This is a genomic window from Acidimicrobiales bacterium (genome assembly GCA_036491125.1).
Classification (GTDB): domain Bacteria; phylum Actinomycetota; class Acidimicrobiia; order Acidimicrobiales; family AC-9; genus AC-9.
Genome location: DASXCO010000206.1, coordinates 1 through 56675 on the forward strand (window position 1 = coordinate 1; position 56675 = coordinate 56675).

53 protein-coding genes, 1 tRNA gene and 1 riboswitch (1 of these 55 running past the window's edge) are annotated in these 56675 nt (G+C 69.5%); of the genes, 20 read left to right on the forward strand and 34 right to left on the reverse strand.

Annotated elements, in window-relative coordinates:
- The 4 genes from VGF64_16295 to VGF64_16310 all read left to right on the forward strand — a co-directional run.
- Positions 1-1396: S8 family serine peptidase (locus VGF64_16295; GenBank protein HEY1636320.1), on the forward strand; the 1396-nt coding region annotated here is incomplete at its 5' end.
- Positions 1397-1506: 110 nt separating this feature from the next.
- Positions 1507-2274, forward strand: coding sequence for a cytochrome c oxidase subunit II (gene coxB / locus VGF64_16300; GenBank protein HEY1636321.1), 768 nt, complete (start codon positions 1507-1509; stop codon positions 2272-2274).
- The gene (gene ctaD / locus VGF64_16305) at positions 2271-3950 is read left to right on the forward strand and encodes a cytochrome c oxidase subunit I (protein HEY1636322.1); all 1680 of its coding nucleotides are present in this window, start codon (positions 2271-2273) and stop codon (positions 3948-3950) included. Before coxB ends, ctaD begins: the two co-directional genes overlap by 4 nt.
- Positions 3950-4408 carry a cytochrome c oxidase subunit 4 gene (locus tag VGF64_16310; GenBank protein HEY1636323.1) on the forward strand — a complete coding sequence of 153 codons (459 nt, stop codon included), beginning with the start codon at positions 3950-3952 and terminating at the stop codon, positions 4406-4408. The genes ctaD and VGF64_16310 overlap by 1 nt, the downstream gene beginning before the upstream one ends.
- Before the next feature lie 572 nt (positions 4409-4980).
- Here the strand turns inward: VGF64_16310 and VGF64_16315 are convergent.
- From VGF64_16315 to VGF64_16335, 5 genes are read right to left on the reverse strand one after another with little or no spacing between them, the layout of a single operon-like run.
- A complete protein-coding gene (locus VGF64_16315) occupies positions 4981-6609 on the reverse strand; it encodes a ubiquinol-cytochrome c reductase cytochrome b subunit (protein ID HEY1636324.1) in 1629 nt (542 codons plus the stop codon).
- 14 nt (positions 6610-6623) lie between these two features.
- The gene (locus VGF64_16320; protein ID HEY1636325.1) at positions 6624-7670 is read right to left on the reverse strand and encodes a Rieske 2Fe-2S domain-containing protein; all 1047 of its coding nucleotides are present in this window, start codon (positions 7668-7670) and stop codon (positions 6624-6626) included.
- Positions 7654-8607, reverse strand: coding sequence for a c-type cytochrome (locus VGF64_16325; protein HEY1636326.1), 954 nt, complete (start codon positions 8605-8607; stop codon positions 7654-7656). Before VGF64_16325 ends, VGF64_16320 begins: the two co-directional genes overlap by 17 nt.
- Positions 8608-8613: 6 nt before the next feature.
- Positions 8614-9213, reverse strand: coding sequence for a cytochrome c oxidase subunit 3 (locus tag VGF64_16330; protein ID HEY1636327.1), 600 nt, complete (start codon positions 9211-9213; stop codon positions 8614-8616).
- 11 nt (positions 9214-9224) lie between these two features.
- The gene (locus VGF64_16335; protein HEY1636328.1) at positions 9225-11474 is read right to left on the reverse strand and encodes an ATP-binding domain-containing protein; all 2250 of its coding nucleotides are present in this window, start codon (positions 11472-11474) and stop codon (positions 9225-9227) included.
- 115 nt (positions 11475-11589) lie between these two features.
- Between VGF64_16335 and hemE the strand changes: the two genes are divergently transcribed.
- From hemE to lnt, 4 genes are all read left to right on the forward strand, one after another.
- Entirely contained in the window at positions 11590-12624 is a 1035-nt protein-coding gene (hemE, locus tag VGF64_16340; protein HEY1636329.1) for a uroporphyrinogen decarboxylase, read from the forward strand.
- On the forward strand, positions 12621-14030 hold the full coding sequence (hemG, locus tag VGF64_16345; protein HEY1636330.1) for a protoporphyrinogen oxidase: 1410 nt from the start codon (positions 12621-12623) through the stop codon (positions 14028-14030). The genes hemE and hemG overlap by 4 nt, the downstream gene beginning before the upstream one ends.
- A gap of 87 nt (positions 14031-14117) precedes the next feature.
- Complete coding sequence (locus tag VGF64_16350; protein HEY1636331.1) at positions 14118-14945, forward strand: Ku protein; 828 nt, start codon at positions 14118-14120, stop codon at positions 14943-14945.
- Positions 14946-14971: 26 nt separating this feature from the next.
- Positions 14972-16474, forward strand: a complete 1503-nt coding sequence (gene lnt, locus VGF64_16355; protein HEY1636332.1) for an apolipoprotein N-acyltransferase — start codon at positions 14972-14974, stop codon at positions 16472-16474.
- A gap of 10 nt (positions 16475-16484) precedes the next feature.
- Here lnt and cobT read toward each other — a convergent pair whose 3' ends face one another.
- The 3 genes from cobT to VGF64_16370 form a co-directional block, all read right to left on the reverse strand.
- Positions 16485-17549, reverse strand: coding sequence for a nicotinate-nucleotide--dimethylbenzimidazole phosphoribosyltransferase (cobT, locus tag VGF64_16360; protein HEY1636333.1), 1065 nt, complete (start codon positions 17547-17549; stop codon positions 16485-16487).
- Positions 17550-17561: 12 nt separating this feature from the next.
- Complete coding sequence (locus tag VGF64_16365; GenBank protein HEY1636334.1) at positions 17562-18080, reverse strand: GtrA family protein; 519 nt, start codon at positions 18078-18080, stop codon at positions 17562-17564.
- A 72-nt stretch (positions 18081-18152) separates the two neighbouring features.
- A complete protein-coding gene (locus tag VGF64_16370; protein ID HEY1636335.1) occupies positions 18153-19331 on the reverse strand; it encodes a glycoside hydrolase family 1 protein in 1179 nt (392 codons plus the stop codon).
- A gap of 73 nt (positions 19332-19404) precedes the next feature.
- On the opposite strand from VGF64_16370, the gene tesB reads away from it, so the two are divergent.
- Positions 19405-20250, forward strand: a complete 846-nt coding sequence (gene tesB / locus VGF64_16375) for an acyl-CoA thioesterase II (GenBank protein HEY1636336.1) — start codon at positions 19405-19407, stop codon at positions 20248-20250.
- 5 nt (positions 20251-20255) lie between these two features.
- Here the strand turns inward: tesB and VGF64_16380 are convergent, their stop codons facing one another.
- The 3 genes from VGF64_16380 to VGF64_16390 all read right to left on the reverse strand — a co-directional run bounded on the left by VGF64_16380 (position 20256) and on the right by VGF64_16390 (position 23574).
- A complete protein-coding gene (locus VGF64_16380; GenBank protein ID HEY1636337.1) occupies positions 20256-21524 on the reverse strand; it encodes a citrate synthase in 1269 nt (422 codons plus the stop codon).
- A gap of 64 nt (positions 21525-21588) precedes the next feature.
- Positions 21589-22023 (reverse strand): GNAT family N-acetyltransferase, encoded by a 435-nt coding sequence (locus tag VGF64_16385; GenBank protein ID HEY1636338.1) that lies wholly within the window; start codon positions 22021-22023, stop codon positions 21589-21591.
- Entirely contained in the window at positions 22024-23574 is a 1551-nt protein-coding gene (locus VGF64_16390) for a citrate synthase (GenBank protein HEY1636339.1), read from the reverse strand.
- A gap of 83 nt (positions 23575-23657) precedes the next feature.
- Here VGF64_16390 and VGF64_16395 point away from each other — a divergent pair, with 83 nt between their 5' ends.
- The gene (locus VGF64_16395) at positions 23658-24503 is read left to right on the forward strand and encodes a PAC2 family protein (GenBank protein ID HEY1636340.1); all 846 of its coding nucleotides are present in this window, start codon (positions 23658-23660) and stop codon (positions 24501-24503) included.
- Between the two features lie 25 nt (positions 24504-24528).
- Here the strand turns inward: VGF64_16395 and VGF64_16400 are convergent, their stop codons facing one another.
- A complete protein-coding gene (locus tag VGF64_16400; protein ID HEY1636341.1) occupies positions 24529-25938 on the reverse strand; it encodes an amidase family protein in 1410 nt (469 codons plus the stop codon).
- A 142-nt stretch (positions 25939-26080) separates the two neighbouring features.
- Between VGF64_16400 and VGF64_16405 the strand changes: the two genes are divergently transcribed.
- Positions 26081-26554, forward strand: a complete 474-nt coding sequence (locus tag VGF64_16405) for a hypothetical protein (protein ID HEY1636342.1) — start codon at positions 26081-26083, stop codon at positions 26552-26554.
- A 6-nt stretch (positions 26555-26560) separates the two neighbouring features.
- Here the strand turns inward: VGF64_16405 and VGF64_16410 are convergent, their stop codons facing one another.
- On the reverse strand, positions 26561-27244 hold the full coding sequence (locus VGF64_16410; protein ID HEY1636343.1) for an NUDIX hydrolase N-terminal domain-containing protein: 684 nt from the start codon (positions 27242-27244) through the stop codon (positions 26561-26563).
- Positions 27245-27269: 25 nt separating this feature from the next.
- Positions 27270-27731 (reverse strand): hypothetical protein, encoded by a 462-nt coding sequence (locus VGF64_16415; GenBank protein ID HEY1636344.1) that lies wholly within the window; start codon positions 27729-27731, stop codon positions 27270-27272.
- Positions 27732-27811: 80 nt separating this feature from the next.
- Here VGF64_16415 and VGF64_16420 point away from each other — a divergent pair, with 80 nt between their 5' ends.
- Positions 27812-28093, forward strand: coding sequence for a hypothetical protein (locus VGF64_16420; GenBank protein HEY1636345.1), 282 nt, complete (start codon positions 27812-27814; stop codon positions 28091-28093).
- Between the two features lie 46 nt (positions 28094-28139).
- Here the strand turns inward: VGF64_16420 and larE are convergent, their stop codons facing one another.
- The 5 genes from larE to VGF64_16445 all read right to left on the reverse strand — a co-directional run bounded on the left by larE (position 28140) and on the right by VGF64_16445 (position 33094).
- Entirely contained in the window at positions 28140-28976 is an 837-nt protein-coding gene (gene larE, locus VGF64_16425) for an ATP-dependent sacrificial sulfur transferase LarE (GenBank protein ID HEY1636346.1), read from the reverse strand.
- On the reverse strand, positions 28976-29659 hold the full coding sequence (locus VGF64_16430; protein ID HEY1636347.1) for a chlorite dismutase family protein: 684 nt from the start codon (positions 29657-29659) through the stop codon (positions 28976-28978). The genes larE and VGF64_16430 overlap by 1 nt, the downstream gene beginning before the upstream one ends.
- A gap of 88 nt (positions 29660-29747) precedes the next feature.
- Entirely contained in the window at positions 29748-31370 is a 1623-nt protein-coding gene (groL, locus tag VGF64_16435) for a chaperonin GroEL (protein HEY1636348.1), read from the reverse strand.
- Positions 31371-31571: 201 nt separating this feature from the next.
- Positions 31572-31847 carry a ubiquitin-like small modifier protein 1 gene (locus tag VGF64_16440; GenBank protein ID HEY1636349.1) on the reverse strand — a complete coding sequence of 92 codons (276 nt, stop codon included), beginning with the start codon at positions 31845-31847 and terminating at the stop codon, positions 31572-31574.
- Positions 31844-33094: a threonine synthase gene (locus tag VGF64_16445; protein ID HEY1636350.1), complete on the reverse strand. Its 1251-nt coding sequence runs from the start codon at positions 33092-33094 to the stop codon at positions 31844-31846. Before VGF64_16445 ends, VGF64_16440 begins: the two co-directional genes overlap by 4 nt.
- A gap of 6 nt (positions 33095-33100) precedes the next feature.
- A riboswitch (SAM riboswitch) is annotated at positions 33101-33207 on the reverse strand.
- Positions 33208-33300: 93 nt separating this feature from the next.
- Here VGF64_16445 and VGF64_16450 point away from each other — a divergent pair.
- The gene (locus VGF64_16450; protein HEY1636351.1) at positions 33301-34206 is read left to right on the forward strand and encodes a glucosyl-3-phosphoglycerate synthase; all 906 of its coding nucleotides are present in this window, start codon (positions 33301-33303) and stop codon (positions 34204-34206) included.
- Here the strand turns inward: VGF64_16450 and VGF64_16455 are convergent.
- Positions 34185-35267 carry a glycerate kinase gene (locus tag VGF64_16455; protein HEY1636352.1) on the reverse strand — a complete coding sequence of 361 codons (1083 nt, stop codon included), beginning with the start codon at positions 35265-35267 and terminating at the stop codon, positions 34185-34187. The genes VGF64_16450 and VGF64_16455 overlap by 22 nt on opposite strands.
- A 103-nt stretch (positions 35268-35370) precedes the next feature.
- Here VGF64_16455 and VGF64_16460 point away from each other — a divergent pair, with 103 nt between their 5' ends.
- Positions 35371-36747, forward strand: coding sequence for a trehalose-6-phosphate synthase (locus tag VGF64_16460; GenBank protein ID HEY1636353.1), 1377 nt, complete (start codon positions 35371-35373; stop codon positions 36745-36747).
- Positions 36748-36766: 19 nt separating this feature from the next.
- On the opposite strand, the gene otsB is transcribed toward VGF64_16460, so the two are convergent.
- The 3 genes from otsB to VGF64_16475 are packed head-to-tail and all read right to left on the reverse strand — an operon-like array spanning position 36767 to position 38469.
- Entirely contained in the window at positions 36767-37570 is an 804-nt protein-coding gene (gene otsB / locus VGF64_16465; GenBank protein ID HEY1636354.1) for a trehalose-phosphatase, read from the reverse strand.
- Positions 37571-37600: 30 nt separating this feature from the next.
- Entirely contained in the window at positions 37601-38212 is a 612-nt protein-coding gene (locus VGF64_16470) for a LytR C-terminal domain-containing protein (GenBank protein HEY1636355.1), read from the reverse strand.
- Positions 38209-38469 carry a DUF3263 domain-containing protein gene (locus VGF64_16475; GenBank protein ID HEY1636356.1) on the reverse strand — a complete coding sequence of 87 codons (261 nt, stop codon included), beginning with the start codon at positions 38467-38469 and terminating at the stop codon, positions 38209-38211. The genes VGF64_16470 and VGF64_16475 overlap by 4 nt, the downstream gene beginning before the upstream one ends.
- An 89-nt stretch (positions 38470-38558) precedes the next feature.
- Here VGF64_16475 and VGF64_16480 point away from each other — a divergent pair.
- From VGF64_16480 to VGF64_16495, 4 genes are all read left to right on the forward strand, one after another.
- A tRNA-Thr gene (locus tag VGF64_16480) sits at positions 38559-38631 on the forward strand.
- Between the two features lie 45 nt (positions 38632-38676).
- Entirely contained in the window at positions 38677-39726 is a 1050-nt protein-coding gene (locus VGF64_16485) for an NAD-dependent epimerase/dehydratase family protein (protein ID HEY1636357.1), read from the forward strand.
- Between the two features lie 32 nt (positions 39727-39758).
- Positions 39759-40454 carry a glycosyltransferase family 2 protein gene (locus VGF64_16490; GenBank protein ID HEY1636358.1) on the forward strand — a complete coding sequence of 232 codons (696 nt, stop codon included), beginning with the start codon at positions 39759-39761 and terminating at the stop codon, positions 40452-40454.
- Positions 40455-40588: 134 nt separating this feature from the next.
- Entirely contained in the window at positions 40589-42616 is a 2028-nt protein-coding gene (locus VGF64_16495; GenBank protein HEY1636359.1) for a hypothetical protein, read from the forward strand.
- 126 nt (positions 42617-42742) lie between these two features.
- On the opposite strand, the gene thpD is transcribed toward VGF64_16495, so the two are convergent.
- The 9 genes from thpD to VGF64_16540 form a co-directional block, all read right to left on the reverse strand.
- Positions 42743-43627: an ectoine hydroxylase gene (gene thpD / locus VGF64_16500; GenBank protein HEY1636360.1), complete on the reverse strand. Its 885-nt coding sequence runs from the start codon at positions 43625-43627 to the stop codon at positions 42743-42745.
- A 5-nt stretch (positions 43628-43632) separates the two neighbouring features.
- Positions 43633-44031, reverse strand: a complete 399-nt coding sequence (locus VGF64_16505; GenBank protein HEY1636361.1) for an ectoine synthase — start codon at positions 44029-44031, stop codon at positions 43633-43635.
- Between the two features lie 2 nt (positions 44032-44033).
- Positions 44034-45476, reverse strand: a complete 1443-nt coding sequence (gene ectB, locus VGF64_16510) for a diaminobutyrate--2-oxoglutarate transaminase (GenBank protein HEY1636362.1) — start codon at positions 45474-45476, stop codon at positions 44034-44036.
- A gap of 60 nt (positions 45477-45536) precedes the next feature.
- Positions 45537-46079 carry a diaminobutyrate acetyltransferase gene (gene ectA, locus VGF64_16515; GenBank protein HEY1636363.1) on the reverse strand — a complete coding sequence of 181 codons (543 nt, stop codon included), beginning with the start codon at positions 46077-46079 and terminating at the stop codon, positions 45537-45539.
- A 307-nt stretch (positions 46080-46386) separates the two neighbouring features.
- Positions 46387-46794: a hypothetical protein gene (locus tag VGF64_16520; protein ID HEY1636364.1), complete on the reverse strand. Its 408-nt coding sequence runs from the start codon at positions 46792-46794 to the stop codon at positions 46387-46389.
- Positions 46795-46829: 35 nt separating this feature from the next.
- Positions 46830-47828 carry a hypothetical protein gene (locus VGF64_16525; GenBank protein ID HEY1636365.1) on the reverse strand — a complete coding sequence of 333 codons (999 nt, stop codon included), beginning with the start codon at positions 47826-47828 and terminating at the stop codon, positions 46830-46832.
- Between the two features lie 149 nt (positions 47829-47977).
- Positions 47978-50320, reverse strand: coding sequence for a xanthine dehydrogenase family protein molybdopterin-binding subunit (locus VGF64_16530; protein HEY1636366.1), 2343 nt, complete (start codon positions 50318-50320; stop codon positions 47978-47980).
- Entirely contained in the window at positions 50317-50796 is a 480-nt protein-coding gene (locus tag VGF64_16535) for a (2Fe-2S)-binding protein (protein HEY1636367.1), read from the reverse strand. The genes VGF64_16530 and VGF64_16535 overlap by 4 nt, the downstream gene beginning before the upstream one ends.
- On the reverse strand, positions 50789-51664 hold the full coding sequence (locus VGF64_16540; GenBank protein HEY1636368.1) for an FAD binding domain-containing protein: 876 nt from the start codon (positions 51662-51664) through the stop codon (positions 50789-50791). Before VGF64_16540 ends, VGF64_16535 begins: the two co-directional genes overlap by 8 nt.
- A gap of 65 nt (positions 51665-51729) precedes the next feature.
- On the opposite strand from VGF64_16540, the gene VGF64_16545 reads away from it, so the two are divergent.
- Entirely contained in the window at positions 51730-52473 is a 744-nt protein-coding gene (locus VGF64_16545) for an SDR family oxidoreductase (protein ID HEY1636369.1), read from the forward strand.
- A gap of 43 nt (positions 52474-52516) precedes the next feature.
- On the opposite strand, the gene VGF64_16550 is transcribed toward VGF64_16545, so the two are convergent.
- Positions 52517-53155, reverse strand: a complete 639-nt coding sequence (locus VGF64_16550; protein ID HEY1636370.1) for a helix-turn-helix domain-containing protein — start codon at positions 53153-53155, stop codon at positions 52517-52519.
- A gap of 121 nt (positions 53156-53276) precedes the next feature.
- On the opposite strand from VGF64_16550, the gene VGF64_16555 reads away from it, so the two are divergent.
- Positions 53277-54779 (forward strand): MFS transporter, encoded by a 1503-nt coding sequence (locus VGF64_16555; GenBank protein HEY1636371.1) that lies wholly within the window; start codon positions 53277-53279, stop codon positions 54777-54779.
- A gap of 5 nt (positions 54780-54784) precedes the next feature.
- On the opposite strand, the gene typA is transcribed toward VGF64_16555, so the two are convergent.
- Positions 54785-56675, reverse strand: partial view of a translational GTPase TypA gene (gene typA / locus VGF64_16560; GenBank protein ID HEY1636372.1) — the 3' portion only. Its footprint extends 32 nt past the window's final position; 1891 of the gene's 1923 nt are visible here — the last part of the coding sequence; its start codon lies beyond the right edge, outside the window; the stop codon is at positions 54785-54787.

Here is a 56675-nt window from a genome sequence, read left to right on the forward strand (position 1 = left end):
GGGCGAAAGGGGCGAATATACACACGTAATGTCTGGTGGCTCGCTCGCCCGTCGCGCCGGCGTGCTTGTAACCGTCTTCGCCCTGCTCCCGGCGCTGGCCTGGTCCTGCTCCGCCTCGGGCACTCCGTCGGCGCCCAACGATCCGTTCTGGCCCCAGCAGTGGAACATGACCCAGATCGGTGTGCCGGCGGCGTGGGGCGCCAGCACCGGCCGAGGCGTGAAGATCGGGATCGTCGACACGGGAGTCGACCTCGGCCACCAGGATCTGACTGGCAAGGTCGTCGCCGGCACCAACTGCATCAACTCCGGGGGCGACTCCACCAAGTGCAACGGGAGCGCCCAGGACGACAACGGGCACGGCACGCACGTTGCGGGCATCGCCGCCGCGTCGACCAACAACGGGCTGGGCGTAGCGGGCACGGCACCGGACGCCCAGCTGGTGGTGGCCAAGGCCCTGGACTCCCGGGGCTCCGGCAACTTCTCGGACGTCAACGCCGGCATCATGTGGGTCGTCGACCACGGCGCCCGGGTGGTCAACCTGAGCCTCGGTGACTCCACGCCGATCATCCCCGGCCTGCTGGGGCAGAACTCCCTGGAGACCGGCATCGAGTACGCCTGGAGCCACGGCGCGGTGCCCGTGCTGGCCTCGGGGAACACCAACTACTTCGGCCTCGGCAGCCAGAACTACGGCAACACCGACGCCATCATCGTCGGGGCGACCGGCACCAACGGCCAGATGACGAGCTACTCGAGCCCCCCGGGCAACGCCAAGTGGTCGATCGTGGCGCCGGGAGGCGACGGGTACGACGGCACCGGCCAGCCCAGCTGTGACGGCGCTGCCCGGGCGAACTGCGTCATCTCGACGTACTGGTCGGCGGGACAGGCCAACTCCTACGGCTACGACGAGGGGACATCGATGGCGACCCCGCAGGTGACGGGGACCGTGGGCCTGCTCCTGGCGATGGGACGCACCCCGCAGCAGGCGGTGTCCGAGACCCTTTCCTCGGCCAACAAGGCGACCGCCTGCGGGTCCGGCTGCGCCGGCCGCCTCGACGCCTCCAGCGCCGTCGGCGCCGGTCCGGCCCCCGCCGCCCCGTCGAGTCCCGCCGGCGGCTCGTCCGGTCACGCGACCAGCGGGGCGGCCTCCGCCAAGCCGTCGGGCTCGGCAACCACAGGGACCCAGGCCCAGCAGCCGAGGACGTCCTCCTCGGTGTCCTCCGTAGCCAGTCCGTCGCCCAACTCGCGGGAGACCGCGGCCGGGAACCTGGGCATCCCGAGCTCCGGCCAGGGTCGCGACGGCCGACTATCGGACGTCGCCGGCGTCTTCGCCGTGCTCGCCTTCCTCGCCGCTGGGTTCACCGCAGCCTTCCGAGTGCGCCGGCACTTGCGGAGCTGAGTCTTCCGACGCCTCCCGGAGCGGCCCGAAGACGTGGGCTGTGACCAGCGAAAAAGAGCGGGCCCCTCCGGCTTTCGATTTCGCCGGCACGTCCCGCTAGATTGCCCCGCGTGAACCGCGAGCTCCGCCGGGGTGGCCACGGCTCCCACTCGCGACGAGGTCTCTGGGTCGCCATCGGCCTGGCCTTGGTCGCCGTCTCCGGCTCCGCATGCACCATCCCCGCGTTCGGCGGGTTCAAGGGCGCCACCGACCAGGGTCACGCCGCGTTCCACATGTGGGAGTGGTCCCTCCTGGTGGCCATGGCCGTCGGGGTCATCGTGTGGATACTCATCTTCTGGTCGGTCATCCGCTACCGGAAGAAGAGCGACGAGCTCCCCAAGCAGATCCGCTACAGCACCCCCGTGGAGATCTTGTACACCGTGGTGCCGATCCTCATCGTGATCGGGCTCTTCTACTTCACGGTCATCGTCGAGGACCGGATCGACGCGGTGAGCCCGACCCCAGCGGTGACGGTGAGGGTCACCGGCTACCAGTGGGCCTGGCGCTTCGACTACCAGGGATCGGGCGTCTCCGTCGTCGCCGAACCCAACCACCTCCCTCAGCTGGTCCTGCCCGTGGGCGTGACCACCCGCATCAACCTCGTCTCCAACGACGTGGTCCACGGCTTCTACATTCCCGCGTTCAACTTCAGCCGCTACGCTCAGCCGGGGGTGACCAACACCTTCGACTTCAACCCGACCGAGAGCGGGACCTTCGTCGGTCGGTGCGCGCAGTATTGCGGCCTTTACCATTCCCAAATGCTGTTCAGCGTCAAGACCGTGAGCCGGGGGGAGTTCAGGACCTGGCTGGCGGGCCAGAGCTCGGGAGCGACGGCATGACCATCATCGGCGAACGCCCGGCGACCATCGTTCACGAGCCCGAGCACGGGGCCGAGCCCTCGGGGATCTACAAGTGGCTCACGAGCACCGACCACAAGGTCATCGGCAAGAGCTACCTGATCACCTCGTTCCTCTTCTTCCTACTTGCCGGCCTCCTGGCCATGGTCATGCGCACCCAGCTGACCGAGCCCAACAGCACGATCGTGAGCCAGCACGCCTACAACGAGCTGTTCACGATGCACGGCAGCCTGATGATGTACCTGTTCGCGGGGCCGTTCGCCTTCGGCGGCTTCGCCAATGTCATCGTGCCGCTCCAAGTCGGTGCCCCCGACATGGCGTTCCCCCGACTCAACGCCCTGTCGTACTGGCTGTACCTCAGCGGCGGGCTCATGATGGTCTCGGGGTTCTTCACCGCGAGCGGCGCCGCTGACTTCGGCTGGGTGGCCTACGCGCCGCTCTCCAACGTCACCAGCACGCCAGGGGCGGGCCCGGACCTGTGGATCATGGCCCTGATCCTGACCGGGTTCTCGGCCATCTTCACCGGCGTCAACATCATCACCACCACGTTCTACCTGCGGGCGCCGGGCATGACGATGTTCCGCGTCCCGATCTTCACGTGGAACATGGTCGTCACCGGGATCCTGATCCTGATCGCGTTCCCCGTCCTCACCAGCGCCCTCGTACTCCTCATGGCCGACCGTCACCTGGGCACCCACGTCTTCACGGTCCAAGGCGGTGGTGTGCCCGTGCTCTGGCAGCACCTCTTCTGGTACTTCGGGCATCCGGAGGTGTACATCCTCGCCTTGCCCTACTTCGGCATCGTGACGGAGATATTGCCGGTCTTCTCCCGAAAACCAGTTTTCAGCTACAAGGGTTTCGTCTTCGCCACCATGGCCATCGCGGGCCTCTCCACCGGCGTGTGGGCCCACCACATGTTCACCACGGGCGTCGTCCTCCTCCCATTCTTCAGCGGGTTGTCGTACCTGATCGCAGTGCCTACCGGGATCAAGTTCTTCGGGTGGATCGGGACGATGTGGCGCGGCCAGCTCACCTTCGAGACGCCGATGCTGTTCTCCATCGGGTTCCTGGTGACGTTCCTGCTCGGCGGCCTGTCGGGCGTGCTCCTCGCCTCGCCGCCGGTCGACTTCTTCGTCCACGACACGTACTTCGTCGTGGCCCACTTCCACAACGTGCTGTTCGGGACGGCCGTGTTCGCAGGCTTCGCCGGCATCTACTACTGGTATCCGAAGATCACCGGGCGCAAGCTCCACGAGCGCTGGGGCAAGTGGCACTTCTGGCTGACGCTGGTCGGGTTCAGCGTCACCTTCATGCCCCAGTACCTGCTCGGGCTCAAGGGGATGCCCCGCCGCATCGCCGTGTACTCGCCCGCCGACGGGTTCACCACGCTCAGCCGCATCTCGACTGCTGGCGCCTACATCCTCTTCCTGTCCGTGGTGTGCCTCCTCATCAACTTCTACATATCCTGGCGACGACCTATACGGGCCGGTCCCAACCCATGGGACGGACACACGCTGGAGTGGGCAGCCGACTCGCCGCCCGCCCACCACAATTTCGAGCGACTCCCGCTCATCCGCTCCGAGCGTCCCGTGTGGGACATGAACCACGGAGAGCCTGACGCACCGGGCATCGAGGGGCCCACCGGGGTCACCGTTTGATGAGCAGCGTCCCCCCCGAGGGCACCATCCCCGAGGACAAGGCGTTCACCAAGCACCGGCGCGCGTGGATCGTCGAGGCCCGCTTCCTCGTCGGCGTGGCCATCTTCTTCGCCGCCGTGTGCGCCATGTACTGGTTCGGGTCCTACGAGCGGGCCGGGAGCGTCCTGCTCATCTTCACCGCCTTCCTGGGACTGTTGCCGGGGGGCTACCTGCTGTGGTGGTCCCGACGCATGCGGCCCCGGGCGGAGGACCGCGACGACGCCGTTCTCGGCGAGGGCGCCGGCAACGTGGGTGCCTTTCCTGACGCCAGCATCTGGCCCTTCGTCTTCGGCATCGGCGCCGGCGTCTCGGCATCGGCGTTCGTGTTCGGCGCCTGGCTCGGGGTCCTCGGCGGCAGCATGATCATCTCGGCCATCGTCGGCGTCGTGGTCGAGAGCCGCCGCGGCGGCACCGTCTGAGCGCTCCCGGCTCGGCCGGGCCCGAGGCTCCGAGACAGCTGAGCCGGCCGTTCCGCGACGGCGACGGCGTCGTGCGGGGGCAGTTGTCTGCTCTTCCAAGGGCGGGCTCCGAGATCCACCAGCCTTGGGAGGAGTCCCGCCATGACATCTCTCGTGGACACCCTGCGGCGGCCTGTGGACGACGCCTGGCGCACCATCGTCCCCTTCCGGGATGATCGCCAGTCCGCTCCCCCCGCTCCTCCTCGGCTTGAACATCGTGACCGGGCTCGTCGATGCCTTCAGCTACCTGGTGCTCGGACACGTCTTCGTCGCCAACATGACCGGCAACGTGGTCTTTCTCGCCTTCGCGCTCACCGGGGCGAGCGGCTTCTCCCCTGCTGTCGGTCCTTGCAATGTTCCTGGGAGCGCTCGCTGGAAGCCTTCTGATGCTCGAGGTCAGCGACGCCTTGAGCATCGGCGTGGCCCTGGTCATCCTCTGTCTGATCGGGATCGGCGCTGGAGCTCTCTCGCGCCTCAACCGGCAGTGGGTGCACGCCTCATAGTGCGACAGCACCCCCCGGTGCGCTCAGCGGCTAGCTGTTCCCGGCGGGGCGGTGCCAGGGGCGGAAGAAACCTCCGAAGCGGCGGGGCGGCGTGACGGCGGTGGCCTCCGTGCGGTCCACTCCGACGCCGACCTCCTCGCCGCCCTCGTCCGGCCGACGGCGGCGGTCGCCCATGGCGCCGCGGGGCACGGCCTCCTCGGGCAGCGACTCGGGCGGCGGCTCCCCTTCGAAGTCGCCCGGGCGGATGTTGGCCGGGACCGTGGTGTAGCCGCCTTCGGCAGACCGCACGACCACGTTCGAGCGCTTGCGCAGTCCCGCCCCGGGAGCACGCGAGAGCTCCTTGCAGATCTGGTACGTGGCCAGGCCCACCACGATCGGAATCGTCGGGGTCCCGATTCGGAACGTCCACAGCACCCCGTTGAGCGACACCCTGAGCGTGTTGGCCAGGACGTCGGTCGAGCTGGCCAGGAACAGCATCACGTAGAACGACAGCACGCCGACCCCGAGCCCGGTACGGACGGGTCGATCGCGGGGCCGGTCGAGCAGGTGGTGCTCCATCCGGTTCTCCTTGGTGAACCGGGCCTCGATGAACGGCCACATGTACAGAGCCGTGAAGGTCAGCCCGGGCAGGACGACCGCCGGGTAGAAGGGAGCCGAGATCAGGTACCGACCGGCGAACTGGGTCTCCCAGGCGGGCATGATCCGTAAGGCGCCGTCGAGCCAGCCCATGTACCAGTCGGGCTGCACGGCGTAGCTGACCTTGAAGGGCTCGTAGGACCCGTACAGCCAGATGGGGTTGATCTGGAACAGGCCCCCGAGGAGAGCCAGGCCGGCGAAGATGATGAAGAAGTACCCGGTCGTCTTGGCGACGTAGGTGGGCCAGAAGGACGACCCCACAACGGTTCGGTTCGTTTTCTCCTTGCCCGGGAAGTCGGTGTGTTTCTGGTGCCACATGATCCCCAGGTGGGCGACGAGAAGGCCGGCGATGACGGCGGGGATGATGAGGATGTGCAGCGAGTAGAAGCGGGGGATGATGTCGCCGTTGCCCGGGAAGTTGCCGCCCCACAGCAGGAACGCCCCCCACGTCCCGATGATCGGGAGGGACAGGAAGATCGAGAAGGCGATGCGCAGGCCGGCGCCCGAGATCTGGTCGTCCGGCAGCGAGTACCCGATGAACCCGTTGACGATGACCAGGATCAGCATCGTGAGCCCGATCATGTAGTTGAGCTCCCGGGGCCGGCGGAAGGCCCCGGTGAAGAAGATCCGGCACAGGTGCACGACGACCGCGGCAGCGAAGATGTCGGCCGCCCAGTGGTGCATCTGGCGCATCACCAGTCCGGCCCGCACGTTGAGGCTGATGTCCACCGTCGACTGGTAGGCCTCCGAGACCCGCTGCCCCCGCAACGGGAGGTAGCTGCCGTGGTAGATGACCTCATGGGTCGAGGGCACGAAGAACAGCGTGAGGAAGATCCCCGTGATGATGAGGATCACGAAGGTGTACATGGCGATCTCGCCGAGCAGGAAGGACCAGTGATCCGGGAAGATCTTGTTCAGCGCTGTCTTCCCGATCTTGGCCACCCCGAAGCGGTCGTCGGTCCAACGCGCCAGCTCGACCGTGCGGTCCTCGAGCGAGGGGCGCGGCGCGTCGCGTGACTTCATCGTCGGGCGCTTGATCACTGTCCCGCCGCCGTCTTCGGAGGATTCAACGTCGTCGACGTGTTGCGCTCCCAGAAGCCAGGCCCCACCGGCTCCTGGAAGTCCGACTGGGCTCTCAGGAAGCCGTCCCCGTTGTCCATGATAGGGAGCTGAGGTAAGAGGCGCGGTGCTGGTCCGAAGATGGGTCGGGCGCCGTTGAGGAGCGTGAACACCGACTGATGGCAGGGGCAGAGCAGCTGCTGGACCTGCTGCTGGTACAGGCTGACGGGGCATCCGGCGTGGGTGCACAGCTTGGAGTAGGCCAGGTAGCCGTGTGGTGACCACGTCTCCCGCCCCGGCAGGGTTGTGATGGGCACGGACGACGCCCTGATGAGCAGGGTCTGGGAAACCGCGTCCCCCGCGTGACCCTCGGGGAACACGGTCAGCACCCCGCCCACGTCGACGTCGTCGGCCATGACGGGACGGCCGTCGATGCGCACCAGTCTCGAGCCGCGACGAAAGAAGGTGAAGTCCAGCGCGTTCCCGGGCCGGGGGTTGTACAGGGAGCGGAGGAACGGGAAGATCCCGACGATCGAGAAGACGCCGATCGCCGCGCCCAGGAGCTTGCCGAGAAAGCCTCGTCGCTCGACGGCCACCGAGCCCCTCGAGAAGGCTGCGCCGAAGGCCCGCCGGTCCGACTCGGGCTTGGGCAGCTCGTGACGATCCTCGACGAAGGGGCCCTGGGGCATGAGGTACTTACCCCAGGCGGCGACGCCGACCCCCATCCCTCCCAGACCGAGCCCCAGGAGCGCGCCTTCGGCCTGGACCTGGCCGCCGAGCGAGTAGGTGATGGCCAGGCCGATGGTGGCCAGCACGCTGACGACGAAGCACAGGGCGACGAAGTTCTCGGCCCGGCGCGGGCGCTGGACCGGGATCTCGAGGCGGATGTCCTCCACTGCGGTGGCCGTCGCCGCGCCCGAGCCGGTGCTGGTCGAGCCAGCGCCGCCAGGATTGTCCCCGCCGGGGTTCTCGCCGCCCGTGCTCATGTGGTCGCTCCCGATCTCATCCTCACCGCCTGGGCTCACCAGCGCCCTCCAGGCGATCCCCCTCGTCGCCGGCCGGGTCTATGTGGTCGTCATCCAACGTGTGGCCGTCATCCGAGCCGGGCGGCGTGGTCGCTCCTGCCCTGATCCCGATCCAGTAGGCCGCGAGTATCAGCACACCGAGGCCCACCACGATGGCGATGAAGCCCTCCGTCACCGGCCCCACGTGACCCAGCCCCGCGCCTCCGGGGTTGGCGGGGTGCTGCAGGTAGGTCACGTAGCGGACGACGTCGTTCACCTCCTGGTCGCTCAGGGTGCCGGGCCCGAAGCGGGGCATGTTCCCCGGCCCCGTCCGGATGGCCTCGGCGATCTGGGTGGGCGACGCCTGGTAGAGGGAAGGGGCGAAGGCACTGTTGGCCAGGGCGTCGCCCACTCCGGTGATGACGTGGCACCCGGCGCAGTTCAGCCCGAACACGTCGTTGCCGTTGGCCTGGTCAGCCGCCTGTTGGTTGAGGGCGGGGATGCCGACTCCCCCGGCGCCGAGCGACGTGACGTAGGACACGATGCCGAGCTGCTGGGTCCGGCTGAACAACACCGGCTTGCGCACGGCCTGAGCGCCCGGGTACGCCAGCGGCATCCGTCCCGTCGACACCCAGAAGTCGACGGTGGCGGCGCCCACCCCGACCAGGTTGGGGCCCCGGTCGGTCCCCTCGGCGTTGAGCCCGTGACAGCTGGAGCAGTTGTCCACGAACAGCGGCTGTCCCACGGTCGACAGGGCGGACGGAACAGGAACCGTCGGCGACGTGGTCGATGGGGCGGCCGCCGGGGTGGTCGACGCCGTCGAGGCCCCGCTCCCAGGCGTGGTGGGAGCGGTGGACGGCTGGGCGCGCGCCGGCGTCGGCCTGCCGCCGAACGACAGCAGGCCCAGGGCGACCACGAAGGCCACCAGTGCAGCGGGGAGAAGGAGCCGGTTGCGCATCACGATCTAGTGGAGGAGGAACAGTGAGGCGTAAAGACCTACCCAGACGATGTCGACGAAATGCCAGTAGTAGGCGACGGCCTGGAACGCGGGTATCTCGCCCGGGTCGCCGCGGGGGCCGATCATCCGACCCAGCAGGGCCACCATGGCCAGCAGGCCGAGGGTGACGTGCAGCGCGTGAAGGCCGGTCATCATGAAGAACATCGACCCGTAGGCGTTGGTCTTCGGGGTGAAGTCGACCGTCAGCCACTCGTACAGCTGGTTGGCGACGAACGCCGCACCCAGCAGGAAGCTCATGATCGTCCAGAACCGGGCCGAGCTCCGGAGGACCTTCTCCTCCTGCCACACCGCGTGCTGCATGGTCACGCTGGACATGACCAGGATGAACGTGAAGATGCCCGCCCGGATGGGATCGACGTGGGTCGACGTAGGCGGCCAGGGGTTGCCGTCGTGGGCGCGGATGGTGAAGTAGGACGCGAACAGGCCACTGAAGAACATGAGCTCGGAGGCCAGCCAGATGATGGTCCCGACGCCCACCATGGACGGGCGCTTGGCGTGCGCGGGTCCGTAGCCCGGAGTCCCCTCGACCGGGATGGCCTGAGTCACGGGTCCAGTTCTTAGTCGAAGGGGCCGCTACCAATCACATCGGCGCCGACCGGCTCCGTTGAGCCTGGTGAGGGCGCCATGGCCGACGGCAGGGGACGCTCGTGCACGACAGTCAGGCGCCTGGTCGCACGGGTCAGGGCGACGTAGAGGGCCCGCAGGCCCTGGGGCTCCTCGTCGACGATCACGGCCGGCTCCACCACGACCACCGAGTCGAACTCGAGGCCCTTCACCACCTCGACCGGGACCACGGTGATGGCGAAATCGAGCCCGTCACGGCGGGCCTCGCCGAACGAGAGGCCGGCGCGGCGCAGACCGTCGGCCAGCGCTGGCGCCAACGAGCGGGGAGCGACGATCCCCACCGTGCCACCGCGGACGCGCGCCGCCTCGCCGTCCGCATGCGCCACCACCTCGGCGACGAGGCGGCCGGAGTCGGCGGCGACCAGGGCCGGCTCCTCCCCCGTCACACGGGCCGAGCGAGGGGGACGGACCAACGGGGCCGCCGCCTCGAGGACGCGGCTCGACACCTTCATCACCTCGTCGGGCGTGCGGTAGTTGACGCTGAGCTCGACTGTCCGCGCCGATCGTCCGGGCGCCAGGTGGGCCACGACGTCCGCCCACGTCGTCGGCGCCACGGGGCCGGTCGCCTGGGCCAGGTCGCCGACGACGGTCATCGAGCCAGAGAGCGAGCGGCGCGACACCATCCGCAGCTGCATCGGCGACAGGTCCTGGGCCTCGTCAACCACGATGTGCCCGTACGAGCGAGGCTCGTCCTCGCCGCCGGAGCCGCCGGAGGACACCGGCCCCAGCAGCACCCGGGCCTCGTCGATGAGTGGGAGGTCGGCGACCGACCAGGGGATCTCGTCCAGCGAGCTGCTCCGGCGCCGATGCAAGGCACGCAGCTCGGCGTCGTCCAGACCCGCCCGACGGCCGGCGAGGCGCAGGAGAGGCGGCGCACCATAGAGGTCGTGCAGCAGCTCCTCGGGCCGCAGGCGGGGCCACATGCGATCGAGGGCCTCGGCCAGGGCCGGCACCCGGCGCACCTCGCTGATGAACTCATCGTCCTCCAGCTCGAGAGTGGTCACGCGCTCGCCGCCGACCCGCGCCAGCGACTGCCGGTACTGCGTCAGCAGACGGCGCCCCACGAGGGTCTCCAGCTGCCGCCGCCGGGAGTTGTGGGCGCCGGAACGGCGGCGGACGGAGCTCACCACCTCGGTCGAGTCCTGGACCGTGAAGCGGAGCACCGCCGATCCGAACGGTACCTCGACGTCGCGGGCCAGCGGTCGCTGCCGGTCCCGCACCGCCCGGCCGATCAGCGTGGCCATCGCGATCCGACCCTTCAGGGCGGCCGTGTCCGGGTCGTCCGATCCTCGGGCTTCGACGCCGGAGACGAGGCTCTCGGCCGTGCCCAGGACGACGCCGTTCTCACCGAGGGACGGCAGGACCTGCTCGATGTAGCGGAGGAAGACCCGGTTGGGGCCCACGACGAGCAGGCCCTGGCGCTCGAGAGGAAATCGATGGGTGTACAGCAGGTAGGCGGCGCGGTGGAGGGCGACCGCGGTCTTCCCGGTGCCCGGCCCGCCCTGGACGACGACCACACCGGGCAGCGGGGCCCGTATGATCTCGTCCTGCTCCCGCTGGACCGTGGCCACGATGTCGCGCATGTGGCCGGAACGGGACCGCTCGAGGGCCGCCAGCAGGGCTCCGGACCCGACGCGGCCCTCGGTGTCACCGTCGGCGAGCCCGTCCTCGCCGCTCGGCTCCCCCGATGGGAGCATGAGGAGTTCGTCCTCGATGCCGAGCAGCCGTCGACCGTCGGTCGAGAAGTGCCGGCGCCGGACGAGACCCATGGGGTGGCGGGCCGTGGCCCGGTAGAAGGGCTCGGCGATGGGCGCCCTCCAGTCCACCACCAGCGGCTCGTGATCGGCCCCGGATACGGCCAGGCGGCCGATGTAGAACGTCTCGCGCGCGCTGGGGGCGGTGTCCCCAGGCGGGCCTCCCGGGCCGGCGTTGCCGGTCCCGTCGGAGGCCGCCCGGTCGATGCGGCCGAAGCACAAGGAGTGGCGACCGATCTCCAGCTGGTCGAGGCGCTGGAGGCTGGTGCGGACGATCACGTCCCGCTCCTGCCGGGCCTGGTGGGTGCCTCCCTTGCCCTGGTCGAGGACCGCCTCCAGCCGACGCTGGGCGGCATCACGCATGGCCGCCAGCCGCTCGTAGGCGTTGTCGATGTAGGCCTGCTCGCTCTGGAGATCGGGATGGGGCACCGGCAGGTCCGGGGTTGGTCCACCGTGGGCGGGGAACAGGTAATCCTAATACCGTTCACCGCCGAGGCCGAACGCCCGGCGGCGACTCCGTCGTCGGCGCAGGTAACGTCGCCGCGTGCCGCTCGAGGAGTCCCCGTTCCTGCGGGCCTGTCGGTGCCGGCCCACCGATCGGGTGCCGGTCTGGTTCATGCGCCAGGCCGGTCGATCCCTTCCCGAGTACCGCGCCATGCGCGGTGACGGCAGCGTCCTGGAGGCCATCGCCCGCCCCGAGGTGGCCGCCGAGCTGACCCTTCAGCCGGTCAGACGCTACGGCGTCGACGCCGCCATCCTGTTCTCGGACATCGTGGTCCCGGTGGAGTCGATCGGTTTCGGCGTCGACGTGGTGCCGGGGGTGGGCCCGGTCGTGGACCGCCCCTTCTCGGGTCCGGAAGACCTTTCCCGCATCAGGCCCCTCGAACCGGAGAAGGACATCCCATACGTGCTGGACACGGTGCGCCTCGTCGTGCAGGAGCTGGACGTACCCCTCATCGGCTTCGCCGGCGGCCCGTTCACCGTGGCCAGCTACCTGGTCGAAGGCGGGCCGTCCCGCAACTACGCGCGGACCAAGACCCTGATGCGGCGCGACCCGCGGACCTGGTGCCAGGTGACGGAGCTGCTCGCTGACCTCGCCCTGGCGTCACTGCGGGCCCAGGTGCTTGCCGGCGCCAGCGCCGTCCAGCTCTTCGACAGCTGGGTCGGCGTCCTGTCCCCTGACGACTATCGGGAGCTGGTGCTGCCGGCCACCCAGCGCATCTTCTCCGGGCTGGCCGACCTGGGCGTGCCCCGCATCCACTTCGGGGTCGGTACCGGGGAGCTGCTGTCGCTCATGGCTGCGGCCGGCGCCGACGTGGTCGGGGTGGACTGGCGGGTACCCCTGGACGCGGCCCGAGAGCGGGTGGGACCAGGGCGCGCAATCCAGGGCAACCTCGACCCGGCCAGCTGCCTGGCGCCGTGGGAGGTCGTGGCGCCCCAGGCGCGCAAGGTGCTGGCCGAGGGCGGCGGTCGCCCCGGTCACGTCTTCAACCTCGGCCACGGCGTGCTGCCCGAGACCGACCCCGACGTCCTGCACCGGATCGTCGACCTGGTCCACGAGGAGGGCCGAACCGGATGACGGCCGGCCGCGAGGTGGTGGTCGTGGGCGGCGGCATCACCGGTCTGGCGGCGGCGTGGGAGCTCTCGGGCCCAGCGGCCGGCGATCGTCCCGCCACGGTGACGGTCCTCGAGGCCGGGACCCGCCTCGGGGGCAAGATCGGCAGTCAGGATCTGGGCGGTCAGCCGGTCGACTCGGGGCCCGACGCCTTCGTCGCCCGCGTGCCTGATGGCGTAGCTCTCTGTCACGAGCTCGGGCTGGGCGAGGAGCTGATCGCACCGGCGACCAACACCGCGCTCATCTGGACGCGGGGCCGTCTGCGCCACCTGCCCGACGACACCGTGCTGGGGGTGCCGACGCGGCTGCGGACGCTGGGGGCCTCGAAGATCGTCTCGCCCGCAGGGCTGGCGCGCGCCGGCCTCGACCTCGTCCTTCCCGCCGACGCCTCCGCCGACGACCGCTCCGTCGCCGCGTTCATCGACGCCCGCCTCGGTCGAGAGGTCCGCGAGCGCCTCGTCGACCCGCTCCTCGGCGGCATCCACGCCGGGTCGACCGAGCACCTCAGCCTGGCTGCCACCGCGCCGCAGCTCGACGCGGCGAGATGCGAGCACCGGAGCCTGCTGCGCGGCCTGCGCCCGTCGCCACCCGAGCCCGGCGCCGCGCCCGCCCCCGTCTTCCTCACCCCGCGCCGCGGCCTCGGCCAGCTCGTCCAGGTGCTGGCCCACCAGCTGGCCGAACGAGGTGTCGAGCTGCGCACCGCGACACCGGTCGAGAAGCTCGAGCGAGCAGAGGGACGGTGGCAGGTGGGCAACCCCCACGGGCCCGTGGTGGCGGATCACGTGGTCCTGACCGTGCCGTCGTTCGTCGCCGCCGACCTGGTGGCGTCCCAACGACCCGACGCCGCTTCCGAGCTCGCCGCCGTCGAGCACGCCTCGGTGGTCCTCGTGACCCTGGCCTATCCATCCAGCGCCGTCTCGCTGACGCCGGGAGTCAGCGGGTTTCTCGTTCCCCGGGTGGACGGGCGCCTCATGACTGCGTGCACGTGGCTGTCGGCGAAGTGGCCTCACGTGGGGCGCCCCGGCCAGACCCTGCTACGGGTCTCAGCCGGCCGCTGGGGAGACGACCGGGCCGTGCGAATGGCCGACGACGAGCTCCTGGGGCGGCTGCGGGCCGAGCTGCAGGAGGCCATGGGCATCACGGCCCGCCCCGACGCCGCCGCTGTCACTCGCTGGCCGTGCGCCTTTCCCCAGTACCAGGTCGGGCACCTGGAGCGGATGGCCCGCATCCAGGGCGCCCTTGCCCGCCAGCCGGCCCTGGCCGTCGCCGGCGCCTCCTACGGAGGGGTGGGTATCCCCGCCTGCATAGGCCAGGGCCGGCGGGCGGCCCGGGCCGTGCTCGACCAGCTGGCAACTGGCGCCCGGCGATGAGCCGTCGGCCGGCGCAGCGCCCGTGTGGGGTTTGCGGGGCGAATTTGGGAGAATCGCGAGAGCTGGGCCGGAGAGCGAGGTGACGAGATGGCCAGGGCTATCTGGAGCGGGTCGATCAGCTTCGGGCTGGTCAACGTGCCCGTCAAGCTGTTCACGAGCGTGCGGAAGAAGGACGTGCGCTTCAACCAGCTCCACGCCACGGACAACGTGCGCATCCAGCAGAAGCGGGTCTGCCCCGCCGACGGCCAGGAGGTGTCCTGGGACGACCTGGTGAAGGGCTACGAGGTCAGCCCCGGCCAGTACGTCGTGGTCACCAACGAGGAGCTCGACGCGCTCGATCCGGAAGCCACCCACACCGTCGACATCGAGGACTTCGTGGCCCTCGAGGGCATCGACCCGCTCTACTTCGACTCGTCCTACTACCTGGTGCCCGATGCCACCGGCGTCAAGCCCTACCGTCTCCTGCTCGACGCCATGACCGAGAGCGGTCGGGTGGGCATCGGTCGGGTGGTGCTGCGCACCAAGCAGTACCTGTGCGCGGTGCGACCCCTCGGCGACGCCCTGGTCCTCACGACGATGAACTTCGCCGACGAGGTCTCGCCGGCCAGTGAGCTCGAGGGGCTGCCGGGCCCGGGGGCCGAGGCGTCGAGCCGCGAGATGAAGGTGGCCAAGCAGCTGATCGACTCGCTGACGGCCAAGTTCGAGCCCGACAAGTATCACGACACCTACCGCGAGGGGGTCCTCGAGCTCATCGAGGCCAAGGCCCAGGGGCAGGAGGTGGTCTCCGAGCCGCCGCCCGAGAAGGCCGCACCCGTGGTCGACCTGATGTCGGCGCTCGAGGCCAGCCTGGCCGCCGTCAAGGACAAGGGCGAGCCCGAGGACGCCGGGCCGGAGAAGCGACGCGCCACGTCCTGAGTAGCGCCGCGCAAAGACTGGGGAACATGTCCGCCATCAGGGTGTCCGCCGTCGGGTTGGCGGCCGGGCTGATCACGGCGTTCTCGTTGCCGCCGTGGGGGTTCTGGATCCTGGCTCCTGTCGGCCTGGCCATCCTCTACCGGCTGCTCGAAGGCCGACGAGCGCCGACCCGGGCGCTGGCAGGCTTCACCGCGGGCATCGGGCTCTTCTCCCTCGGCCTGTTCTTCACGACTGCGTTCAACGCCGGCGGGTGGGCGGTGCTGGTGCTCTTCGAGTCGGCCTTCGTCGCCGTCGCCTGCGCCCTGGTGCCCCCGGCAAGAGGACGGAGCCTGGCCTTCCCGGCCGTCCTCGTGCTCGCCGAGGTGGTCCGCGGCTCGTGGCCCTTCGGCGGCCTGCCGATGGGCGGCATCCCCCTGGGCCTGGTAGGCAGTCCCGTCGGGCCCGCCGCCCGCCTGGGGGGACCGATGCTGCTGCTGGCGCTCGCCGCGCTCGGCGGTGTGGTCCTTGGTGAGGCGGCCCGCCTCGTCCCGCTGGGCCGGCGGACGGACCCGCGCCAGCGGACCCAGGCGCTCGCCACCACGGCGCTGGCCGCCGTGGCCATCGTCGGCCTGGCCGTCGCGGGCGACCTGGCTCCCGACGGCGGGGCGGCGGTGGGCAGCGATCGCGCCGCCCTGGTACAGGGCGGGGGGCGGCGCGGCTTCCGGGCCTCCCAGGTCGACCCGGCGTCGGTGTTCGACGCCCAGCTCACGCCCAGCCTGGCCCTCCAACCCCCACTCACGCTCATCCTGTGGCCCGAGAACGTGCTGGACCTGAACCAACCCCTCCGGGGCTCCGCCGAGGCCCAGCAGGTCGGCCAGCTGGCGGTCACCAAAGGAGCCACGGTCGTGGCCGGGGTGACCGAGCCGGTCGGGACGAACCAGTTCCGCAACATCGCCGTGGCCTGGGCCCCGTCGGGGGCCGTCGTGGCCACCTACGACAAGGTCCACCGGGTCCCGTTCGGGGAGTGGATCCCGTGGCGGTCCTTCTTCGGCCTGCTGGCCGATCTGTCGGCCGTGCCCCGCGACGCCATCCCCGGTCACGGGCCGGGGATCCTCCACACCCCTGCCGGACCCCTCGGCGTGATGATCTCCTACGAGGTCTTCTACGAGGACGCCGGGAGGGCCGCGGTGCGGTCGGGCGCCCGGCTCCTCACCGTGCCGACCAACACCGCGTCGTACTCGACCAGCCAGGTGCCGACCCAGGAGCTGGCCACGGCCAGGCTGCAAGCCGTCCAGGAGGGTCGCGATCTCATTCTGGCCTCCCCCACCGGCTTCTCCACCATCATCGACCACCGGGGCCACGTCCTGGCCCGGTCGAACCTCGGCTCCCAGCAGGTCATCGAGGGGACGCCGGCGATGCGCACCGGGCTCACGCCCTACGCCCGGACGGGGGACATGCCCGTGCTCGCCGCCAGCGGGCTGGCGGTGCTGTCCGCCTGGGCGCTGGAGGCGACAGCACGGCGCCGCCGGCGCGCGGACCCAGACCGCTAGCGCCGGCCGCTCACGGCTGCTTGTCGCTGACCCCCGCAGAGTCGAAGGTGGCCATCTCCCGCACGATCCGCGCTGCTCCCTGGAGCACCGGAAGCGCCAGGCAGGCGCCGGTCCCCTCCCCCAGGCGGAGGTCCAGGTCGAGCAGGGGCGACAGACCGAGGTGATCGAGGCCGATCGACGCGCCGGGCTCGCTGGAGCGGTGCCCTGCGATGCAGAAGGCGGCGCATCCCGGCGCCACGGCCTCGGCGACCACGCCGGCGGCGACGGCGATCACGCCGTCGACGAGCACCGGCACGCGGGCGGCCGCCCCGGCCACGATGAAGCCGGCCAGGGCAGCGATCTCGAGGCCACCGAGGGACGCCAGGACGGCCAGTGGGTCGTCGCCAGCGACCGCCTCGGTCCGGGCCAGTCCCCGCTCGACGACGCGAACCTTGCCGGCCCACTCGTCGTCGCCGATGCCGGTCCCCCTGCCCGTCACCGCCGACGCCGGGCGACCCGTGAAGGCGGCGATCAGGGCGGCCGACGGGGTCGTGTTGCCGATCCCCATGTCACCGGTGATCAGGCACCGGGCACCCTTCGTCACCAGGTCAGTCGCCACCGCCGCCCCGACGTCGAGAGCGGCGGTCGTCTCCTCGGTCGTCATGGCCGGCTCCTCGGCCAGGTTGGCCGTCCCGGCCCGCACCTTCGCCGCCACCAGCCCGTCGGCCGGTGCCAGATCCGCGGCGACCCCGACGTCGATCACCATCACGTCCGCCCGGGCGTGACGGGCGAGCACGTTGATGGCCGCCCCGCCGGCACAGAAGTTGGCGACCATCTGCGCCGTGACCTCGGCCGGCCACGGCGAGACGCCTTCGGCCAGCACGCCGTGGTCACCAGCGAAGACGGCGACGACACCCGGTTCGGGGACCGGTGGAGGTGACTCCCCGGCGATGCCGGCCAACTGGACGGCGAGGGCTTCGAGGCGGCCGAGCGACCCTCGCGGCTTGGTCAGCCGGTCGAGGTGGGCAGCGGTCGAGCGTGCCGCGGCATCATCGGGGCGGCCGAGGCGAGCCAAGGTGTCGACAAAGGCCGACATCGACGACCGCGCTCAGTCGTCCGGCGAGGCGGACTGATCGAGGAGGGCCTCGATCCGACCTTGGCGGTGCTGCTCGTGGTCGATGAACAGCAGGCGGTTGAAGATGACGAACTTGCCGACCCAGATCACTCCCCACGCGGCGAGGGCCGAGACGTTGACGATGATGGCCGTCGCAAAATGGGACGAGGTGATGTGCGGCGCCTCGGTCTCGGCGATGTCCACGGCCAGGACCGACAGGAGCAGACCGAGGAAGGCCAGGCCCCAGAAGGGCACGATCTCCTTCCAGAGGTGCGAGGGCCCGGTCTTGCCCCACGCCCATCGCCGGTTGAGGTAGTAGGAGGGCACCGTGGCCACCGCGGTGGCGATGATGTTGCAGGGCACAGCGGACGCCAGCTGCAACACGCCGAAGGTCAGGAACAGCACGGCCTGGCTGACGGCCACCGACACCACCGAGACGAGCGAGTAACGAACGGCTTTCTTGCCCGACGGCGTGGACGCCCAAGCCCGAAGGTCACTGGGAGCGAGGCTCACCCCCTTCATCATATCGTCACAATCCGCTCGTTCCCACGTCACCCTCGGGGGCGCCGGAGCCAGCCAGACGCCTCACGCCGGATCGAGCGCGTTCGCCCTGGCCACCGAGCCGAGCCACGAGGCACTCGGCTTGGGGTGACGCTCGAAGGTGGTGCGGTCGACGGCGACCAACCCGAAGGTCGGGCGGTAGCCGAGGACCCACTCGAAGTTGTCGAGCAGGCTCCAGTACAAGTAGCCGCGCACGTCGATGCCGTCATCCAGGCACCGGCGCACCCCGGTCAGGGCGCGGCGGACGTAGGCGACCCGGCGGTCGTCGTCCTCGGTGGCGATGCCGTTCTCGGTGACCAGCAGGGGAACGCCGCCGGTCACCTCCCACGCCCGGCGGAGCGCCGCCTCCAGCACGTCGGGCCAGAACTCGTAGCCCATCTGGGTCGTCTCCACTCCCGGCTCGGGCCCGAGCGCCCCAGGGGGGCCGACCCGCACGCGGGAGTAGCACTGCACGCCGAGGAAGTCGTCGCCCTGCGCCGCCTCGAGGTAGATGTCCTCCATCGACCTGCGGATGCGCTCCACGGTGGGCTCGCCGCCGTCGACCGCGTGATAGTCGGACATGGCCAGGGTGAGTCCGACCGGGGCCGTCCCCGGTCCCGAGCGGATGGCCGCGGTCGCCTTGCCGTGGGCGTCGATCATCACCTGGTTCACGGTGCGGCGCAGGGCGGGATCGCGGCTCCCCGGAGGAAAGACCCCCGCCAGATAGCCCATGAGCGCCACGATGTTGGGCTCGTTGATCGTGCACGCCCACCCGATGAGGTCACCCAGGTGGGTGACGGCGCGCTCGCAGTAGCGGGCGAAGAGGTCCGACGCCCCGTAGTCGGCCCATCCGCCGGCCTGGGCCATCCAGCGCGGGCTGGTGAAGTGATGGAAGGTGACCATCGGCACGAGGCCGTGCTCGTGGCAGCAGGCGCAGACCCGCCGGTAGTGGTCGAGGGCTGCGAGCGACCATTCCCCCCGCTCGGGCTCGATGCGGCTCCACTCCAGCGAGAACCGGTAGGTGCCGAAGCCGAGACGGGCCAGCAGGGCGATGTCCTCGGGATAGCGATAGAGCTGGTCGCAGGCGTCCCCGCTCGGCTCGACGCAGCCCGAGCCCGGCTGATGCTCCCAGGCCCACCAGTCGTTGTTCCAGTTCCCACCCTCGACCTGGTGCGCAGCCGTGGCGGTGCCCCACAGGAAACCCTCTGGAAAACGCACCGCCATTCGTCCGACAGTAGCGGAACGGGGACGGCGCTACTCGGACTGAACGTCTACAAGGGAATGACAATATGACCGGATGACAGCAGCGCTCGACGCCCTGGTCGCCCTCCTCGATCTCGAAGCGATCGAGGTCAACATCTTCCGCGGCGTCAGCCCCGACGAGAAGCGACAACGCGTCTTCGGTGGCCAGGTCGCCGGTCAGGCGCTCGTCGCCGCGGGTCGGACCGTCGAGCGCGGCGACGTGCATTCACTGCACGCGTACTTCCTCCGCCCCGGCGATACGACCGTCCCCATCCTCTACGAGGTCGACCGCATCCACGATGGACGATCGTTCACGACCAGACGCGTCGTCGCCATCCAGCACGGGCGGGCGATCTTCAACCTGTCCGCGTCGTTCCATGTCCGCGAGGACGGCGTGGACCACCAGGTGCCGATGCCCGAGGCACCGGAACCCGAGTCGCTGCCGACCTACCAGGAGCGCCTGGCTCCGTACGCCGAGCGACTCGGAGACTTGCTGAACCGCCCTCAGCCGATCGACCAGCGCTACGTCGACAACGGCGGAGGTCTGTTCCGGGCCGGCGTCAGCGATCCTCGCCAGAAGGTGTGGATCCGTGGGGACGGCCGCCTCGCGGACGACCAGCTGCTGCACGCCTGCGTCGTGGCCTACGCCTCGGACATGTCATTGCTGGACTCGGTGATCCTGCCCCACCCCGTCAGCTGGGAGGACCCCCACCTCATGAGCGCCAGCCTGGACCACGCCATGTGGTTCCACCGACCCTTCCGGGCCGACGAGTGGATGCTCTACGACCAGGAGAGCCCGTCGGCCTCGGGGGGCCGCGGCCTGGCTCGGGGGAGCATCTTCACGAGAGACGGCCGGCTGGCGGTCTCGGTGGTCCAGGAGGGCCTGGTTCGCCTGGTCTGAGTCCCTCAGCGCTGCTCGAGCGGCACGTAGTGGCGCTCGTCCTCGCCGCCGTAGAGCTGGCGGGGGCGGGCGATCTTGGAGTCCTGGTCGAGGAGCTCCGTCCAGTGGGCGAGCCAACCCGAGGTCCGCGGTATCGCGAACAGCACCGGGAACATGTCGATCGGAAAGCCCATCGCCTGGTAGATCAACCCCGAGTAGAAGTCGACGTTGGGATAGAGACGACGAGAGGTGAAGTACTCGTCTGACAGGGCCCGCTCCTCGAGCTTGAGGGCGATGTCGAGCAGCGGGTTCTTACCGGTGACGTCGAAGACCTCGTCAGCGGTGCGCTTGATGATCCTGGCCCGCGGGTCGTAGTTCTTGTACACGCGGTGGCCGAAGCCCTGGAGGCGGCCCTCGCCGCGCTTGACGGCAGCGACGAAGTCGTCGACGTGGTCGATCGAGCCGATCTCGGTGAGCATGCGGATGACAGCCTCGTTGGCCCCGCCGTGGCGGGGACCGTAGAGGGCGGCGCAGGCGGCGGCGCAGGCGGAATACGGATCGGCGTGGGACGAGCCGACGACGCGCATGGCCGTGGTCGAGCAGTTCTGCTCGTGGTCGGCGTGGAGGATGAACAGCACGTCGAGGGCGTGGGCGAGGGCCGGGTTGGCGTCGAAGCGGGGCTCAGCGATCTTCCACATCATGGACAGGAAGTTCGCCGCGAAACCCAGGGAGTTGTCCGGGTAGACAAACGGCATGCCGACGCTGAACCGGTGGGCGGCGGCTGCCAGCGTGGGCATCTTGGCGATGAGTCGGGTGATCTGCTTGTCACGGGACTCGGGGTCGAAGATGTCCTTGGCGTCGAGATAGAACGTCGACAGGGCTGCCACCGCCGAGACGAGCATGCCCATGGGATGGGCGTCGTAGTGAAAGCCCTCGAGAAAGCGCTTGCGCACGTTCTCGTGGATGAAGGTGTGGTGGGTGATCTCACGGCGCCAGACCTCGAATTGGGCCGGCGTGGGCAGCTCGCCCTTCAGGAGCAGGTAGGCGACCTCCAGGTACGAGGACCGCTGGGCCAGCTCGTCGATCGGGTAGCCGCGGTACCTGAGGATGCCCGCCTCGCCGTCGAGGAACGTGATGCCGCTCTCGCACGCCGCCGTGGAGGTGAAGCCGGGATCGTAGAACCAGACGCCGGGCAGGAGCTTCGACCATGCCGTCGCCGAGATCCCGCCGTTCTCGATGGGGATCTCGACCGACTGGCCGTTGCGGTTGTCGGTGATGGTGACGCTCTCTGGCACAAGTCGGCCCTCTTCCTCTCGCCACCCCCAGGGCCCATAGTACGGCGGGTCCGAGGGCTCCTGATCAGGAACGGTGCCGGTAGACGTTGGTGTCCCGGAGCTCGAACCCCAGGCGGCGATAGAGGCGGTTGGCGGCCTCCCGGGAGGGCCGGGAGGTGAGGTCGACGCTCCTGACGCCGGCCGCCGCCGCCCGCCGGATGGCCTCCTCGTTGAGGGCCTCGCCGACGCCCCGCCCCCGGGCGCCGTCGTCGACCACCACGTCCTCGATCCACGCCCGCATCCCTGTCGGGATGCGGAACATCACGAGGGTCAGCGTGCCGACGATCCCGCCCTCGGGCGGGCGGGCGACGAGCAGCGTGGTCGCCGGAGACGCGACGATCTCGGCCAGCTCGGCCGGGCCCGGAGGCGGCGAGGACGACGACAGCTGGGGCACCAGCCCGGTGATGGCCTCGACCAGCTCGGCGGAGACCTCGGTCGCCGCCTCGACCCGCACCTCCACTTACTCGGGGTCGGGCACGGGCTGTGGAGGCGGTGGCCCCGTGTAGTGGGCGCTCGGGCGGATGAGGCGGTTGTCGCCGGCCTGCTCGAGGATGTGGGCGCACCAGCCGATCGTGCGGCTGCTGGAGAAGGTCGGGGTGAACAGTGCCCGGGGCAGCCCGCACTCGCTCATCACGACGCCGGCGTAGAACTCGACGTTGGTGTACAGCGATCGGCCCGGCTTGAGCTCGCTGAGCACACCCACCACGGTCTGCTCGACCTGTCGGGCGAAGTCCGCCAGCGGCCCGCCGAGGCCGAGGGCCACATCCCGCAGCATGAGCGAGCGGGGGTCGTCGGTCTTGTAGACCCGATGGCCGAAGCCCATGATCCGCCCGCCCCGCTGGACCACGTCACGGATATAGGCGTCGGCGTTCTCGGGTCGACCGATGGCGTCGAGCATGTCGAGGGCCCGACTGGGAGCGCCGCCGTGGAGCGGACCGGAGAGCGCGCCGATGGCACCGACCACCGCGGCGCCGAGATCGGCGCCGGTCGAGGTGATGACCCGGGCGGTGAACGTCGACGAGTTGAAGCCGTGGTCGATGGTGGAGATGAGGTACTTCTCGAGGGCCCGGGCCTTGGCCGGATCCGGCACCTCTCCGCTGAGCATGTAGAGGTAGTTGGCCGCGTAGTCGAGCTCCGGGTGCGGCTCGATCGGCTCGTGGCCCTCGCTGAGTCGGTAGAGCGCCATCACGAGCGTCGGGACGAGCGCGCACATCCGCATGGCCTCGTCCTCCAGTTCCGAGGCGCCGAGGTCCAGGCTGGCCCGAAAGCCGAGCGAGCTGGCGCTCAGCGACACCGCCGACCGCAGCGCGTCGAGCGCCACGAACCGGTCGCCCGCAGCGGCGATGGGGGGCAGCAGCGGACGCACCGAGTCCGGGATCGTGCGGTAGGCGCGCACCCGCCGGCGTAGCTCCTCACGCTGAGCGGCGGTGGGCAGCTCTCCGAAGAACACGAGGTGCCACACGTCCTCGAGCGAGCGCTTCTCGGCCAGCTCGACGGCGGAGTACTGGCGGTAGTGGTAAAAGCCCTCGAGGCCGCGAACGTCGCCGATGGTGGTCTCGGCGACGACGACACCCTCGAGGCCCTTGGGGACATCGGTGACGGCCTGCTCGACCGGTCGGATCTGGGCGATGCGCATGAGGTCGCGCATCGAGACCACGCCGACCAGCTCGGTGTCCTCGACGACGGGGATGTGCCGGTACCCGTGCTCGGCCAGGTTGCGCCACGCCTCGGCGACCTCGACGTGGGGCGACACCGTGTCGGGCCGCTCTGTCATCCACTCGGACACCTTGGTCACGGACGCGTCCGCGCCCGAGGCGGCGAAGCGAACGAGGTCGCGCTCGGTCAGGATGCCGACCGGGCGTCGTTCCTCGACGACCACGACCGATCCCAGCCGGTGCTCGGACATCCGCCCAGCCGCCTCGGCCAGGCTCTCGCGGGGCGCGGCCGTGATGGCGGGGCTGCTCATGACGTCGGCGACGGTACGGGTGCGGGGTCCGGTGGCGTCGGTCATGAGCCTCCTCTGCGTGGGTCTGGGTCGAGTGTACGGGACCCGCGCCGACGGGTCTTCGGCGCCGTGGGCGCTACCGTGGAGCGATGGACGCGTTGCGATGGAGCGACCGGCCCACGCTCCGCCGGCCGGTCCTGGTGGCGGCGTTCGAGGGCTGGAACGACGCCGCCGACGCCGCCACCACTGCGGCCCGCTACCTGGCCCGATCGTGGTCGGCGCGCCCGTTCGCCGAGCTGGACCCGGAGGAGTTCTTCGACTTCACCGCGACCCGACCGCAGGTCCGCCTCGACGAAGAGACCACCCGGCACATCGAGTGGCCGGCGAACACCTTCACCTCCGCCGCCCTCCCCGGCCGGGCGCGCGACGTCGTCTTCCTGCACGGCACCGAGCCCCAGCTGCGCTGGCGGACGTTCAGCGAGGTGCTCGCCCACACGGCCAGCGAGCTCGGCGTCGAGCTCGTCGTCACCCTCGGGGCCCTGCTGGCCGAGGTGGCCCACAGCCGGCCGGTGCGGGTGACGGGCACGGCGGCCGATCCTCAGCTGGTGGCCCGTCTCGGACTGCGGCGCTCGCGCTACGAGGGCCCCACCGGGATCGTCGGCGTCCTGCAAGACAGCTTCTCCCGGTCCGGCGTCCCCTCGGCTTCGCTGTGGGCGACCGTCCCCCACTACGTGGGCCAGACACCCTCGCCCAAGGCCACGCTGGCGCTGGTCGAGCGCACCGCCGCGCTGCTGGGCGCCGGCATCGAGGCCGTCGACCTCCAGATCGCGTCCTCCGCCTACGAGCGTCAGGTCACCGAGCTGGTCGACGCCGACGACGAGGCGTCGGCCTACGTGGCCCAGCTGGAGCAGGACGACGACGAGGGTGACGAGATGCCTTCGGGCGATTCCCTGGCGGCCGAGGTGGAGCGCTTCCTGCGCGATCACGACGACTGACACGGGGGCGTCTCGTTTCCGGCGCTCAGGCCGAGCGCGTGAAGGGCCTGGGCGCCACCTGGGGCCAGGGGCGGACCTGCTCGTAGATGCGCGCCAGGCGCAGGACCATGGCGTCGGCGTGGCGACGCCCCATGACCTGGAGGCCGACGGGCAGCCCCGCCTCGGTGGGTCCGGCCGGCACCGACACGGCGGGGTTCCAGCACAGGTTCCCGACCATGGTGAAGGGCACCACCATGGCGGGGTGGACCTTCTGGCCGGCGATCTCGCTCGGCATCGGACCGCTGGCGGCGAACGCGGGCACGGCCGTGGCCGGGGTGAGCACCACGTCGACGTCACCGAAGACGGCGGCGACCTCCTGCTCCAACTGGGCTCGGCGGCGCACGATGCGCGCGTACCTGGGCATGGCGAGGTCGACCGTGGCGTCGAGGGCCAGGCGGCTGAGCGGGTCCATGTCGTCGGCCTGCTCGGGGTACATGCCCTCCTCGAGGTCCATCCACAGGTCGCCGGCGCCGGACGTGAGCCAGGTCCGCACCGGATCGGTCAGCGTGATCGGACGGTCGACGAGCTCGAGCCCGGCCGCCTCGGCGAGCGCGAGGGCGGCGGACTCGGTGAGCTCGGAGACCTCCGGATCGACGACGGCGAAGCCGAGGTCCGGCGACCACGCCGCCCGCAGGCCAGCCACGTCCAGCTCCTCGATGGCCCGCTCGAAGACGACGCCGGCGGGCGGGAGCGAGGCCCGGTCCCGGTCGTCAGGCCCGGCGGCCACGTCGAGGTGGCGGGCGGCGTCGGCGACGGACGTCGTCAGTGCGCCGAGACAGCTCGTCTGGGAGGGCGCCGCATCGGGGTGGGGGATGCGGCCGTAGCTGGCCTTGAAGCCGACCAGCCCGCTGAAGGCGGCGGGGATGCGGGTCGAGCCGCCGCCGTCGCTGGCGGTGCAGAAGGGAACGAGCCCGGCGGCGACGGCGGCCGCCGAGCCCCCGCTCGACCCGCCCGGCGTCCGGTCGAGATCCCACGGGTTCGCCGTCGTCCCCCAAGCCCGGGTGCTGGTGAAGCACACGGTGCCGAACTCCGGTGTCGCCGTCTTGCCGACAGGCACGGCGCCGGCCGCGCGCAGGCGGCGAACGTGGACGGAGTCCTCGGTCACCGGGGGCCTGCCCTTGAACAGCAGCGAGCCGTACGAGGTGGGCATGCCCGCGCAGTCCTCGAGGTCCTTCACGCCGAAGGGCACGCCGGCGAGGGGACCGGGGTCCTCGCCCCGCGCCCGGCGGGCGTCGACCTCTTCGGCCGCCTGGCGGGCCAGGTCCAGGTCGAGGTGGACGAAGGCGTTGAGCTTGTCGTCAGCGGCGCCGATGGCGGCGGCGTGCTGGTCGAGGACCTCGGTGGCCTTTCGCTCACCCTTGCGGACGGCCTCGGCCAGATTCACGACGGTGTCCATGGCGCGCACGCTAGTGGCCGGCCCGGGAGGCCGGCCGCGGGAGTCAGCCGCTGGCGCTTCAACGCCGAGGCCGGCCCGGGAGGCCGGCCGCGGGAGTCAGCCGCTGGCGCTTCAGTGCCGAGGCGGGCCGTAGGGTGGAGGGATGGCGCCGCTGGCTGCCACGTGCGTGTGGGACGTCACGCCGGAGCTGGTGATCGCCCTCGACGACCGCTTCGGCGAGTCGACCGACGCCTACGTGAACGGGTCACAGGTGTGGCTGCGTGACGACGGTCCCCGGGGGGTGACCCTGGAGTGGCGACTGCACCCGGTCGCCGGCTACCAGCGCCCGCCCGGGGTCGACACCTACTCGGTCTTCTCGTCCGTGGCCCTGGCGCTGGCAACGGGCGCGCCGCCGCCCGCGCCGCCCGAGTCGCTCTGGGACGGGCTGGAGGCGTTCGCCGCCTACGGCGACGAGCTGGAGCCCGCACCACTCGGCCACGCCGCGACCGAGTCGATCGGGATCACGCCCCGTGCTGTCGGCCTCGTCGACCACGGCGCCGTGGGCGACGCGTGGGAGCGGAGCCGAGGTCGGCTGTCGGCCGTGGCCCTGCTCCTCGAGCAGCTGGAGACCAGGTAGGTCCGGTTACTCGGCGCCCCGCCACGTGGGCTGGCGGGGCTGATCGAACAGCACCTCGAGGGGCTCGCCCCGTATGGCGGCGAAGACGTGGTTCGACCAGAGCTGGGCCCCGGCGATGGGCTGGGGCAGGTGCTCCTCCGCGAACCACCCCACGTCGGCGCACTCGAGGGGGTGGGCGCGGAGCTCACCTCCGAGGACCCGACAGTGGAAGATCAGCGAGTACAGCGGCACACGGGTGAAGCCCAGCCGCAGGCCGTCGAGCACGGCGATGAGGCGCACGGGCTCGACCTCCATCCCCGTCTCCTCGTACACCTCCTTGACCACGACCTCCGACGCCGAGTAGCCGACGTCCGCCCAGCCGGTCGGGTAGAGCCACACCCCAGAGTCGGCCCGCTTCACCAGCAACACCTCGCCCCGGTCGTTGCCGACGATGGCGCCAACGGCGACCTTCGGCGTGACATAGCCGGGGACGCCCTCGCCCACCGAGTCGAGCCACTCCTCGACCGCGGTGCCGGCGGCGTCCTCGCCCTCGGCGCGGGCGACAACCCGGATGTCGGCCGCCACCTTCAGCACCTCCTCGAAGCGCTCCCGCTCGTAGAGATTGTCACTGAAGCCGAGGCCGGTCCGGGCGATGGCGGAAAGGCTCTCGCTCCAGCGGATCAGATCGCGAGGTGAGAGCCGTTCAGCCACTCCCACGAAGCTAGTACCGGCCCGATCAGGAACCGCCCGCGTGGCGGCGCCGGTGTGCCATGGCCTTGGCCGCGCCCCAGGCCAGTCCCAGCTCGACGAGGTCGGGGTCGACGTCGGCCAGGGACGCCGGCGCCAGGTCGTAGTCGTCGTCGGGGAAGCTGGACTCGGCGAACCCGTCCCGCCGCACCGGCGGCACCCCCGCAGCGCGTAGCACCTCGGTCGGGTACCGCACGGCGTGGCGCAGCACGCTGAGCGGCGTGGTCGCCTGGGCGTCGATATCTGTCTCGAGCAGCGTCCTCAGGACGGCCGCCACCTCGGTCTGCGCCCGCCGGCCGGCGCCCGCCGCCGCCGACATCACCTCATCGTCTGCGGCGCCGTGGTAGTCGAGGAGCCGGCGCTCGACGCAGCGCTCGACCCAACCCGGCACGGCGGCCTCGATGCCGTCGAAGAGGGCCTGGGCGTGCTCCTCCATCAGCTCATGTTGCATGCTGGCTGCGTGCGGCCCAAGCCGGTCACCCCGGGCCCTGATCAGGAGTCGTTCAAGGGAGAGCCCGGATCGATGGGCTGGTGAGGATAACGGCCCTGTCCGTCTTCGAGGGCGTCGTCTACCACTGCCACGCCGTCGACCTCGCCAACCCGTGCCGGCCGACGCTCGAGGTCGACGCTGTCACCCGGCCCGGCGATCTCGATGCCGGCCCGCTCCTCGTCACCTGGGCCGAGTACGTCCGCATGGTCGGCGCCGACGCGGCCCGTCGTTGTGCACCCCGGCTCCGGAGCCAGGGTCGTGTGGTCGAGCACCTCGGGGTGAACCACCTCGCCTTCCCCACCTGGACGGTGTGCGAGCCCTAGGGACCCCCACTGGCTTGACCAGCCCGCCGGACGGCTCTCGGCTCGCTCACGGGCGCGCACTCTGCAGCGCACCGGCGGCCCGGGAGGCCGCCCCGAGGGAACGGTTGAGGTTGCCGGACCGGAAGCCTTCGAGATCGAGCGTCACATACGTGTACCCGGCCTCGCGGACCGCGGCGACGATCGCCTCCCGGCACTCGATCGCCCGGGCCAGCTCGGCGCCGTCGAGCTCGATGCGGGCGAGCTCTCCGTAATGGCGGACCCGCAGCTGACCGAAGCCGAGCAGGCGGAGGGCCGACTCCGCCCGTGCCACCGACTCGAGGACACCGATGGTGACGGGCGTGCCGTACGGGACCCTCGACGCCAGGCACGCCGCTGCCGGTTTGTCCCAGGTGCGCAGGCCGAGGAGCTTGGACGCAGCGCGCACGTCCGCCTTGGTGAACCCGGCCTCGACGAGCGGGAACACGGCCCCGCCCTCCTGCGCCGCCTGCTGTCCGGGGCGATGGTCGCCCAGGTCGTCGACGTTGACACCGAGGGCGACGACAGCGTTCTCGGCGGCGGCGATCGGGCCCAGGGCCGCCATGAGCTCGGCCTTGCAGTGGTAGCAGCGGGTCCCGTCGTTGGCCGAGTAGTCGGGGTTCGCCAGCTCGTCGGTCGCCACCGAGGTCCAGCGCAGTCCCCACTCGGCGACCAGGGCCTCGCAGTCGGCGAGCTCTTCGGGCGCCAGCGACGGCGAGACCGCGGTGGCGCAGAGGACCCGATCGGGGCCCAGCGCGTCGGTGGCGATCCGGGCCAGGAAGGCGGAGTCGGCGCCCCCGCTGAACGCGACCACCATGTGACCGTGTCGGCGAAGCTCGTGACGCAGACCGTCGAGGTCGGGAGCCATCACGGGCGGGCGATCTGCTCGAGCACCTCTTCCGTGCCACCGATCAGCCCGGTGTAGAAGGGTCCGAACTCGGCGTACTGGGCCGACACCTCGTCGAAGCGCATCGTGTAGACGACATCCTTGAGGTCGTCGGGACGGACCGCGAACAGCGTGACCCCCCACTCGAAGTCGTCGATGCCGGTCGAGCCGGTGATCAGCTGCAGCACCCGGCCGGCGAAGGTGCGGCCGGTGGCTCCATGGCTTCGCATCAGCGCGTCGCGCTCCTGGTATGGGAGGGCATACCAGTTCTGGCCCTCGTTGCGGCGCTTGGACATCGGGTAGAAGCAGATGGCCCGCTTGCCCTCGGGCGGCAGCTGCGGGTACAGCCGGGGCCGCTTCATCTCGTCGGGCATGCCCTGGGCGTACTCCGAGACCTCGGTGAGCGAGACGTAGGAGTCGGTCACCTCGATCCCCGCCGCCTGCAGAGCGGACTGGAAGGCCCGCAGTCGCCACAGGTCGGGCCCCAGGGCGAGGAAGCCGAGGTCGGCCTTGTGCCCGAGGACGGCGAACGTGACGACCTGCTGGTCGTCGGCCTGGGCCGACTTCACGATATTGATCACCGCCTCGCGGCTGACATCGGGACCGCACCTGCCGAACAGATGGAGGACACCCCATCCGGTCGACGGTACGAGGGGCTCCGGCACGCTCTCAGTCTACGAGGACGACCGAGGGGCGCCTTGCGGCGCCCCTCGGTGTCACTCACTCCAGTTGTCCAGCTCGTGGTCGGCGAGGCTAGTAGTCCTCCATGCCCCCGCCCGGCATGGCCGGAGCGCTCTCCTCGGGCTTGTCGACGATGACGGCCTCGGTGGTGAGGAACAGCCCGGCGATCGACGCCGCGTTCTGCAGCGCCGAGCGGGTCACCTTGGCGGCGTCGATGACACCCGCCTTGACGAGGTCCTCGTAGTCACCGCTGAGAGCATTGAAGCCCTCGTTCGGCTTGGTGAGGTTGCGAACCCGCTCGACCACGACGCCGCCCTCGAGGCCGGCGTTGACCGCGATCTGCTTGAGGGGCTCCTCGACGGCGCGGGCCACGATCCTGGCCCCGGTGGCCTCGTCGTGATCGAGCTTCTCGGCCGCGTCGAGCACGGCGGCCTGGGCCCGCAGGAGCGCCACGCCCCCGCCGGCCACGACACCTTCCTCGATGGCCGCCTTCGTGGTGCTGACGGCGTCCTCGATGCGGTGCTTCTTCTCCTTGAGCTCGACCTCGGTGGCGGCCCCGACCTTGATGACCGCGACACCGCCCGACAGCTTGGCCAGGCGCTCCTGGAGCTTCTCCCGGTCGTAGTCGGAGTCGGTGTTCTCGATCTCGGCCTTGATCTGGGCGATGCGGCCCTTGATGTCGGACTCGGTGCCGCCGCCCTCGACGACGGTCGTCTCGTCCTTGGTCACGACCACCTTGCGGGCCTTGCCCAGCAGATCGAGGGTGACGTTCTCGAGCTTGAGCCCGACCTCCTCGGTGATGACCTGGCCACCAGTGAGGATGGCCATGTCCTGGAGCATGGCCTTGCGCCGGTCGCCGAAGCCGGGGGCCTTGACGGCCACGCTCTTGAACGTGCCCCGGATCTTGTTGACCACCAGGGTGGCCAGGGCCTCGCCCTCGACATCCTCGGAGATGATGACCAGCGGGCGCCCGGACTGCATGACCTTCTCGAGGACCGGGAGGAGGTCCCGGACGGCGGAGATCTTCGAGCCGACGAGGAGGAGGTAGGCGTCCTCCAGGCCCGCCTCCATGCGCTCGGGATCGGTGACGAAGTAGGGCGAGATGTAGCCCTTGTCGAAGCGCATGCCCTCGACGAGGTCCATCTCCATGCCGAAGGTCTGGGACTCCTCGACGGTGATGACACCGTCCTTGCCGACCTTGTCGATCGCCTCGGAGATCATGCCCCCGATCTCGGGGTCGGCAGCCGAGATGGCCGCCACCTGGGCGATCTGGTCCTTGGAGTCGATCTCGTTGGCCGACTGCTTCAGTGAGGACACGGCGGTCTCGACGGCCGACTCGATCCCCCGCTTGAGCGACATGGGGTTCGCCCCGGCGGCGACGTTGCGCAGCCCCTCGTGGACCATCGACCAGGCCAGGACGGTCGCCGTGGTGGTGCCGTCACCGGCGACGTCGTCGGTCTTCTTGGCCACCTCCTTGACCAGCTCGGCCCCGATCTTCTCGTAGGGGTCCTCCAGCTCGATCTCCTTGGCGATGGACACGCCATCGTTGGTGATCGTCGGCGCACCCCACTTCTTGTCCAATACGACGTTGCGACCCTTGGGGCCCAGGGTGACGCGGACCGCGTCGGCCAGCTGGTTCATGCCGCTCTCGAGCTGCCGCCGGGCATGCTCGTCGAAGGCGATCAACTTGGGCATATCGTGGTTCCCTCCAATGGGTGGACCGTTAGCACTCTCATCCCGTGACTGCTAACAGCAAACCACGCACGGGCCCGTTCTGCAACCGGGCCCCGACGGCCCTGGTGGGTGGTCCGGGCAACGATGCCGGCGGCCCGGGCGAGGCGGGAGAATCCCGCTGTTCCACCACGATCGGCGGACCGATGATTTGGAGCTCGCTCGTCAGCCTCCAGCGACGGCAGGGATGATCGACAGCGTCTGTCCCTCGGGCACCGGGGTATCCAGACCCTGCAGGAAGCGGACGTCCTCGTCGGCGAGGAACACGTTGACGAACCGGCGCAGCGTCCCGGCGTCGTCGAAGAGCCGCCCGGCGAACCCAGGATGGGAGGCGTCGAGCGCCTTGAGGACCTCACCGACGGTGGACCCCTCGACGGCGACCTCGCCGGCGCCGTTGGTCAGAGTGCGGAGCTGGGTCGGCACCCGGACGGTCACGCTCATGGCCGGTCGATCTGCTCGAGCTCGGCCAGCGCCTCGGCGAAGGCGTCCATCGACGGGGCGATGGTGGCGCTGGGGCCCGCGTGGGGCGTCACCGCGTCGACCGTCTTCAACCCGTGACCAGTGACGTAGGCGACCACCCGCTCGTCGGAGCGGACGACGCCCGCCGCCGCCAGCTTGGCCAGCGTCGCGACCGTCACGCCCCCCGCCGTCTCGGCGAAGATGCCCTCGGTGCGGGCCAGCAACCCAATGCCCTCGACGATCTCCTCGTCGGTGACGGCGTCCAGGGCGCCGCCCGTCGAGCGCACGGTGTCCAGGGCGTACCAACCGTCCGCCGGGTCGCCGATGGCCAGCGACTTGGCGATCGTCGAGGGCCGGACCGGGCGGATGTGGTCGACGCCGTCGGCGAAGGCGGTGGCCACCGGCGCGCACCCGGTGGCCTGAGCCCCGGAGATGCGCACCTCGGGAGCCTCGGGCAGCAGGCCCACCTGGCCCAGCTCCTGAAAACCCTTGTGGATCTTGGTCAACTGGCTGCCGGATCCGACGGGTACGACCACGTGGTCGGGGGCCTCCCATCCCAGCTGCTCGGCCACCTCGAAGGCGAGGGTCTTCGACCCCTCGGCGTAGTAGGTGCGCACGTTCACGTTGACGAACGCCCACGACGGGTGCTCCGCCGTCAGCTCCGCGCACAGCCGGTTCACGTCGTCGTAGTTGCCCTCGACGGCGATGAGGCGGCCGCCGTAGACGGCGGTGGTCACGATCTTTGCCAGCTCGAGGTCGTGCGGGATGAACACGAAAGACTCCATGCCCGCCCGGGCGGCGTGGGCGGCCACGGCGTTCGCCAGGTTGCCGGTCGAGGCGCACGCCGCCACCTTGAACCCCAGCTGGCGGGCCTTGGTGAGGGCCACCGACACGACCCTGTCCTTGAACGACCCCGTCGGGTTCACGGTGTCGTTCTTGACCCACAGCTCCCCGAGCCCGAGCTCGGAGGCCAGGCGGTCGGCCCGGACCAGCGGCGTGAAGCCGGCCCCGAGGTCGACAGGGGCCTCGGCCTCGACCGGCAGCAGGTCGGCGTAGCGCCAGATGGTGTCGGGCCCGGCGGCGATGGTGCCGGCGCTCACGTGGTCGGCGATGGCCTCGTAGTCGTAGGTGACCTCGAGGGGCCCGAAACAGTAGTCACAGACGTGCAGGGCCTCGGCCGGGTACACGCGCGCGCATTCCCGGCAGCGAAGGCCTTCTATGAACGCCACAGCTCCTCCTCATCGCTCGGGCATTGGCACCTGGCGCCCCCGCTTCTCAGCGGGTCTGGCGCTGGTTGTCGCGGCGTCGTTGGGCCCGGTCCCTCGACCGCTCTGGATGAATGGCTGCATCAAGTGTGATCGACCGGGGCCGGCCCGTCAAAGCGGATACCTGGGGAGATGGAGCGGAAGCACTGGTTGTGGTGGATGATGGCGCCATGGTCCCCGGCCGGTCACGGGCCTTTCACCACCGCGATTTTCCCCTCGAATCCCTCGCCGCGGCCAAGCGGGGCCGGCGGGTGTCGGTCTGCCTCCCGGCGCGTGACGAGTCAGCGACCATCGGCCCGATCCTGCGGGCGCTGCTGGGCGGTCGGGTCGCGGTGTCCGGTCTCGTCGACGAGGTCCTCGTCGTCGACGACGGCTCGACCGACGATACCGCCGAGGTCGCCCGATCGGAGGGGGCCCGGGTGGTGCGGGCGGCCGACGTGCTCGGCCAGCACGGCGGGGAGCCGGGCAAGGGCCAGGCGCTGTGGAGCGCGGTGTTCGCCAGCGAGGGGGACGTCGTCGCCTTTCTCGACGCCGATGTGACCAACTTTCAGCCCTCGTTCGTCGCCGGGCTGCTGGGTCCCGTGCTCACGAACGACGACGTGGCCCTGGTCAAGGCGTTCTACGACCGCCCGCTCGACGGGCAGGCGACAGGTGGAGGGCGGGTGACCGAGCTGGTTGCCAGGCCTCTCATCGCCGTGCTGCTCCCGCACCTGTCCGGCATCGTCCAGCCGCTCGCTGGTGAGTGCGCGGCACCGCGGGAGGTGCTCGAGCGGCTGCCGTTCGCGTACGGGTATGGGGTGGAGCTGGGGCTGCTGGCCGACGTCGCCGCCCGTTTCGGCCTGGACTCGATCGCCGAGGTCGACCTGGGCGTGCGGGCTCATCGGAACCGACCGGTGTCCGAGCTGGCACCCCAGGCCGTCGCGATCGTCCAGGTCGCCCTCGATCGCGCCGGGGTGCCAGCTCGGGCGCAGACGTCGGCGACGCTCGTCGTTCCTGGCGCCGCGCCGATGACGGTGTCGTCCGGGGATCTCCCGCCCCTGCTCGAGGTCCCTGCCTACACCCGCCGCAGCGCCTGAAGCGCCTGCAGGTAGCCAGTCACCTCTTCCTCGATGCACTCGAGTGGGTGACCGGTCGCCCGCTCCCGCCCGTGGCGCTCGACGAGCGAGATGACGGCGAGGTCGTGCTGGCTGTCGTGGGCCTGGTGGCTGTCGTCGCTGTCATGGCTGTCGTCGCTGTCATGGCTGTCGCCGCCGAGCTCCTTCAGGTCGTCGACCACCTCGCCCACCACGGCGAGGACGGGGACGTTCGCCCGGGCCGACAGCTCGGCCACCTCGCCGACCACCTTCCCCCGGAACGACTGCTCGTCGAGGAATCCCTCACCCGTGACGACGAGCTCCGCCCGATCGATCTCCTCCGCCAGGCCCACGGCCTCGGCCACCAGGTCGAAACCCGGAACGAGGCTGGCGCCGAGGGCAGCGAGGCCGCCGGCGAGCCCGCCGGCGGCCCCGCTGCCGGGCAAGTGCCGGACGTCGACGCCGTAGTCATCGTCGTACAGCTGGGCGAGGCGCTCGAGCCGGCGCCGCAGCAACGCCACCTGAGCCGGGCTGGCCCCCTTCTGTGGGGCGAAGTGCTCGGCGGCATCGACGAACGTCGTTGTCACGTCGCACGCCACGATGAGCTCGACCTGGGCCAGTCGAGGGTGCGGCTCCAAGGCCCGCAGGGCCCCGAGCCCGCCGTCGGTCGTCGCCGATCCCCCCACGCCGACGATCACCCGGCGGGCGCCGGCCGCCACGGCGGCGGCGATCAGCTGACCGGTCCCGGTCGTGGACGCGGCCACCGGGTCGTTGCCGCGGGGCCCGCCGGCGAGCTCCAGGCCCGAGGCGCGGGCCATCTCGACCACCGCCGTCCTGTCGTCGAGCCGCCACTCGGCCGTCACTGGTTCACCGAGTGGGCCCTGCACCGACGTCCGCCGGACCCTCCCGCCCAGGACGTCGAGGATCCCCTCGCCCCCGTCGGCCATCGGCACCTCGGTGCAGCTCCAGCCCAGCGACGCGCCGGCCCGGGCAACAGCGGCCGCCACTTCGCTGGCGGCGGCTGTTCCCCTGAACTTGTCGGGCGCGGCCACGAGGTGGGGCACCCGGCCATCGTGCCCGACGAGTCGACCAGTGGGCGACCAACCCCGGCCCCGCCCGTCGTGAGATCCGCCGGCGGTCGTCGACGGCGGCGGTAGGGTCCGGGGCATGGGCGGACCGGAGCTTGTCATCGTCTCCAACCGGGGTCCGCTGTCGTTCTCCCTGGACGATGACCACCAGCTCGTGGCCCGACGCGGCGCCGGCGGGCTGGTGTCCAGCCTGAGCCCGATGATCGCGGGGACCGACACCATCTGGATCGCCGCCGCGATGAACGAGCACGACCGGACGGCGGCCGAACGCGGCCTGATGGAGGTGGAGGGCTTTCGCCTCCGGTCGCTGGCCCTGGATCCCGGCTCCTACCGCATGGCGTACGACGTGGTGTCGAACGCCACCCTGTGGTTCCTTCATCACGGGCTCTTCGATCTCGCCCGCCGGCCCCGTCTCGACCGGCGGTGGCGCCAGGCGTGGGGCGCCTACCGGGAGGTGAACCAGGCCTTCGCCGAAGCGGTCGTCGAGACCGCCCCCGAGGGGGCCACCGTGCTGGTCCAGGACTACCACCTGGCGTTGGTCGGAGCAGGGCTGGCCCAGCGTCGCCCCGACCTGCGGGCCGTCCACTTCACCCACACCCCGTTCTGCGATCCCAGCAGCATTCGGATCCTGCCGTCGGACGTGGCCGAGGAGCTGCTCGCCGGGATGGGAGCCCACGTGTCGTGTGGGTTCCACTCTCCCCGTTGGGCGCAGGCCTTCGAAGCATGCAGCGCGGAGGTGCTGGGGCGGGTTCCGCCGACGTTCGTTGCGCCACTGGGACCCGACGCCGAGGACCTCGAGAGGGTCGTCAACTCGGACGAGAGCGCGAGATGGGACCGCTGGCTGTCGTCCCTGCTGGGTGATCGCCAGCTGGTCCTGCGCGTGGACCGGGTCGAGCTGTCGAAGAACCTCCTCAGGGGATTCCTCGCCTTCGATGAGCTGCTCGAGGTCCATCCCGCCCTGCGGGAGCGCGTGATCTTCGTGGCCCTGGTGTACGCGTCCCGCCAGGGGCTGCCCGAGTATCTCGCCTACCGGACCGAGGTGGAGCACCTGGCGGCGCAGCTCAACCACAAGTGGGCGACGCCAAGTTGGACGCCGGTGGTGCTCGACATCTCCGACAACTTCCCGCGTTCTGTGGCGGCTCTGCGTCGCTACGACGTGCTTCTGGTCAACCCGCTGCGTGATGGGCTCAACCTCGTGGCGAAGGAAGGCCCCGTCATCAACACCAACCACGGCCTGCTGGCCCTCTCCCGTGAAGCCGGGGCGTGGGCCGAGCTGCGCGAGGCGGCGCTGGAAGTGAACCCGTTCGACATCGCCGGCACGGCCGAGGTGCTGGCGAGGGCACTGACCATGGGGCAGACCGAGCGTGCCGAGCGATCGGCCGCCATCCGAGTGGTCGCGGCCCGACGGACCCCGCGGGACTGGCTCGACGACCAGCTGGTGGCGGCCGAGGCCTGACAGGCGCGCCGTGCGGCGCCTACCCCGCCGCCAACCACTCCAGCAGGGCCGCCACACCCTCGGGGCCGTCGACGACCAGGTCGGCGGCCGTCGCCAGCTCTGTCGGGACCTCGGCGCTGGCGACGGCCACCTTGCAGGTGACGATGCCCTGGGTCGCGAGGTGATCGAGGGCACCGAACGCGGCCAGGTCCCCCCGGTCATCGCCGACGAAGCAGGCGGCACCGAGGTCCCGACAGAGCTCGGACACCACCGTCCCCTTGTCCGCCGGCAGCGGCGGCCGGAGCTCGATGTTCATCTTGCCGGGATGGAGCTCGAGGCTGCTCTCGCGGGCCGCCTTCTCGGCGAACGACCGGGCCCACCCGGCCTGGGCAGTCGCCGTACGCCAATGGAAGGCCACGGTGAGGCCCTTGTGCTCGACGAGCATCCCGGGTGGAGCGGCCGCCCGGGCCGCCCGCTCAACCCGGTCGACGACGTCTCGCCACGCCTCTGCTTCTGGGCGGGTGTGTACCACACCCCCGCCGCCGGCCCACTCCAGCCCGTAGAGGCCCGACGCGATGACGCTCGGGCCATGGCCGGTGGCGCCCCGCCCGAGGCCCAGCTGCTCGACGAGGAACCCGGCCGGGCGACCCGAGACCACGGCCACGCGGCGGTACCGTGCGGCGAGCCGGGGAAGGAGGTCGACGACCGCGGGAAGAGGTCTGGCCTCGGCCGGATCGTCGACGATCGGCGCCAGCGTGCCGTCGAAATCGACCAGCACGCCGCTCCGGTCACGACGGCCGCGCAGCTCCGCGAGGGGCGTCGCAGCGAAGTCGGGCGCCGACACCTGGAGTCGTGGGGCCAGACCGGTCGGCGCTCAGCGGACCGTCGAGCTGGTGTGGGAAGTGGTCGAGGTGTGCGAGGTCGTGGACGTGGTCGGCGCGGCGGGCGCCAACGAGCCCTGTCCGGCCAGATCGGGGCCGATGACGACCACCACGTTCGCGGCCAGGAGGTTGGCGACGGGCGACGGCGTGGGAACAGGCATGACGGTGGTCGGCGCCAGGCCGAGAGCCGTGGCCACGGCTCCCGCCTCGCTGGAGAAGCCAGGGAGGAACAGGACGGCCGAAGAGGCCGCAGTGCTGGTGGTGTTGGTCGGCGCCAGCACGTCGTAGCCCGCCTTGCGCAGGGTGTCTGACGCCTTGGCGCCGGCCCCGCTCGTCTTGGTCCCGTTGGCCACCAAGGTCTTGACCTGGGCCGGTGGGCGTGGAGGTGCGGTCGTCGTGGAAGCCGGAGGCGCCGTGGTGCTGGTCGCAGCGCCAGGCGTGGCCGCCACCGAGGCGACGGACCCTGCCGGACTTCGGCCGACCGAATGGAACAGGACGACGCCGAGGACGACGCCGACGACGACCAGGGCGACCCCCCGGATGACCCGGACCGGCGGAACATCGTGGTGCGACTCTCCCCCACCCGGGTCGCCGCCGCTGCTCATGGCGAAGGCGGCTCGCCCGCCGAGGACCCCTCGTAGCGGGCCCGCCGGCGCCGGTCACGTCGTCGTCGGAGGCGGAGGACGACGAGCGGGTCGTAGGCCGCTGCCTCGCTGGACGCGAGCAGCTGGCCGAGGAGCTGGTAGTAGCGGCCCGAGGACATCCGGAACCGCCGCTCGATCGCCGTGCGCTTGGTCCCCGGCTCGGTCCACCAGCTCCGCTCGAAGTCGAGGATCGCCCGGTCCCGATCGGAGAGCGCCATCTGTTTCAGCCTGCCAATCCTCCGGGCGAGAATCAAGCACCTCGCCCCGGGTCCTGGCAGAGGGCCGCCGGTACGCTGGCCTCCCCGACGCCGGTGTGGCGCAGTTGGTAGCGCAGGCGACTTGTAATCGCCAGGTCGTGGGTTCGAATCCCACCGCCGGCTCTAAGAACGACCAGGTAGATGGGATCAGGAAGGGAGCGACTTCTGATGCCGACACGCACTGAGCCCCTACTTGCCGCATATGCCAGCCGCCCTGTCCTCGTCACTGGCGGCGCATCGTTCATCGGCAGCCATCTGGTCGAGGAGCTCGTTCGGCACGGCGCCCGGGTGAGGGTGGCGGACGACCTGAGTAGTGGGCGCCGGGAGTCCTTGCAGGATGTGAGTGCGGACTGCGAGCTCATGGAGGGCGACCTGCGCGAGCCCGACTTCGCAGCGCGCGCCGCCGCTGGCCGGGATGTGATCTTCCACTTGGCTGCCTCTCACGGGGGTAGGGGCTACATCGATACCCATCCCGTCGAGTGCTGCAACAACATGCTGCTCGACCACGTCGTTCTGTCCAGTGCAGCCGCTGCCGGCGCGTCACGAGTCGTATTCGCCAGCTCTGCTTGCGTGTACCCAGTCGGCCTGCAGACCGACCCATCTGCCCGGGAACTGCTGAGAGAAGACCAGTGCAACTTCGACGAGCCGGGGCGGACCTTCCCTGACGGCGAGTACGGATGGGCCAAGCTCATGGGCGAGCTGCAGCTCCGGGCGTTCCACAAGCAGTTCGGAATCGACGCCATATCCTGTCGCCTCTTTACGGCCTATGGCGAGCGCGAGAACGAGAGCCATGCCGTCGTTGCCCTCGTTGCCAAGGCCATCATCGGGATGGACCCGTTCCCCGTCTGGGGCGACGGTACTCAGACCCGCAATTTCACCTATGTCGGTGACACCGTGCACGGGATGGCGTTGGCTGGAGTGGCTCTGGAAGGATTCGACACGATCAACGTTGGTAGCCCGCTCCACATCACCATCAACGAGCTCGTAGAGGAGATCTTCGAGGCGACGGGCTTCCGGCCAGCGGAGATCGAGCGGCAGGTCGACAAGCCCGTTGGTGTTCGGGCCCGAGCGGCCGACTGCACAAAGGTGGGAGAGGGACTCGGCTGGTACCCACGTACCACTCTCGAGGAAGGGGTGCACCGGACCGTCGACTGGTACCGAGGTAGTGCTACCCCCGAGCGTCTGGCGCGCCTCGACGAGCTGCTCATGACCCGATGACGCGTGAAGTACTCAGTCGAGTGGAGATGGTCTTGCCGGCTCACAACGAGGCAGAGAGTATCGGCGAGACCATTCGCGAGTTTCACCAGGTGGCCGCGGCTGACGGGTTGCAGGTGTCTTTCCTCGTCTGTGAAGACGGGTCCACCGATGGAACACCTGATGTCATCCGGGCGCTGGCGGAAGAGCTCCCCGTCGTGCTCGACTCGACCCCAGACCGGAGGGGATACTCGCGGGCGGTGGTCGACGGGATGCGGTCCACCACGGGGGACGTCGTTGGCTTCATCGACGGCGATGGTCAGTGCGATCCGCATGATCTCGCGCGGTTGGCTTCAGCGCTCAACGATGCGGACATGGCCGTCGGGTATCGGGACCCGCGAGCAGATTCCACCGCCCGGCGGTGGATGTCGGGCGCCTTCGGCCTCGTGTTTCGGTCGGTGTTTCCCGTCAAGTGCCGTGATCCGTCCTGCCCGTACGTACTGATTCGGCGCGCCGCTCTCGAGAGAGTCCTCAAGGGACGTCCCGGCATACTGCCCCAGGGTTTCTGGTGGGAGTTCAACGCCCGCGCCATGGCAGCCGGGCTCTCGATTGGGGAGGTGCCCGTGCACCATAGAGTGCGGGCGTCGGGCCAGACCCAGGTGTACCGTCCCTCCAAGCTCCCAAGGATCGTGGGCGAGCACCTGGTCGGCCTCTGGCATCTGCGCCGTGACATCGCAGCCAGCCATTCCTGATCGTTGTGACTGAGTGGCGAGTACCGTCGCAATCACATCAGCGAGCGTCAGACGGCACCCTGGGTCGCACCCCCGCTGCTCTCTCCGGCCCTGTGGCGTCACCCGAGCTGGACCAGCCGGAACCGGCCCCGGAGATGGCGACCTCGTTCGGGTCGCGCCTGGAGCTACTGCGACGGCTGCTCCCACTGCCAGTGTTCACTGTCGTCGCCGCCATCCTTTCCTACGCCGGCTACTTCGCTATGTACAGCCGATTTGTGAGCTACGACGACGAGGGCTACTGGCTCATTGCCCTCCGTTCGTACCATCTGCACGGCAGCCTCTACCACAACACGTATAGCCAGGCCGGACCTTTCAACTACGAGTTGTGGTCAAGGTTGTTCACTGTCCTAGGCGTCCCTTTCGACACTGACGGCGGGCGGGCGATGACGCTCGCCGTCTGGGTGGCCACCAGTCTGTGCATCGCAGTCGTGGTCTGGCTGTTGACCCGGCGCCTCCTCCTGGGCGTCCTTGCCCAGGTCACGGCTTTCCTTCTGCTTCGAAGCCTCATAGGTGAGCCGATGGACCCTGGAGGCCTGGCTTGCCTGCTCGTCAGTGTGTCCCTGCTCGGGGTCGCGCTGACCGTCCGCCGCCATGAGCGCATCGGCATGTTGGTCATAGGTGCGGCTACTGCGGCGCTGCTGCTCACGAAGGTAAATGTCGGTGTGTTCGTTGCCGCCGCTGTCTGCTACACGTTCTTCGTCTGCTGGCCGACAGATCGTTGGCGTGTCACCCGTCAGCTCATCGGTGGTGTGGTGCTTCTGGCCATTCCCTTCAGTCTCATGAGCGCTCTGATCGGCACCGCATGGGTCGACCGGTACATAGGCCTGGTGGTTCTGTCGGTTCTCGGTCTCATTGCTGGCATCGGGGGTGTAAGCGCAGGTCAGCGGCGCTTCACGTTCAGCCCGCGGGCGGGCGCTTGGTGTGTCGCGGGGGCTATCGGTCTGGCGCTGATTGCCAGCGCTGGCGTGCTCCTCAACGGCACCAGCCCTTCGCAGTTGGTACAGGGTGCCTTCCTCGCCCAGCGGAACCTGGCTCTGGTGACGACCGGCGCGCTCGTCGTGTCCGATGGACAGCTGATATGGGCTGGCGTCTGGCTAGCCGTGGCGGTGGGATACCTTGCGTATCGGCACCGGTCGCCAGCCCCCTCCAACAGACTCTCGCTGCTGACCGGCATGCTCAGGGTAGCCATAGGGGTGTGGATCTGCGCAGCGGTTGTTGGCGGGGTTTTCTTTTCTCGGTACGTGAATCTGACGACGACCGGCAGCTTCCTCCTCGTTGCTCCGATGGCATGGTTCTCGCTCCTGGAGCCGCGCCGAGATGGGGCGCGCCCGTCGCTGTCCTTCTCGCGCACTTTGATCGCCAGCATGGCGGTGCTTCTGACTCTCGAGGGCTTCCCCGTGGCCGGCAGCCAGCTTGCTTGGGCAAGCCTCGGCCTGATCGTGGTCGGCGCACTCATCATCGGCGACGGCTTGGAGACGCTTCTCGTTCGCGCTCCGCTATCTCAACAGCTCACGCCTACTCTTGTCACCGCCCAGCTGGCACGCTGGGGCGCTACAGCCTCCGTCCTCGCCTTGACCGTGCTCCTCCTGGCCGGCAACGTCCGTCAGTCTCTGGCCTCCGACCGCGCGCTATTTCATGCTCATGCCTCACTCGGCCTCCCTGGGGCGCAGGACGTGCACCTCGACGCCAGTGATGTCGCCAACCTCCAACAGGTGTCGCGTCTTCTGCGCTCGCAGTGCTCGACCTTCCAGAGCCTGCCCGGCCTGAACAGCTTCTACATCTTCACGGGCCAGGCTCCGCCGACGGGCTTGAATACCACCCAGTGGATGTATCTCCTCGACAACCCCATGCAGCAACGGATCGTCGATCGTCTCGGCCAGATCCCTCGCTTATGCGTCCTCGAGGATGCCGACATGGCGCTCCACTGGCGCGTGGGAGCCGGTAAACCGCTCCCGAAGGACTCTCCGCTGTTGCGCTACATCCGGGATAATTTCGCGCCATACAAGCAGGTCGGACCCTACGTCGTACTGATGAAGGAGTCTCTGTCGCCGGGCACGCCGAGCTCGGCTGGGCCCGTGCCGTTGTGCGATGGCGGACCGGATTCAATACCGCCTTGCCGGTGAGATCGAAGAGACGACCCCCAGCCACAGGTGAGAGATCAACGTGTCGTCGACGTGAAGCGCGGGCGACAAATCGGGATCGCTCGACGGCAGGCCCGCCGGTGGCTATCGCGTGCTGGACCGCCGTCGTCAGGAGATCGGCGCGACGGTCCGGCTGGCGACGAACTCCGGACGTGGAGCCGGCGCGGCGAACGGATCGGTCAACGCGTTGGCCACGCTGTTGTAGACCACGAAAAGGTTGGTCCGCGAGTACGGGGTGATGTTGTTCGACGAACCGTGCATGGCGTTGCTGTCGAACAGGACGGCCGAGCCTGGTTCCCCGGTGACGACGGCTACGCCTCCCCCGTCCTTTACGAGCGCGGCCAGGCTGGCGTCGTCGGGGACGCCGACCTCCTGGCTCCGAAGCGAGCTGCGGTAGTGGTCCGGTGGCGTCGTGCCGACTGTCGGCACGAAGGTCCGGTGGGAACCGGGGATGATCATGAGGCTCCCGTTGTGCACGTAGTTCGGCGTGAGGGCGATTGCAATGCTTACCGCTCTCGGTGCGGGCATGCCGTCCTCGGCGTGCCACGTCTCGAAGTCCGAGTGCCAGGCGAAACCCTGGCCGATGAAGCCCGGCTTCCGGTTCACGCGGCTTTGGTGCACGTACACCGCCGAGCCGAGGAGTTGGCTCGCCGCGTCGACCAATCGCTTGTCGGTAACCACCTGGCCCATCAGAGCGCTCAGACGGTGCACCTCGAACAGGGAGCGAACCACGTCACCGCCCGGCTCGCGTATAACCCGGTCCGAACACGCCAGCTCCGGATCGCCTACAAGACGCTCGACCTCATGCCGCAAGGCGTCGACAGTCGCGTCATCGAGGAGCTGTTGCTGAACGAGAAAACCATCATGTTGGAAGCGCCTGAGCTCGTCCGGACGCAGCGGTCCACCCTCCATGGAGTAGACGACTGGGTCCCGGCGCGGAAAAGCTCGAACCGGCGGGCCGGTACGGGTCGGATAGCGGTCAGCGACCGCCATCGTGGTCACGCTCGTCCATCGCTGTGTGTCGTAAGCAACGGGTACGCTCCATCCTCGTCGTGTGTCTCCCGGCCAGTACAAGGTGGCGAGAACACGCAGACCATTCGTAGGTCAGAGACGGCAGCCACCCGGTGGCGCTCGTGCCCGTCCAACAGATACACGGTACCGGGGTCGAGCGCGTAGCTGCGACCAGAGGTGAGGTCGTCGAGCCGCCCGTGACCATCGATGCAGTACACCGCCTCCACGTGGTGGCGGTACCACATCGTCGTCTCGGTGCCGGCGTGGAGGACCGTGTCGTGGAGCGAGAAGGCCGCACCGTCGCCGGCCAGCAGCAGGCGCCGACTACGCCACGTCGGCGTGGTGACATCACGATCGGAGTCCTCGACGTCCGTGAGAGTTCGCACGATCACAGTCTGACCACCGTGCGAATTGCTTCGGCCAGGATCTCCAGCCCCGGCATAAGCTCGTCATCCACTGAGACGGTGAGCGGCGGCATCAATTTCACGACGTCTTGGTTCGGGCCAGAGGTCTCGACCAGGACGCCGCGGTCGAACGCGGCGCGCGCTGCCTTCGTTGCGATGTCGTCCCCGGGGAGCGCCAGCCCCCACACCAGGCCCTTCCCGCGCAAGTCGACCTCGAGATCGGGACGCTCGCTGCGGAGCTCATCGGCGATGGTCACCAGCGCCTGCTCGACGATTCGCCCCCGAGCCCTGACCATCCCCTCGATACCGCCTTCAGCGGGGGCATGTCCGTCCTGGTTGACCTCCGCGACTCGGCCCTCCGGACATCCACCCTCCTGCCACATCGACAGCGCAGCAGTCGCTGTCACAAAGGCAGGGTTGTTCCCGCGGAATGTCCCGTTGTGCTCGCCCGGCTCCCAGACGTCAAGCTCCGGGCGGATCAGCGTCAAGGCGAGCGGCAGACCGATGCCGCTCAACGATTTCGACAGGACCACGATGTCAGGAACGATGCCAGCATCCTCGAAACTGAAGAACGGCCCGGTGCGCCCGCATCCCATCTGGACGTCGTCCACGATGAGAAGGATCTCGCGCGCCGCGCACAACCCGGCCAGGCGCTGCAGCCACGGAACGCTGGCGACGTTCACGCCGCCCTCACCCTGGACGGTCTCGACGATCACAGCGGCCGGAAGATCCAGCCCGCTCCCGCTGTCCTCGATCAGCGCCTCCAGAATATGGATCGAATCGAAATCGTCGTCGAGGAAGCTGCAGTAGGGGAGGTGGGTGCTGTCGTTCAGTGACACACCTGCGCCGCTCCGCTTCATGGAGTTTGCCGTGACCGACAGCGAGCCGAGCGTCATTCCGTGGAACGCGTTAGTGAAGCTCACGATCTGTTTGCGGCCGGTGACCTTCCGAGCGAGCTTCAACGCGGCCTCTACAGCATTTGTGCCGGTGGGCCCGGGGAACTGCACCCGGTAGCTGAGTCCACGCGGTTCGAAGACCACTTCGCGTAGTCGCTCGAGGAGCTCCGCCTTCGCCACAGTGTTCATATCGAGGCTGTGAATCACCCGGTCCTCAGCCAGGTAGTCGAGGAGCGCGCGCTTGAGCACCGGATGGTTGTGCCCGTAGTTGAGGGCGCCGGCCCCGCTGAAGAAGTCGATGTACGTATTGCCATCGGTGTCCTGTAGTCGGGCGCCTCGAGCCCAGTCGAAGATCACCGGCCATGCGCGGCTGTAACTTCGGACCTCTGATTCGAGCTGCTCGAACACGCCGTGCGTGGAAGCGACGCCGCTGGCGACTCCGCTGTCGGCAGCACCGCCAGCCACAAGGCTCTCCGTCGTCGTGCTCACGGTTTGTAGGTTCTTCACGCGTCGGGCCTCCTGGGCAGGCATTATGTGCGTCGATCGCGCCCGCGACATGCGCCACGCACGGGCGACGGCCGAATTTTATGATCAAGCCGGCGTGGCCCGCGCCAGGTGTGCACGAGCCCCGGGCGTACTCTCGCTGTCTCGAAACGGGCCGACCCGCATCAGGAGCTCGGCGTCGTGCGGACATTCCGCTGGGAACACGAAGCCGTCGAAGAGCTTTCCTGACGCGAGCTCCACCTCTGACGATGCCGCCAGTGACCGGAAGAGGCCCGCGGAGGCCTCGTTCGACGAGGTCACCGATGCCTCGACGAAGCGCAGCGTGGGCGCCAGCCGGTCGCGTAGGTGCTCGAGCATGGCGATCGCCAGACCCTGTCGCCGCCACGCCTTGCCGACGGCCACCTGTGACACGAACAAGGTGGCGGGCTCAGCAGGGCGACGGTAACCGGTGACAAAGCCGACGGTGCCCTGGTCCACCTGGGCGATCACCGAGGTGTCGGCGAAGTCATGGCACCACAGGAGGTACAGGTACGGAGAATTGAGGTCGAGACCACAAGACCTGGCCAGGCGCCAGAGGTCGGCCCCGTCGTCGGTGGTCGGCGCGCGCAGCAAAACCGAATCCCCGCTCACGGCCCGTGCTGATACCCGGATCTAGATAGGACAAACCTGGACCGTTCGCACATCCCTCAGCCCCAGCGGTCCACCTCATCCGGTCGACCGGCTCGATAACGTCTCTGACCAGCCAGAACGGGACACTGCGGGAAGATCAGAGGTGCCGTTTCGTCGATGGTCGCCCTCGCCTCATCACCCAGTCCCCCGCTACCGGCTGAGCTGCCGCCCCGGGCGCCGAGGGCGCTCGCTTTCCTGGCAGATCGGGTGGCGCCGGACGAGGTGGGAGCTGCGTTCCGGACTGCAGCCGTGTCCTCGTGATCTCCCGTCAGCGCGCCTTCTGCAAGTAGACATCCAGGTGGCGGATCTTGCCGTCCTCGTCGAATCCGAAGACGGTCATCGAGTTGACCACGTTGACGGTGCCACCTAGGAAGTGCCTCTCTTCGATCTCGTAATACACGAGACCGTGTAACTCGGAGATTCGTCGGACCGTGGTCTCGAACGAGTCCGTTGCCGAAGCCCACCGGGTCAGCATCGCGGTGTACTCCTGCCAATTCTGCACCTCGAGAAAGGTGCCAACCCTCTCGAACTCGTCCACTGCAACGAACCTTGCCAGCGGGGCCCAGTCAGCTCGGGCCCTCGGCGCCGGCACCAGGCGTTTCAACGTTTGATCGTATTCGAGGACCTTGCGGGTCAGCGGGCCGGCGTTCTCGACGTTCCGACCGGTGTTGACCATCGAGCTGTGCGCTTCGCCCATAACGTTTCGCTCCGTCAATCGTGAACGGCGGGGCGGGGGCCGCGGGGGAGGATGTGGGGCAGGTCCTCAGCCGTGAGGATGCCAGGGCGCGCCGCGCACACATAGGGGATGGCGTTGACCGGTCCATTGGCGTTGTACGCGGGCACGAACGATGCGAGGTCATCGACCGGCACGGGGAAGGGCATGCTCAGGTCGAACGGGGCGTCACCGTGGATTCGGATCCGCCAACCCGTGGGCCGCAAGTCCCAATCGGGCTGCACGTCGATGGCGACGAAGCCGTACTGGGTGAACCGGATGCGGTCGACACCGCCACTGCGACCGTTGATGATGATCCGCTGCGCGGCGGCAGTGCCGGCTTCGATCCCACCGGCGACGATCGTCATATCCTGCTTTGCCGCCGCCACGCCGCCCTCAGCGGTCCATTCGTCGATCTCGAAGCCTCCGATGTCCGACAACACGCTGAGCGCTGGCTGGTATTCGCCGAACAAATGGTTCTTCCGCCGGTCCGGATCGAACTCCGACAACGGCTTCCCGAATCGCATCTGCTCCATCACCATGTGCGCCGAAGGGCGGTGAGAGAGATCGCCGAACTCCTCGATCTCGATCAGATCGACGCACCGCTGCACAGACAGCAACGCCAGAGGAAGGGTCTCGGTGATGAAGCCCGGGTCACTGCCGCTCGCCCAGACCGACGCATTGCCTTTCTCGCAGGCCTCTCGCACGCGGGCACGGTTCGGGCCGCTCAGCCGCACCCCTCTTGCAAACAGATCGGTGCAGGTGGTGACGATGTTCGTGCCCGATCCGAGCAGCGCCACGACGTCGTCGACGAGCTCGTCTTCCGTTAGGCCGGCACGGGTCTGGTCTCTCCCAGACGCACGCGGCATGTAGATGCAGCAGTCCGCCTCGAGTTTCAGAACCGCGTCACGGTCCGTCGTGGCCAGAACGCCGATCGGGCCCTCACCGCACAGCTCGCCCGCATCGACACCCTCCTTCGCCCGGTCGTACACCACCACGGCGACGAGGTCGAGCGACCGATGGCGGATCACTTGCCGCAGCGCACGCTGACCCGTGTTCCCCGTCGCCCACTGGATCACTCGGTGCCGCGACGAGTCCATGAATCCCCCTGGTTCGATCGAGCAGCAAGCGCAAAGTAGCCGATCGGCTACCCAGGCGGCAAACCGGTGGGAGTTGCGATCAGGGAGAGGATCTCGCTGGGGCTGAGGGGCTGGCGGCGGATTGTCACGCCGAGCGGCGCCAGCGCATCGGCCACTGCGTTGACCACCGCCGGAGGCGAGGCGATAGCGCCGCCTTCCCCCATGCCCTTGTGGCCTCCTGGATTCGTCGGGGACGGTGTCTCGATGTGGCCGTACTCGATCACCGGCACCTCGGCTGCCGTCGGGAGGAGGTAATCGACGAACGTGGTCGTGAGCGGGTTGCCCTCGTCGTCGTACTTCATGTGCTCGTAGAGTGCCCCGCCAATGCCTTGCACTACGCCACCAGCGATCTGGCCCTCCACGACGCTCGGATTGATCATTACGCCGCAGTCCTCGCTGACGACATAGCGCAGGATGGTGACAGCTCCAGTGGCCGGATCGACCTCACACGTGCACATGTGGCAGGCGTTGGACCAGGTGAACTTGTCCTGTGGGGCAAACCGGTACTGCGCCTCGAGCCCAGGCCCTTGGTCCGGCGGCAGGGCGGCCAGGTCCAGATAGGCGAGGCGAGCAACGTCGGCGACGGTCGAGGACCGAGTCGGCGTGCCGGCGACGTGGATACGCCCCTCCTCCAAGACAAGGTCCTCGACCGCGGCCTCGAGCTGATGGGCCGCGATGTTCAGCACCTTGGCCCGGACCTCCTGCGCCGCCCCGCGGGCCGCGCCCGCCACGACGACGGCGCTGCGGCTGCCGCCGGTACCAGGACCAAACGGCGTGACTGCAGTGTCGCCCTGGATCACACGGACGTCGTCGACGTCCACGCCGAGCTCATCGGCCACGACCTGGGCGATCGTTGTCTCGAGGCTCTGGCCGTGGCTCGCCGAGCTGGTGAGGACGTCGACGCTGCCGTGCAGACCGATACGAACGATCGCCGCGTCGGTGGAGAACCAGCCGAAGGCGACCGCTGATGGTTCGGCGAGGAGGCTGATGCCGATGCCTATCAGCCGGCCCTCAGCGCGCATATCGGCCTGCCGGGCCAAGAACTCGTCATAGCCGATCAGCTGGGCCGCCTGCTCGAGCGTTGCCGCCGCCGTCATCTGATCGTACACGAACCCGGTGGCCATGGTGTAGGGAAGGTCGGCCTCGCCGATGACATTGCGGCGGCGAATCTCGAGACGCTCGATGCCGAGGGCCCGGGCCACATGGTCGATCATCAGCTCCCGAGCGACCGTCTCGATCATCCACGGGCCTCGATACGACCCTCGTCCTGCGGTGTTGGTGTAGACGGTCTTGCCCGACCCGGCGGCGGCACCGATGCGGTAGGGACCGGGGAAGATCGACGTCGTCAGCAGCAGGGCACTGCCGCCCGCCACGGGGAAGGCGCCGACCGATTCGAGGAAGTCGGCCTTGGCCCCCAGGATGGCGCCGTCGTCGTCGACGGCGAGGGAGATGGTGGCCTGGTCCTCGCGGGCGTGCTCGCCGCAGAGCAGGTTCTCACGCCGGTCCTCGATCCACTTCACCGGCTGGCCGAGCCGGCGGGTGGCGAAGGCGACGGCGAGCTCCTCGGGGTGGGGGAACATCTTCTGGCCGAAGGCGCCGCCGACGTCGGGCATGATCACCCGGATCTGGGCCTCGGGGAGACCGAGGACGCGTGCGAACAGCCCCTGCGCGGCGAACTGGCCCTGTGTGGAGAGCCAGACCGTGAGCTGTCTGACGGCGGAGTCCCAACTGGCGAGGATCCCCCGCGTCTCCATGGGAACACAGGCGTAGCGGTGCTGGCGGAAAGTCTCGGTGAACGCGTGCGGCGCCGAGGCGAACACGGACTCGACGGCGGGATTATCGACCGCCGGGAGCTCGAGGACCACGTTCGATCCGGCCTCGGGGTGGACCAGCGGCGCGCCCTCGTCAGCGGCGTGTTCGGGGTCCACGACCGGCGTCTCCGGTTCGATGTCGATCTCGACCAGCTCGACGGCGTCCTCGGCGACGTAGCGGGAGGCGGCGACCACCATTGCCACAGGTTCGCCCACGAAGCGAACGTCGCCGTCGGCGAACAGCCGGAACTGCCGGGACTGCCCGTTCGGGCCCTCGAAGTCGGTCCACCATTCGCGCACGAGGTGGTTGAGGTCGGCCGCGGTCAGCACCGCGATCACGCCTGGCACCTCGGCCGCCGCCGAGGTGTCGACTCCCGTCAGCCTCCCCCGCGCCATATGGCTCCGGGCGAACGCGACGTGCAGCGTTCCAGGTAGGACGATGTCGTCCACGTAATGCCCGGTGCCGGTGACGAAGCGGGCGTCTTCGTGGCGCGGGACCCGTTGGCCGACGAAGCGCCCGCCGGCAGCGGGGCCCGTCACAAGTCTCGCCCCGCGTCGGCGGCAAGACGGGCCGCTTCGAGGATCCCCTGGTAGCCCGTGCAGCGACACAAGTTCCCCGACAGCGCACCGCGGAGGTCGTCGTCGGTCGGGTGAGGGTGGTCGCGCAGGTATGACGTCAGCGAGACGACGAACCCCGGCGTACAGAAGCCGCACTGCAGGCCGTGGGCGTCCCGAAACGCCTGCTGCACCACGCTCAGCTCACCGTCGGGGCCCGCCAGCGCCTCGACGGTGGTCACCTCGCGCCCATCGGCCTGGACGGCGAGCATCAGGCAGGATCTGACCGCAGCACCGTCGACGAGAACCGTGCACGCGCCGCACACGCCGTGCTCGCACCCGAGGTGGGTCCCCGTGAGGCCACACCGCTCCCGGATGAAGTCGGCCAATGTCAAGCGGGGTTCGACCATCGCCTGGCGCCGCTGGGCGTTGACGTCCATGGCGACCGCGACCTCACGCATTCGTCGCCTCCGTCATCGCGTCCACCCACGCCCTCGCCACCATCGCAGCGCCGACCTGTCGCCGGTACTGCGCCGAGCCGTGGAGGTCGGAAGGGATGTCGTCGAGGCCGGCCACCGCCATGGCCCCGACATCGCCGGCGGCGACCGGTGCTGTCTCCCCCTCCACCACCGCCGCCTCGGCTCCGGTTGCCCGGATGGGCGCCGATCCCATGCCGATAAGCGAGATGCTGCACCGCTCGACCCGGCCGTCGGACGCGAGCCTGACGGCGACAGCAGCGCCGGCGACGGCGAAGTCGCCGTGGCGGCGAGCGAACTCGCGGACGGCGAACCCGCACCGCCCGGTCCACATCGGGAACCGGACGTTCACGAGCATCTCGTCGGGATCAAGCGCCGTGCTCCAGAAGCCGGTGAAGAAGTCGGCGGCCGCTAGCCACCTCCGACCACGAGGCGACAGCGCCTCCATCTCGGCGGCGAGGGCCAGGGCAACGGCGGGGTACTCCGCGGCCGGATCGGCATGGGCGAGGGAGCCGCCGAGGGTGCCCCGATTGCGGATCTGGAAATGACCGATCAGCGGCGTGGCCCGCGAGAGCAGGGGCACCGCGGCGGTCAGCTCCGGGCTCGCCTCGATCCTCGACTGGGTCGTGCCGGCACCCACCGTCACCACATCCCCTGCGACATGGATGCCGGCGAGCTCGCCGATCCGGCCGATGTCCACCAGGTGATCGAAGACCGCCAGCCGTAGCGACAACATGGGAATGAGGCTCTGCCCGCCGGCGAGGACCTTCGCCCCGTCCCCGAGCTCGGCGAGGAGCGCAACAGCTTCGTCCGCACCGGAGGGGGCGTGGTACTCGAAGGCCGACGGCTTCACGGCCCGCCAAGATAGCCGATCGGCTAGCTTGCTCGGGCAAAGGACACCTCGGGAGGATCAACCTGATGGAGCTGAACGGCAAGGTCGCGGTCATCACCGGCGCGGGGTCGGGGATGGCGAGGGCGTCGACAAGGGTCTTCGTGCGCGAGGGAGCACGCGTGCTCGCCGCCGACATCAGCGGACGCGAGGAGGAGACGGCCAAGGAGCTCGGAGACGCCGTCGTGCCCTTTCGATGCGACGTCACCAGAGAGGACCAGGTCGAGGCGATGTTCGCCGCCGCGCTCGACGAGTTCGGACGTGTCGACGCGGTCCTCAACGTTGCTGGTATCGGCAGCGCCGGTCCGCTCGCCGAAGTGTCCATGGAGGAGTACGACCGGATCATGGACGTCGACCTGCGGGGCGTCCTGCTCGGCACCAAGCACGGCATCACTGCGATGCTCCCGACGGGAGGCGGCGTGATCGTCAACTGGTCGTCGACCGGCGGAATCAACGCTACGGCGTTCCCTGTGAGCGTGTACTCGACGGCCAAGGCCGGCGTCATCGCGCTCAGCAAGTCAGCCGCCGTCGAGTACGGCACCCAGGGCATTCGGGCCATCGCCATCTGCCCGGGCTTCATCGAGACCGAGATGTCCGGAGGACCGGGCGCAGCGGCGCGGTTCCCCCAGCTCGTGCAGGGCACCGCGTTGAAGCGCGGCGGTCAGCCCGAGGAGGTGGCCGAGCTGGCGGCGTTCCTCTGCTCTGATCGAGCGACCTACATCACCGGCGCCGTGATCCCCGTCGACGGCGGGATGACCGCCACCCTGGCATGACGTTCCGCACCGGTACGTCACCGTCGATGGCGCCGGGATGCCTCTACGGCGCGGCTCGTTGCCGCGATGGCCGAGCAGGCTTGGTCGTGTCTGTTCGCCCCGTGCTCGGCGGCTGGTAACGGAGTCCGTCGAGCGCCATCGCCAGGACCCGCTCGATCTGGTCGGGCTCGGCGAACCGGATCATGGTGATCCCGCTGATGAGGCGGACCACGTCGTCGAAGCTCGTGTCGGGGCGGGCCGCGCCTGCTTCCTGAGCCCGCTGGAGCAACGGCTCGCCGGCGGCGTAGACCTCACTCCGGCAGCTGAGGATCAGCTTCGAGTCGTGGTTGAGCGTCTCGGCGAGCGCCCGCTTGGTCGCCGCGTAGAGGACGAACCGGTGAAGCCAGGCGACAAGGGCGTCCCACGCCGACAGATCGGTCGGCAGCTCGTCGGCCGCTCGACAGAGGGCTTCGACCTCGTCGACGTAGACGCTTTCGAAGACATCCTGGCGGGTCGGGAAGTGGCGGTACAGGGTGCCGATACCCACCCCGGCGCGTCGAGCGATGTCCTCCAGCGACGCCGACGTACCGTCCTCGGCGAAGGCGTCGCGCGCCGCTGAGATCAGCTTCTCGTAGTTGCGGCGGGCGTCAGCTCGTTGAGGACGCGACCTCAGGACCCCGGGGGCCTGCTCCTTGGTCGCCATGACGCCTGTCTCCTCTGGTCCGAAAACCCTCTTGCTAACGGAGGCTACCCTCCGCTACAGTACCGGAGGGACACCTCCACTATAGCGTCCACCGGCCCTTCCCCGAAAGGTGTATCTGCGAATGCCGTCTTCCCTGACCGCGCGCGCCCCGGTGCGCTCTTCGCCCTCACGGGTGGTCTTGGCCCTCATCCTCGCCGCCCAGCTGATGGCTGTCGTCGACGTCTCGATCGTCATCACCGCCCTGCCCAAGATCCACGCCGCCCTCAATTTCTCGTCCACCGGCCTGTCGTGGGTGCAGAACGCCTACACGCTGACCTTCGGCGGTCTGTTGCTGCTCGGCGCCCGTGTAGGCGACCTCCTCGGCCGGAGGCGGGTGTTCATGGCGGGCGTCGCCGTGTTCACGCTGGCGTCGCTGCTGGGGGGATTGGCCCAGTCCCCGGAGTGGCTGCTCGCGGCCCGAGCGGTCCAGGGCGCCGCGGCTGCCATCGCCGTCCCCTCGACCCTCGCTCTGCTGATGATGAGCTTCCCCGAAGGTACCGAGCGCACGCGGGCGGTCGCCTTGTACAGCGCCGTCACCGGGGCCGGCGCCAGCGTCGGGCTGGTGCTCGGAGGCCTGCTGACGGACTGGATCTCGTGGCGCTGGGGGCTGTTCGTCAATGTCCCGGTCGGCGCAATGGTGCTCCTGCTGGCCCCCCGGTACCTGGCCGAGACAGAACGGCGCGCCGGGCGCTTCGACCTTGCCGGTGCGGCGAGCTCGACCCTGGGCATGACAGCCCTGGTGTACGGGTTCGTGCGGGCCGCGGCCGACGGATGGAGCACTCCGGAGACCATCGCGTCATTCGTCGTCGGCGTGGCGATGCTCGCAGCCTTCGTCCAAATCGAGAGGCGAGCTCCACAGCCGATCATGCCCCTCCGGCTGTTTGCCAGCCTGGAGCGTTCGGGTGCATACGTCGGCCGCTTGCTGATCGTGGGCGGCATGTTCGCCTTCTTCTTCTACCTCACCCAGTACCTGCAGGAGGTCCGCGACTACAGCCCGCTCAAGGCCGGGCTCGCCTTCGTGCCGATGACCGCGGTGTTGTTTGCGATGGTTCAGGTCGTTCCCAAGCTGGTGCCACGGATAGGGACGGCGCGCCTGCTGGCCGCTGGGGTCCTCGTTGCCCTCGTCGCCATGGCCTGGCTGAGCCGCATCTCACCCGGCACCCAGTACTTCCCACAGATCGCCCTGCCCCTGGTGCTCCTCGGCATCGGCATGGGGATCGCGTTCATCCCTCTGACCAGCCGCGGCATCGCCGGTGTGGAGGCGGCCGACTCCGGCGCCGCCTCCGGCCTGGTCAACGTCTCGCATCAGGTCGGCGGTTCGTTGGGCCTCGCCATCCTCGTGACCGTCTTTGCCACCGCCAGCCGAGGCGCTGCCCATCACACGCTGGCGGGGGCATCCGCCGGGAGCCAGGCCAGTCAGGTCCTGGCCCACGGCGTGGCCGCCGCGCTCACCGGATCAACGGTATTCCTCGCCCTGGCCCTCGTCGTGGTCATCGCCATGGTGCCCCGCCGCACCCGGGCGACTGCCGCTTCCGAGGCTGAGCGTCAGCCCGAGGCCGATCCCGAAGCCCAGGCCGCGGCCTGATGCCCCTATGGTGCAGAGGCACCCACGCGCTGCTCCGGTCCCGCCTCCGGCCTGGGCCTACGGCGCGATCGGGCGCGGTCCGCCTTCGGCAGGGCGATCTTGCGCACGCGCACGGCGGAGGGGGTCACTTCGACACACTCGTCGTCGGCAATGAGCTCGAGGGCCTGTTCGAGTGTGAGCCGCCGCGGGGGGGTGAGCCGCACCAACTCCTCGGCGGTCGAGGAGCGCACGTTGGTGAGCTTTCGCTCCCGAGTCGGATTGACATCGATGTCCTCGGCGCGTGAGCACTCGCCCACGACCATTCCCTCGTAGACCGCTTCCCCGGGACCGATGAAGAGGGTGCCCCGATCTTCGAGCGAGAACAGCGCGTACGCCGCAGCCACCCCTCTCCGGTCCGCAACCAGGCTGCCGCGGGCACGTGACCGGATGTCCCCGGTCCACGGCTCGAAGCGCTCGAACGCGTGGTGGATCTGAGCGGTGCCGCGCGTCTGGGTCAAGAGGTCCGTACGGACGCCGATCAGCCCCCGAGCGGGGATGGAGAAGACCATTCGCAGCCATCCCAAGCCGTGGTTGACCACCTCGACGAGTTGTCCCCGCCTGGAAGCAAGTGCCTGAGTCACAGCGCCGAAGTACTCCTCGGGCAGGTCGAGGTCAAGGCGCTCGATCGGCTCGCACAGCTGTCCATCTATCGTCCGGCCGACTACCTGGGGCTTGCCCACTGTCAGCTCGAAACCCTCCCGGCGCATCAGCTCGACGAGGATCGCCAGGGCCAGCTCGCCTCGACCCTGGATCTCCCATGCATCGGGGCGCTCGGTGGGCAGTACCCGAATGGACACGTTGCCGACCACCTCTGCTTGCAGCCGGCCTTCGAGCAGGCGAGCGGTCAGCTTGGTCCCCGCCTCGCCCCCCGTGGGGCCGCCGCCTCCGCCTGCCAACGGTGAGGTGTTGATCCCGACGGTGACCGACAAACTGGGCTCGTCGACCCGGAGGACCGGGAGGGGCCGTGGATCATCGATGTCGGCGAGGGTCTCGCCGATGGTGATCTGGGGGATGCCGGCGACAGCCACGATCTCTCCGGGCCCCGCCTCGGTGACATCCACCCGGTCGAGGGCTTCGGTGACGAAGAGCTCGGCGATGCGCGCCCGGTCGATCGACCCGTCTTGGCGACACCACGCCACGACCTGGCCCCGGCGGAGTCGTCCCTGCATGACGCGGCAGATGGCGAGACGGCCGAGATACGGCGAGGCGTCCAGGTTGGTGACAAGGGCTTGTAGCGGGTGGCCATCGAGGTAGCTGGGGGCGGGTACGCGGGCGAGCACCAGGTCGAGCAGGGGCCGTAGGCCGGCGGCCCGGACATCAGATGAAGGCTCCATGGACCCTGTGGGGACACTCGGCGACAACTCGGAGGCCCAGCCGTCGCGGGCGCTCGCGTAGATCACGGGAAACTCGATCTGGCTCTCATCGGCACCCAGATCGATGAACAGCTCGTAGACGGAATCCAGGACCTGCGCTGGCCGGGCGTCAGCCCGATCGACCTTGTTGAGGACCACCAGGATCGGGAGTCGCGACTCCAGCGCCTTGCGGAGGACGAACCGGGTCTGCGGACGTGGTCCCTCCGCCGCGTCCACCAGCAGCAGCGCGCCGTCGACCATGGCCAGGCCCCGCTCCACCTCGCCACCGAAGTCCGCATGGCCGGGGGTGTCCACGATGTTGATGGTGACCCCGTCATGGTGGACAGCGGTCTGCTTGGCCAGGATGGTGATGCCCTTCTCCCGCTCGAGGTCCATCGAGTCGAGGACCCGATCGACGACCTGCTGGTGAGCCCGGAAGGCGCCGGTCTGTCGGAGCATCCCGTCGACGAGGGTGGTCTTGCCGTGGTCGACGTGCGAGATGATG

What these genes read in the sequence shown, in the direction of transcription:
- ctaD (HEY1636322.1), top strand. Translation starts at nt 2,271, where the DNA reads ATGACCATCATCGGCGAACGCCCGGCGACCATCGTTCACGAGCCCGAG.
- VGF64_16310 (HEY1636323.1), top strand. Translation starts at nt 3,950, where the DNA reads ATGAGCAGCGTCCCCCCCGAGGGCACCATCCCCGAGGACAAGGCGTTC.
- VGF64_16315 (HEY1636324.1), bottom strand. Translation starts at nt 6,609, where the DNA reads ATGAAGTCACGCGACGCGCCGCGCCCCTCGCTCGAGGACCGCACGGTC.
- VGF64_16325 (HEY1636326.1), bottom strand. Translation starts at nt 8,607, where the DNA reads ATGCGCAACCGGCTCCTTCTCCCCGCTGCACTGGTGGCCTTCGTGGTC.
- hemG (HEY1636330.1), top strand. Translation starts at nt 12,621, where the DNA reads ATGACGGCCGGCCGCGAGGTGGTGGTCGTGGGCGGCGGCATCACCGGT.
- VGF64_16350 (HEY1636331.1), top strand. Translation starts at nt 14,118, where the DNA reads ATGGCCAGGGCTATCTGGAGCGGGTCGATCAGCTTCGGGCTGGTCAAC.
- lnt (HEY1636332.1), top strand. Translation starts at nt 14,972, where the DNA reads ATGTCCGCCATCAGGGTGTCCGCCGTCGGGTTGGCGGCCGGGCTGATC.
- cobT (HEY1636333.1), bottom strand. Translation starts at nt 17,549, where the DNA reads ATGTCGGCCTTTGTCGACACCTTGGCTCGCCTCGGCCGCCCCGATGAT.
- VGF64_16370 (HEY1636335.1), bottom strand. Translation starts at nt 19,331, where the DNA reads ATGGCGGTGCGTTTTCCAGAGGGTTTCCTGTGGGGCACCGCCACGGCT.
- tesB (HEY1636336.1), top strand. Translation starts at nt 19,405, where the DNA reads ATGACAGCAGCGCTCGACGCCCTGGTCGCCCTCCTCGATCTCGAAGCG.
- VGF64_16390 (HEY1636339.1), bottom strand. Translation starts at nt 23,574, where the DNA reads ATGACCGACGCCACCGGACCCCGCACCCGTACCGTCGCCGACGTCATG.
- VGF64_16395 (HEY1636340.1), top strand. Translation starts at nt 23,658, where the DNA reads ATGGACGCGTTGCGATGGAGCGACCGGCCCACGCTCCGCCGGCCGGTC.
- VGF64_16400 (HEY1636341.1), bottom strand. Translation starts at nt 25,938, where the DNA reads ATGGACACCGTCGTGAATCTGGCCGAGGCCGTCCGCAAGGGTGAGCGA.
- VGF64_16405 (HEY1636342.1), top strand. Translation starts at nt 26,081, where the DNA reads ATGGCGCCGCTGGCTGCCACGTGCGTGTGGGACGTCACGCCGGAGCTG.
- VGF64_16415 (HEY1636344.1), bottom strand. Translation starts at nt 27,731, where the DNA reads ATGCAACATGAGCTGATGGAGGAGCACGCCCAGGCCCTCTTCGACGGC.
- larE (HEY1636346.1), bottom strand. Translation starts at nt 28,976, where the DNA reads ATGGCTCCCGACCTCGACGGTCTGCGTCACGAGCTTCGCCGACACGGT.
- groL (HEY1636348.1), bottom strand. Translation starts at nt 31,370, where the DNA reads ATGCCCAAGTTGATCGCCTTCGACGAGCATGCCCGGCGGCAGCTCGAG.
- VGF64_16440 (HEY1636349.1), bottom strand. Translation starts at nt 31,847, where the DNA reads ATGAGCGTGACCGTCCGGGTGCCGACCCAGCTCCGCACTCTGACCAAC.
- VGF64_16450 (HEY1636351.1), top strand. Translation starts at nt 33,301, where the DNA reads ATGGTCCCCGGCCGGTCACGGGCCTTTCACCACCGCGATTTTCCCCTC.
- VGF64_16460 (HEY1636353.1), top strand. Translation starts at nt 35,371, where the DNA reads ATGGGCGGACCGGAGCTTGTCATCGTCTCCAACCGGGGTCCGCTGTCG.
- VGF64_16470 (HEY1636355.1), bottom strand. Translation starts at nt 38,212, where the DNA reads ATGAGCAGCGGCGGCGACCCGGGTGGGGGAGAGTCGCACCACGATGTT.
- VGF64_16475 (HEY1636356.1), bottom strand. Translation starts at nt 38,469, where the DNA reads ATGGCGCTCTCCGATCGGGACCGGGCGATCCTCGACTTCGAGCGGAGC.
- VGF64_16485 (HEY1636357.1), top strand. Translation starts at nt 38,677, where the DNA reads ATGCCGACACGCACTGAGCCCCTACTTGCCGCATATGCCAGCCGCCCT.
- VGF64_16495 (HEY1636359.1), top strand. Translation starts at nt 40,589, where the DNA reads ATGGCGACCTCGTTCGGGTCGCGCCTGGAGCTACTGCGACGGCTGCTC.
- thpD (HEY1636360.1), bottom strand. Translation starts at nt 43,627, where the DNA reads ATGGCGGTCGCTGACCGCTATCCGACCCGTACCGGCCCGCCGGTTCGA.
- ectB (HEY1636362.1), bottom strand. Translation starts at nt 45,476, where the DNA reads ATGCCTGCCCAGGAGGCCCGACGCGTGAAGAACCTACAAACCGTGAGC.
- VGF64_16520 (HEY1636364.1), bottom strand. Translation starts at nt 46,794, where the DNA reads ATGGTCAACACCGGTCGGAACGTCGAGAACGCCGGCCCGCTGACCCGC.
- VGF64_16535 (HEY1636367.1), bottom strand. Translation starts at nt 50,796, where the DNA reads ATGCGTGAGGTCGCGGTCGCCATGGACGTCAACGCCCAGCGGCGCCAG.
- VGF64_16545 (HEY1636369.1), top strand. Translation starts at nt 51,730, where the DNA reads ATGGAGCTGAACGGCAAGGTCGCGGTCATCACCGGCGCGGGGTCGGGG.
- VGF64_16550 (HEY1636370.1), bottom strand. Translation starts at nt 53,155, where the DNA reads ATGGCGACCAAGGAGCAGGCCCCCGGGGTCCTGAGGTCGCGTCCTCAA.
- VGF64_16555 (HEY1636371.1), top strand. Translation starts at nt 53,277, where the DNA reads ATGCCGTCTTCCCTGACCGCGCGCGCCCCGGTGCGCTCTTCGCCCTCA.